The organism is Lentzea pudingi (assembly GCF_014646255.1).
Lineage (GTDB): Bacteria > Actinomycetota > Actinomycetes > Mycobacteriales > Pseudonocardiaceae > Lentzea > Lentzea pudingi.
In genome coordinates this window covers 1-56072 of the sequence record NZ_BMNC01000027.1, presented here as the reverse complement: position 1 = coordinate 56072, position 56072 = coordinate 1, and the positions used below count along the sequence as shown (strand labels likewise).

Annotated in this window: 58 protein-coding genes, 3 tRNA genes, 1 rRNA gene, 1 other RNA gene and 1 pseudogene (1 of these 64 running past the window's edge); 22 read left to right on the top strand and 42 right to left on the bottom strand. The window is 68.3% G+C overall.

All coding sequences use genetic code 11. From position 1 onward, the window contains the following. Both IEY88_RS42090 and IEY88_RS42085 read left to right on the top strand, forming a co-directional pair. Positions 1–637 carry the final stretch of an EAL domain-containing protein gene (locus IEY88_RS42090; RefSeq protein ID WP_189160496.1) on the top strand. 1469 nt of this gene lie to the left of the window's left edge, so 637 of the gene's 2106 nt are visible here — the last part of the coding sequence; its start codon lies beyond the left edge, outside the window; its stop codon occupies positions 635–637. Positions 638–891: 254 nt separating this feature from the next. Further along, positions 892–1125, top strand: a complete 234-nt coding sequence (locus IEY88_RS42085; protein ID WP_189160508.1) for a hypothetical protein — start codon at positions 892–894, stop codon at positions 1123–1125. Here the strand turns inward: IEY88_RS42085 and IEY88_RS45660 are convergent. Next, positions 1031–1324: an Lrp/AsnC ligand binding domain-containing protein gene (locus IEY88_RS45660; RefSeq protein WP_373294295.1), complete on the bottom strand. Its 294-nt coding sequence runs from the start codon at positions 1322–1324 to the stop codon at positions 1031–1033. The two genes, IEY88_RS42085 and IEY88_RS45660, sit on opposite strands and share 95 nt — an antisense overlap. Here IEY88_RS45660 and IEY88_RS44740 point away from each other — a divergent pair. Continuing rightward, entirely contained in the window at positions 1226–1432 is a 207-nt protein-coding gene (locus IEY88_RS44740; protein WP_229694271.1) for a hypothetical protein, read from the top strand. The two genes, IEY88_RS45660 and IEY88_RS44740, sit on opposite strands and share 99 nt — an antisense overlap. Before the next feature lie 56 nt (positions 1433–1488). On the opposite strand, the pseudogene IEY88_RS45655 reads toward IEY88_RS44740, so the two are convergent. Beyond that, positions 1489–1551: pseudogene (locus IEY88_RS45655) on the bottom strand (winged helix-turn-helix transcriptional regulator); the annotation flags it as partial. Positions 1552–1596: 45 nt separating this feature from the next. On the opposite strand from IEY88_RS45655, the gene IEY88_RS45335 reads away from it, so the two are divergent. Together IEY88_RS45335 and IEY88_RS42070 are read left to right on the top strand one after the other, a co-directional pair. Continuing rightward, positions 1597–1872 (top strand): hypothetical protein, encoded by a 276-nt coding sequence (locus tag IEY88_RS45335; RefSeq protein WP_189160507.1) that lies wholly within the window; start codon positions 1597–1599, stop codon positions 1870–1872. A 12-nt stretch (positions 1873–1884) separates the two neighbouring features. Then, positions 1885–4341: a preprotein translocase subunit SecA gene (locus IEY88_RS42070; RefSeq protein ID WP_189160506.1), complete on the top strand. Its 2457-nt coding sequence runs from the start codon at positions 1885–1887 to the stop codon at positions 4339–4341. A 734-nt stretch (positions 4342–5075) separates the two neighbouring features. Here IEY88_RS42070 and IEY88_RS42065 read toward each other — a convergent pair. The 5 genes from IEY88_RS42065 to IEY88_RS42045 form a co-directional block, all read right to left on the bottom strand. Then, positions 5076–5148 (bottom strand) — tRNA-Ala (locus IEY88_RS42065). A gap of 249 nt (positions 5149–5397) precedes the next feature. Next, positions 5398–6183 carry a DsbA family protein gene (locus tag IEY88_RS42060; RefSeq protein ID WP_189160495.1) on the bottom strand — a complete coding sequence of 262 codons (786 nt, stop codon included), beginning with the start codon at positions 6181–6183 and terminating at the stop codon, positions 5398–5400. Between the two features lie 46 nt (positions 6184–6229). Further along, positions 6230–7516, bottom strand: coding sequence for an MFS transporter (locus IEY88_RS42055; RefSeq protein ID WP_189160494.1), 1287 nt, complete (start codon positions 7514–7516; stop codon positions 6230–6232). Between the two features lie 50 nt (positions 7517–7566). After that, positions 7567–8376: a GNAT family N-acetyltransferase gene (locus IEY88_RS42050; RefSeq protein ID WP_189160493.1), complete on the bottom strand. Its 810-nt coding sequence runs from the start codon at positions 8374–8376 to the stop codon at positions 7567–7569. Further along, positions 8369–9418: a glycosyltransferase family 2 protein gene (locus IEY88_RS42045; RefSeq protein ID WP_189160492.1), complete on the bottom strand. Its 1050-nt coding sequence runs from the start codon at positions 9416–9418 to the stop codon at positions 8369–8371. Before IEY88_RS42045 ends, IEY88_RS42050 begins: the two co-directional genes overlap by 8 nt. Before the next feature lie 26 nt (positions 9419–9444). Between IEY88_RS42045 and hrpB the strand changes: the two genes are divergently transcribed. Genes hrpB through IEY88_RS42030 form a run of 3 tightly spaced genes read left to right on the top strand, consistent with a single transcriptional unit; the run spans position 9445 to position 13439 of the window. Continuing rightward, positions 9445–11724 carry an ATP-dependent helicase HrpB gene (hrpB, locus tag IEY88_RS42040; RefSeq protein WP_189160491.1) on the top strand — a complete coding sequence of 760 codons (2280 nt, stop codon included), beginning with the start codon at positions 9445–9447 and terminating at the stop codon, positions 11722–11724. Positions 11725–11781: 57 nt separating this feature from the next. Continuing rightward, positions 11782–12840 (top strand): nucleotide disphospho-sugar-binding domain-containing protein, encoded by a 1059-nt coding sequence (locus IEY88_RS42035; protein ID WP_189160490.1) that lies wholly within the window; start codon positions 11782–11784, stop codon positions 12838–12840. Beyond that, on the top strand, positions 12837–13439 hold the full coding sequence (locus tag IEY88_RS42030; RefSeq protein ID WP_229694270.1) for an HD domain-containing protein: 603 nt from the start codon (positions 12837–12839) through the stop codon (positions 13437–13439). The genes IEY88_RS42035 and IEY88_RS42030 overlap by 4 nt, the downstream gene beginning before the upstream one ends. On the opposite strand, the gene IEY88_RS42025 is transcribed toward IEY88_RS42030, so the two are convergent. After that, entirely contained in the window at positions 13424–14836 is a 1413-nt protein-coding gene (locus tag IEY88_RS42025) for an amino acid permease (RefSeq protein ID WP_189160489.1), read from the bottom strand. The two genes, IEY88_RS42030 and IEY88_RS42025, sit on opposite strands and share 16 nt — an antisense overlap. A gap of 22 nt (positions 14837–14858) precedes the next feature. After that, positions 14859–15803, bottom strand: a complete 945-nt coding sequence (locus IEY88_RS42020; protein ID WP_189160488.1) for a GlxA family transcriptional regulator — start codon at positions 15801–15803, stop codon at positions 14859–14861. Positions 15804–15855: 52 nt separating this feature from the next. Here IEY88_RS42020 and IEY88_RS42015 point away from each other — a divergent pair, with 52 nt between their 5' ends. Then, positions 15856–16779: a saccharopine dehydrogenase family protein gene (locus IEY88_RS42015; RefSeq protein ID WP_189160487.1), complete on the top strand. Its 924-nt coding sequence runs from the start codon at positions 15856–15858 to the stop codon at positions 16777–16779. 5 nt (positions 16780–16784) lie between these two features. On the opposite strand, the gene IEY88_RS42010 is transcribed toward IEY88_RS42015, so the two are convergent. From IEY88_RS42010 to ssrA, 3 genes are all read right to left on the bottom strand, one after another. Continuing rightward, positions 16785–17393 (bottom strand): HD domain-containing protein, encoded by a 609-nt coding sequence (locus IEY88_RS42010; protein ID WP_229694268.1) that lies wholly within the window; start codon positions 17391–17393, stop codon positions 16785–16787. A 42-nt stretch (positions 17394–17435) separates the two neighbouring features. Continuing rightward, positions 17436–18398, bottom strand: coding sequence for a GlxA family transcriptional regulator (locus IEY88_RS42005; RefSeq protein ID WP_229694267.1), 963 nt, complete (start codon positions 18396–18398; stop codon positions 17436–17438). Positions 18399–18550: 152 nt separating this feature from the next. Further along, positions 18551–18928: a transfer-messenger RNA gene (gene ssrA / locus IEY88_RS42000) on the bottom strand. A gap of 122 nt (positions 18929–19050) precedes the next feature. Between ssrA and IEY88_RS41995 the strand changes: the two genes are divergently transcribed. Together IEY88_RS41995 and IEY88_RS41990 are read left to right on the top strand one after the other, a co-directional pair. Beyond that, positions 19051–20289, top strand: a complete 1239-nt coding sequence (locus IEY88_RS41995; RefSeq protein WP_373294293.1) for a sensor histidine kinase — start codon at positions 19051–19053, stop codon at positions 20287–20289. Further along, positions 20277–20918 (top strand): response regulator transcription factor, encoded by a 642-nt coding sequence (locus IEY88_RS41990; RefSeq protein ID WP_189160485.1) that lies wholly within the window; start codon positions 20277–20279, stop codon positions 20916–20918. The genes IEY88_RS41995 and IEY88_RS41990 overlap by 13 nt, the downstream gene beginning before the upstream one ends. On the opposite strand, the gene IEY88_RS41985 is transcribed toward IEY88_RS41990, so the two are convergent. From IEY88_RS41985 to IEY88_RS41960, 6 genes are all read right to left on the bottom strand, one after another. Then, a complete protein-coding gene (locus IEY88_RS41985) occupies positions 20903–21730 on the bottom strand; it encodes an amidohydrolase family protein (protein ID WP_189160484.1) in 828 nt (275 codons plus the stop codon). The two genes, IEY88_RS41990 and IEY88_RS41985, sit on opposite strands and share 16 nt — an antisense overlap. Continuing rightward, positions 21730–22206, bottom strand: a complete 477-nt coding sequence (smpB, locus tag IEY88_RS41980) for an SsrA-binding protein SmpB (protein WP_189160483.1) — start codon at positions 22204–22206, stop codon at positions 21730–21732. Before smpB ends, IEY88_RS41985 begins: the two co-directional genes overlap by 1 nt. A gap of 30 nt (positions 22207–22236) precedes the next feature. Further along, complete coding sequence (ftsX, locus tag IEY88_RS41975; protein WP_189160482.1) at positions 22237–23139, bottom strand: permease-like cell division protein FtsX; 903 nt, start codon at positions 23137–23139, stop codon at positions 22237–22239. 40 nt (positions 23140–23179) lie between these two features. Further along, positions 23180–23869 carry a cell division ATP-binding protein FtsE gene (gene ftsE, locus IEY88_RS41970; RefSeq protein ID WP_030470385.1) on the bottom strand — a complete coding sequence of 230 codons (690 nt, stop codon included), beginning with the start codon at positions 23867–23869 and terminating at the stop codon, positions 23180–23182. Positions 23870–24043: 174 nt separating this feature from the next. After that, positions 24044–25147, bottom strand: coding sequence for a peptide chain release factor 2 (gene prfB / locus IEY88_RS41965; RefSeq protein WP_189160481.1), 1104 nt, complete (start codon positions 25145–25147; stop codon positions 24044–24046). Positions 25148–25334: 187 nt separating this feature from the next. Next, positions 25335–25835, bottom strand: coding sequence for a PadR family transcriptional regulator (locus IEY88_RS41960; RefSeq protein WP_030481522.1), 501 nt, complete (start codon positions 25833–25835; stop codon positions 25335–25337). 388 nt (positions 25836–26223) lie between these two features. On the opposite strand from IEY88_RS41960, the gene IEY88_RS41955 reads away from it, so the two are divergent. Further along, complete coding sequence (locus IEY88_RS41955) at positions 26224–26433, top strand: hypothetical protein (RefSeq protein WP_229694266.1); 210 nt, start codon at positions 26224–26226, stop codon at positions 26431–26433. A gap of 127 nt (positions 26434–26560) precedes the next feature. On the opposite strand, the gene IEY88_RS41950 is transcribed toward IEY88_RS41955, so the two are convergent. From IEY88_RS41950 to IEY88_RS41940, 3 genes are all read right to left on the bottom strand, one after another. After that, a tRNA-Met gene (locus tag IEY88_RS41950) sits at positions 26561–26634 on the bottom strand. A 250-nt stretch (positions 26635–26884) separates the two neighbouring features. Beyond that, positions 26885–26958 (bottom strand) — tRNA-Met (locus IEY88_RS41945). Between the two features lie 51 nt (positions 26959–27009). Continuing rightward, positions 27010–30015, bottom strand: a complete 3006-nt coding sequence (locus IEY88_RS41940) for a UPF0182 family protein (protein WP_189160480.1) — start codon at positions 30013–30015, stop codon at positions 27010–27012. Positions 30016–30109: 94 nt separating this feature from the next. Here IEY88_RS41940 and IEY88_RS41935 point away from each other — a divergent pair, with 94 nt between their 5' ends. Further along, positions 30110–30649: a PPA1309 family protein gene (locus IEY88_RS41935; protein ID WP_189160479.1), complete on the top strand. Its 540-nt coding sequence runs from the start codon at positions 30110–30112 to the stop codon at positions 30647–30649. A 97-nt stretch (positions 30650–30746) separates the two neighbouring features. Here the strand turns inward: IEY88_RS41935 and IEY88_RS41930 are convergent, their stop codons facing one another. Next, positions 30747–31826: a YlbL family protein gene (locus IEY88_RS41930; protein WP_229694265.1), complete on the bottom strand. Its 1080-nt coding sequence runs from the start codon at positions 31824–31826 to the stop codon at positions 30747–30749. A gap of 44 nt (positions 31827–31870) precedes the next feature. Here IEY88_RS41930 and IEY88_RS41925 point away from each other — a divergent pair, with 44 nt between their 5' ends. Beyond that, entirely contained in the window at positions 31871–33172 is a 1302-nt protein-coding gene (locus tag IEY88_RS41925) for a zinc-dependent metalloprotease (protein WP_189160478.1), read from the top strand. 198 nt (positions 33173–33370) lie between these two features. On the opposite strand, the gene IEY88_RS41920 is transcribed toward IEY88_RS41925, so the two are convergent. Further along, the gene (locus tag IEY88_RS41920) at positions 33371–33898 is read right to left on the bottom strand and encodes a M48 metallopeptidase family protein (RefSeq protein ID WP_189160477.1); all 528 of its coding nucleotides are present in this window, start codon (positions 33896–33898) and stop codon (positions 33371–33373) included. Between the two features lie 195 nt (positions 33899–34093). Here IEY88_RS41920 and IEY88_RS41915 point away from each other — a divergent pair, with 195 nt between their 5' ends. The 4 genes from IEY88_RS41915 (at position 34094) to IEY88_RS41900 (ending at position 37030) form a co-directional block, all read left to right on the top strand. Then, positions 34094–34249 carry a DUF5679 domain-containing protein gene (locus IEY88_RS41915; RefSeq protein WP_189160476.1) on the top strand — a complete coding sequence of 52 codons (156 nt, stop codon included), beginning with the start codon at positions 34094–34096 and terminating at the stop codon, positions 34247–34249. A 46-nt stretch (positions 34250–34295) separates the two neighbouring features. Continuing rightward, the gene (locus IEY88_RS41910) at positions 34296–35096 is read left to right on the top strand and encodes a TOMM precursor leader peptide-binding protein (protein ID WP_189160475.1); all 801 of its coding nucleotides are present in this window, start codon (positions 34296–34298) and stop codon (positions 35094–35096) included. Then, positions 35093–36403, top strand: coding sequence for an ABC1 kinase family protein (locus tag IEY88_RS41905; protein ID WP_189160474.1), 1311 nt, complete (start codon positions 35093–35095; stop codon positions 36401–36403). The genes IEY88_RS41910 and IEY88_RS41905 overlap by 4 nt, the downstream gene beginning before the upstream one ends. A gap of 84 nt (positions 36404–36487) precedes the next feature. After that, positions 36488–37030 carry a hypothetical protein gene (locus tag IEY88_RS41900; protein ID WP_189160473.1) on the top strand — a complete coding sequence of 181 codons (543 nt, stop codon included), beginning with the start codon at positions 36488–36490 and terminating at the stop codon, positions 37028–37030. Between the two features lie 997 nt (positions 37031–38027). Here the strand turns inward: IEY88_RS41900 and IEY88_RS41895 are convergent. From IEY88_RS41895 to IEY88_RS41880, 4 genes are all read right to left on the bottom strand, one after another. Then, the gene (locus IEY88_RS41895; RefSeq protein ID WP_189160472.1) at positions 38028–38849 is read right to left on the bottom strand and encodes a class I SAM-dependent methyltransferase; all 822 of its coding nucleotides are present in this window, start codon (positions 38847–38849) and stop codon (positions 38028–38030) included. 340 nt (positions 38850–39189) lie between these two features. Further along, complete coding sequence (locus tag IEY88_RS41890; protein ID WP_189160471.1) at positions 39190–39510, bottom strand: WhiB family transcriptional regulator; 321 nt, start codon at positions 39508–39510, stop codon at positions 39190–39192. A gap of 96 nt (positions 39511–39606) precedes the next feature. After that, a complete protein-coding gene (locus IEY88_RS41885; protein WP_189160470.1) occupies positions 39607–39885 on the bottom strand; it encodes a hypothetical protein in 279 nt (92 codons plus the stop codon). Positions 39886–40039: 154 nt separating this feature from the next. Next, on the bottom strand, positions 40040–42109 hold the full coding sequence (locus tag IEY88_RS41880) for an ATP-dependent DNA helicase UvrD2 (protein WP_189160469.1): 2070 nt from the start codon (positions 42107–42109) through the stop codon (positions 40040–40042). Between the two features lie 61 nt (positions 42110–42170). Here IEY88_RS41880 and IEY88_RS41875 point away from each other — a divergent pair, with 61 nt between their 5' ends. After that, a complete protein-coding gene (locus IEY88_RS41875) occupies positions 42171–42902 on the top strand; it encodes a DUF4191 domain-containing protein (protein WP_189160468.1) in 732 nt (243 codons plus the stop codon). A gap of 85 nt (positions 42903–42987) precedes the next feature. On the opposite strand, the gene IEY88_RS41870 is transcribed toward IEY88_RS41875, so the two are convergent. Continuing rightward, a complete protein-coding gene (locus tag IEY88_RS41870; RefSeq protein ID WP_189160467.1) occupies positions 42988–43461 on the bottom strand; it encodes an RDD family protein in 474 nt (157 codons plus the stop codon). Positions 43462–43630: 169 nt separating this feature from the next. Between IEY88_RS41870 and glnA the strand changes: the two genes are divergently transcribed. Then, complete coding sequence (glnA, locus tag IEY88_RS41865) at positions 43631–45055, top strand: type I glutamate--ammonia ligase (RefSeq protein WP_189160466.1); 1425 nt, start codon at positions 43631–43633, stop codon at positions 45053–45055. A gap of 51 nt (positions 45056–45106) precedes the next feature. Here the strand turns inward: glnA and IEY88_RS41860 are convergent, their stop codons facing one another. The 4 genes from IEY88_RS41860 to IEY88_RS41845 all read right to left on the bottom strand — a co-directional run bounded on the left by IEY88_RS41860 (position 45107) and on the right by IEY88_RS41845 (position 46699). After that, entirely contained in the window at positions 45107–45358 is a 252-nt protein-coding gene (locus IEY88_RS41860) for a hypothetical protein (RefSeq protein WP_189160465.1), read from the bottom strand. Positions 45359–45451: 93 nt separating this feature from the next. After that, positions 45452–45949 (bottom strand): riboflavin biosynthesis intermediates N-glycosidase, encoded by a 498-nt coding sequence (ybiA, locus tag IEY88_RS41855; RefSeq protein ID WP_189160464.1) that lies wholly within the window; start codon positions 45947–45949, stop codon positions 45452–45454. Positions 45950–45967: 18 nt separating this feature from the next. Next, positions 45968–46129, bottom strand: coding sequence for a hypothetical protein (locus IEY88_RS41850; RefSeq protein ID WP_189160463.1), 162 nt, complete (start codon positions 46127–46129; stop codon positions 45968–45970). Between the two features lie 30 nt (positions 46130–46159). Then, positions 46160–46699: a hypothetical protein gene (locus IEY88_RS41845; protein WP_189160462.1), complete on the bottom strand. Its 540-nt coding sequence runs from the start codon at positions 46697–46699 to the stop codon at positions 46160–46162. A 134-nt stretch (positions 46700–46833) separates the two neighbouring features. On the opposite strand from IEY88_RS41845, the gene IEY88_RS41840 reads away from it, so the two are divergent. Next, on the top strand, positions 46834–47067 hold the full coding sequence (locus tag IEY88_RS41840) for a hypothetical protein (protein WP_189160461.1): 234 nt from the start codon (positions 46834–46836) through the stop codon (positions 47065–47067). 64 nt (positions 47068–47131) lie between these two features. Here the strand turns inward: IEY88_RS41840 and IEY88_RS41835 are convergent, their stop codons facing one another. The 7 genes from IEY88_RS41835 to IEY88_RS41810 all read right to left on the bottom strand — a co-directional run bounded on the left by IEY88_RS41835 (position 47132) and on the right by IEY88_RS41810 (position 53598). Continuing rightward, positions 47132–48064: an NADP-dependent oxidoreductase gene (locus IEY88_RS41835; protein ID WP_189160460.1), complete on the bottom strand. Its 933-nt coding sequence runs from the start codon at positions 48062–48064 to the stop codon at positions 47132–47134. Next, on the bottom strand, positions 48061–50961 hold the full coding sequence (locus tag IEY88_RS41830) for a bifunctional [glutamine synthetase] adenylyltransferase/[glutamine synthetase]-adenylyl-L-tyrosine phosphorylase (protein WP_189160459.1): 2901 nt from the start codon (positions 50959–50961) through the stop codon (positions 48061–48063). Before IEY88_RS41830 ends, IEY88_RS41835 begins: the two co-directional genes overlap by 4 nt. A 29-nt stretch (positions 50962–50990) precedes the next feature. Beyond that, positions 50991–51176: a hypothetical protein gene (locus tag IEY88_RS41825; protein ID WP_189160458.1), complete on the bottom strand. Its 186-nt coding sequence runs from the start codon at positions 51174–51176 to the stop codon at positions 50991–50993. After that, positions 51173–52306: an inorganic phosphate transporter gene (locus IEY88_RS41820; RefSeq protein ID WP_189160457.1), complete on the bottom strand. Its 1134-nt coding sequence runs from the start codon at positions 52304–52306 to the stop codon at positions 51173–51175. The genes IEY88_RS41825 and IEY88_RS41820 overlap by 4 nt, the downstream gene beginning before the upstream one ends. A gap of 86 nt (positions 52307–52392) precedes the next feature. Next, positions 52393–53148, bottom strand: a complete 756-nt coding sequence (locus IEY88_RS41815; RefSeq protein ID WP_189160456.1) for a type 1 glutamine amidotransferase — start codon at positions 53146–53148, stop codon at positions 52393–52395. 25 nt (positions 53149–53173) lie between these two features. After that, positions 53174–53365: a rhodanese-like domain-containing protein gene (locus IEY88_RS44730; RefSeq protein WP_373294296.1), complete on the bottom strand. Its 192-nt coding sequence runs from the start codon at positions 53363–53365 to the stop codon at positions 53174–53176. Further along, positions 53278–53598, bottom strand: coding sequence for a rhodanese-like domain-containing protein (locus IEY88_RS41810; protein ID WP_229694276.1), 321 nt, complete (start codon positions 53596–53598; stop codon positions 53278–53280). The genes IEY88_RS44730 and IEY88_RS41810 overlap by 88 nt, the downstream gene beginning before the upstream one ends. 80 nt (positions 53599–53678) lie before the next feature. Between IEY88_RS41810 and IEY88_RS41805 the strand changes: the two genes are divergently transcribed. Further along, entirely contained in the window at positions 53679–54128 is a 450-nt protein-coding gene (locus IEY88_RS41805) for an Lrp/AsnC family transcriptional regulator (protein WP_189160455.1), read from the top strand. Here the strand turns inward: IEY88_RS41805 and IEY88_RS41800 are convergent. The 3 genes from IEY88_RS41800 to rrf all read right to left on the bottom strand — a co-directional run bounded on the left by IEY88_RS41800 (position 54125) and on the right by rrf (position 55968). Further along, complete coding sequence (locus IEY88_RS41800; RefSeq protein ID WP_189160454.1) at positions 54125–54934, bottom strand: GNAT family N-acetyltransferase; 810 nt, start codon at positions 54932–54934, stop codon at positions 54125–54127. The two genes, IEY88_RS41805 and IEY88_RS41800, sit on opposite strands and share 4 nt — an antisense overlap. Beyond that, positions 54922–55749 carry a GNAT family N-acetyltransferase gene (locus tag IEY88_RS41795; RefSeq protein WP_189160453.1) on the bottom strand — a complete coding sequence of 276 codons (828 nt, stop codon included), beginning with the start codon at positions 55747–55749 and terminating at the stop codon, positions 54922–54924. The genes IEY88_RS41800 and IEY88_RS41795 overlap by 13 nt, the downstream gene beginning before the upstream one ends. A 102-nt stretch (positions 55750–55851) precedes the next feature. Beyond that, positions 55852–55968: ribosomal RNA gene (rrf, locus tag IEY88_RS41790) — 5S ribosomal RNA — on the bottom strand. Between the last annotated feature and the right edge of the window lie 104 nt (positions 55969–56072).

Sequence of the window (56072 nt, the reverse complement as noted above, 5' to 3'; positions counted from 1 at the left end):
GAAAACTCTTGTCGAGTCGCGACTTCGCTGGAACCATCCGCTCCAAGGCGAGATCCACCACGACCGATGCGTCGCCATCGCCAAGCGCTCCGACTTGATGCGCCGGATCGGGCGGTGGGCTTTGTCTGTCTCCGTCGAGGAAGCAACGCAGGACGACCGGACACTGCTCGTCACGTTGACGGACGACATGGCCTGCGACCCTGATCTCGTGGCCTTCGTCTCCCAACTACTACATCGCAGCACGATGCCCGCAGGACGACTACTTCTCGACTTCCCTGTTCAGTCTCTGCTGGCAGCCGACGACACTGCCTTCGACAACGCACAGATCCTCTCCGACCGCGGGATTCTGCTCGGTCTCCACGAATTCACCGCCTCGCCCGCCGAAATCGAGCTCACAGACGAACTTCCCGTACGCATGGTGAGGGTTGGGACACGCTCGACCACGCCATACGGCCGGACAGCCGAGGTGCTGACGAGTGCGCTGTCGTACGTACGACGCGCGGGGCGCCTGGTCATCGCCGATCACGTCAGCACGTTCAAGGAAGCCGAGATGTGGGGGAAGATCGGCGTCGATGGATTCGTCGGCGTCAACCTCATGGGGACCGAGACATGGGGCCGACCAAAAGCAGCCCGATAGCTGAAGGGAGTCGGCCGTCCCAGGTCCCTGCCCTGAGGTAGGTCGATAGAGGAGGCTCATCGGCGTGAAGACCGGTTCTCCTACCTCCGCCTGCCCTGCCAAGACACGCTGATCCTCATCAACGTCGTCGCGCCCGGCTGGAGATCATTCGCCGCGTTCAACGTCAACGAGGGCGTCTTTGGCCCCCTCGCGGCACCGAGCACCGCTCTCTCTCCTACCCCTGGAAGCACTTCATCGGCGGCTGCCTCGGCCGGTTGGGCACCCGCGACGACGTCGTGGTGTACCGCAAGTACGTCAACGACATCGCCGAGAGCATGCCGCCGCCAAGGCATACCTCGACACCGCTACCGAGCAGGCGGGCCGCGCCGATCGTGCGCAAGTACGCGGGAGTGCTCAGGGTGGCCGACGTGTTCGTGGGCAGCACCACGTTCGTCTTCCTCGAGTCCCTCCGACTCGAAGAGGGCGTCGGGCCGCACGTCCACCCGTGAGCTGTGGCCGGCACTGCACCTGGCCGTCCGCGGCGAGGGTCTTCATCGTGACGTAGCTGTTCACGGCCGCGACGCTGGGTAGTCCGGCAAGCTTGTTGGCGTGGAAGTCCTCGTAGGCGGCCAGGTCGGCGACCTCGACCTGGAGGACGTAGTCCAATTTGCCGGCGACGTGGGTCAGGACGACCTCGGGAATCTGCACGATCGCGCGTTCGAACGCCTGGACGCGCGTGCGTGCCGAACAAGCCGCACACCGGCGATCACGCGCAGGCTGCGGCCGACCGGGGCGGGATCCACCACGGCCTGGTAGCCGCGGATGACGCCGGTCTCCTCCAGTCTGCGGATTCGGCGCAGGCAGGGTGACGGCGACAGGCCGACCCGGTCGGCGAGGTCGGCGTTGCTGATCCGGCCATCCTGCTCAGCGATCAACAGATCGCCGGCCCCGGCGTCCCGCTCGATCTCGCCTACGGCGACGTGCTGATCACTGACGGCGTGATCACCGAGGCTGCCGAACAGATCGACGCGCCGGACGCCGAGGTCATCGACGCGACCGGCCGAATCGTCCTGCCGGACTTCGTCGACACCCACCGGCACATCTGGCAGACGCAGTTCTGCGGGCTCGGCGTCGACTGGACGTTCGACGACTACATGACGATGATCGCAAGCGCAGCTCGCGTCGAGCGTTGTCGTGCTATTTGGCCACAAAGTGGACAGCTTGCGTACTCCGCAAACCCGCTTGGCCCAACGTGATTCACTCTTAACATGAAAGGTAAGTCCCGCCGCCGCGCCGCGCGGAAGCAGCGACAGAAGCAGGCACGACTGGCTGAGGCCGCGCCCTTTGACGTGCACACGCTCACAGTTCTCGACTCACTGACGGCGATGGAGAAGCTGATCCAGTCGTTCACGCCCTCTGACGACCCCGCAGCGAGTATCGGCGCGACGATCGACGAAGCCGTCAACCAACTCGTCGCCGACGTCCGCCAGTTCGACACGCTGCGGCTCGTCGAGGTCGCCCGACTTATGTTCCTGCCGTCGAGTTTCGGCGGTCCACCTGTGTCAGCTCTCGACGCAGTCGCCGCCCACGTCGAACTCCTGGCCTTGATCGCGCTGGCCGCTGAAGGACCCAATGGTTTTAGTGGCTCCGGCAGCAACCTGTCGACGACTGAATTCGTGCCCGCAGCGAAGAGCCAGCTCGACCACCTGATGCACCTGTCGCAACTGCGCGTCATGGCGACCACGAAGCCCACCGACAAGCTCGCCATGATCTCGACCTACGTCCGGGGCAACGAGGTCTGGATGCGCAGCACCTCCTACGCTGACGTGGCCGAGGCAACCGTCCACAGCCTCTTCGAGGATTGCCCAGAGGTTCGGCAAGCGCTCCTTGCCGATCTCGGCTTCTCCGCCGCGGATGTCCTGGCGGTGCTGCAGAGTTGTCACGACATCCAGATCGCCAAGTTGAACACCCGCATGCAGGCGATGTTCGAGTCCGTTGACATCGCGATGAACTCGACGACCGAAACCGGGCCGGACCCAGTGCTGCGCGACGCCGCACAAGAGCAGTTCTCCGCGATGTGGGAGCCAGCGATCGAGACGGTCACGGCAGGGATCGAGGAGATTGCAGCAGCAACAGGACAGCCGGCTGACCGTGTCAGCGCGATCGTGGACCAATTCCGCCTCGATCTCGGCACAAGCACTCCCGCCGAAGTCACGGACGACTTCATGGCCGGCAGGAACCCTCTGCGCACGCACCCTGTGCTGGTCCACGACAGCGGTCGCATCATGCTGCCGCACAGCGCTCTCATCGCGGGGGCGATCAAGGAGAACTTCGAGGAGCACCTCAAGTCGTCGCCGGTCTGGGAAACCTACCGCAAACACCGCGGCGATCTCCTCGAAAGCCGGACGCGGGCCGCACTCGAGAAGGTCCTTCCTGGCGCGAGCCATCGCGGCGGCACAGAGCGCTTCGAGTACTTCATCCCAGCAACCCCGAAGGAGCAAACAGCAGGAGATCCCGCCAAGTACACCAAGCGCGTCGAGGGCGACCACCTCTTTCTACTCGACGACGTGGCGATCGTCGTCGAGGACAAGGCCAACGCGCTGAGCGCGCTGTCACGTGGCGGCAAGGTCAACCGCATCAGGACCGACCTCACCAGCATCATCTCCAAGGCAGCCGAGCAGGCCGGCAGACTGCGCGATCTGATCGAAGGCGACGGCGGTGTCCGAGTCGAGGGCGAAGGCTGGGTCGACCTGACGCACATCCGGGAGATCCACACGATCACGGTGAGCCTCGACGACCTGTCGAGTGTCGCCACGGCGACCGCCGAATTCGTTCGAGCCGGACTGCTCGCGCCGGAGAACATCTGCTGGACCGTCTCGATTCACGATCTGGAACTCATCACGGAGCTCATCGACCGGCCTGCGGAGTTCCTGCTGTACCTACGACGGCGCCGCAACCCACAGGTGACGGTGCTGTACTCCGCGCCGGACGAACTAGACCTGTTCCTCTACTTCTTCGAGTCAGGGCTGTGGGTCGAACCGGACCCCGACCAAGAGCGCGCAGCATTTCCGTTTCTCCCCGAACCCAAACCCGCTCAACGCCGCCGCTATCGCGGGCAAGCCAGGTCGTTGATCACGTCTCGCACCGACCCGCTCGACCGGTGGCACGACGCCAAGCTGAACGGCGCGGACGCCTCCGCGCTGAAACCCACCATGGTCGAGGCGCCGCTCGCACCACTCGCCGACCTCCTCCATACGCAAGGCGTCTACGGGTGGCTCAGCATCGGCGCCACCCTTCTCTCAGGCGCCTTCGAAGCCCAGCGCAAGCTGGCCGGCTCGGCGCAGCGCCTGCTGTCGGAACCGCGGAGCGATGGCCAAGGCCGCAGCCTCACCTGGCCCGTCACTGGCACAGTGGAACCCGCAGAGGGATGGTTGCTCGTGTGGGCTACCCATCCTCCGCACGAAAGTCTCGCGAAAGCTCACAAGCGCCTAGCCGGTTATCTGAAAGCTAAGAAGCACCAGCTGTCCCTCCCGCGGGCAGTCGCCTTCCTGTACGACGAGGCCACCCGACAACTTCAACACGTCCAGTACGACAGCGACATCGGCCCACTTCCCGATGAACTCAAACCGTGGCTGGGCAGTCTTCAACCGCCGGAGGCCATGCATCCGATTCGGCAGTCTGCACGCGGGCGACGACGAAGGAAAGCGAAGCGCGTCGCGAGATGATCTTCCACAACGGACGGTCTACACCGTTGAAGCAGTGGAAAGCGGCGTCGCCGCAGAGCCTGAGTGACTCCCATAAGACCTCTCCGGAGGAGCTCCCCCGCCTTCCTGGTTGATTAAGGCACTCCCACGGTCGCTCTCCTGGAGAGGATCGCCTGCGGTGGGGACGGGTCCGAGCGTCCCGTCCCCAGGCCGCTACTCGGGCGCAGATAGGCCGAACGATGCCTCCACCACCAGACTGCCGGAACAAAACCGCTGTTCAGCCCTGTTCCCATCCTTTGGTACTCCCGCCGAAGACGCCACAAGGATGGGAACAATCGAGTCGCCAACTTCATGCGCAGCACGCGTTCGCCACAACGTGACCGCCGAGCAGCAGAGCCTCGGCCGCTTCGGCGTCCATACGCGCGATAGACGACACCGGCCGGCAACACCGCCACGGTCACGTACCTGCTGGCCCCGCAAATGCACGGTGTCCGCCCGCATCGTGCGCGGCGCGATCGACCATGCCAGACGCCATCGCCGACACGTCAGCAGGCGATCAAAAGTCTTGTGGACAACCACCCGACCGGGCGACCGATCCTGGAGCAGCCACGTGACCCTATTTCGCAGGGCACAGGACCGTGCTCCAGTTTTGCTCCAGTTGGGGATACAACCATCCACTCGGGACAGAAACACAAGATCGCCCGCCAACCTCATACTTGCAGGTCAGCGGGCGATTTATATGCTGTCTTCAATTGTGGAGCTGAGGGGACTCGAACCCCTGACCCTCACACTGCCAGTGTGATGCGCTACCAGCTGCGCCACAGCCCCTTGAAGATCCACGTTCCCGCCGGGTTTCCCCGTCGTTCTCGTGTGGCTATACCGTACAACACCCCTGCCACAAGATAAAAATCGGCCCCCTGAGAACCACATCCGACCTGGTAGAACCGGGTGCCGCCCCCACACACGAACCACAAATCACCTGCTGAACCCGGCACCCCCGAACGAAGTGACGCGCGGCACACGTACGACCCGAAAGCCGCACGCACACCGCGCGCCAAGTCCACAGAGGACACCGGCCTACTTGGTCAGGTCGGCGAGCCAGTTCTTGTTGTCCAGGTCCACGAGCTTGCCGCCGGCCGCGACGCTGGGCGTGCCCCGGAAGCGTCCGGATTCGGGATCGCGCAGCGCCGGGTCGTTGCTGGTCTTGGACATCAGCTCGTCCAGCTGCGACTTGTAGGTCTGGTTCCGCACGCACGACTCGAAGGTCGCGGAGGTCACGCCGACCTCCTTGCCCAGCTTGATGAGCTGGTCCTTGGTGTAGCCGGCCTCGCCCTCCTCCGGCTGCTTGGTGAACAGCGCCGCGTGGAACGCGTTGAACTTGCCGTCGTCGGCCACGCACAGGGCGGCGTTGGCGGAGTCGGTCGAGTAGCCCTCCGGCGACGAGAGGCGGTTGAGCATCGGCAGGATGTTGTAGCGGATCTTGACCTTGCCGTCCTCGACGGCCTTCTTGATGTCGGTGCCGTAGGTCTTCTCGAACGTGCCGCAGATCGGGCACAGGAAGTCCTCGTACACGTCGACCGTCAAGGTGGCCGTGTCCTTGCCGACGAGGACGGTGCCGCCCTCGCGGACGGCCGGCGCGGAGATCGTGTGGTCGGCCGGGGCCAGCGGGATCGCGTCGGTGCCCGATGTGGAGGGCGTCATCTGTTCGTAGATGACGTAACCGATGACGGCGACGGCCAGCACCGCCACCACGACGATGCCCGCGATGACCTTGGTGCGATCGGAACTGCCCGACGAACGAGCCTGGCCCACCGCACGCGCGGCCTGCTTCTTCTTCCGCGCACTGCGCTCTGCTCCACCCACGGCGACGAGCGTAGCGACACAAACTAAAAGAAAGCTGAGCGCGCAATCACGCTTCCGGGTGACGTGGCTTGCCGCCGACCCGTTCGCCGGTCGGGATCTCGGCGCTCTCGTCCAGGGCGCCGCACTCGGGGGCGACGGCGGCGGCCGTGTGTTCGTCCTCGTGCGTGGGCAGGGTCTCGGGGGCGACGAACCAGAAGCCCACCGCGAGCAGCAGCGATGCGCCGGTGATGGCGAACGACGCTCCGAAGCCGAACGAGTCGGCCAGCAGGCCCGCGGCCATCGGGCCGATGATCGCGCCCAGGTCCGTCACCATCTGGAAGCCCGCGAGCACGGGTCCGCCCTTGCCGCGCGCGCCGATGACGTCGGCCACCACCGCGTTCTGCGGCGGGTTCAGGAGCCCGGCGCCGGCGCCCGCGATCAGCGAGGCCGCCATGAACGTCCACAGGTCGCCGGTGAAGCCCATCCAGATCGTCGCGAGACCGCCCACCACGAGGCCGACGACGGCGACGGGCTTGCGGCCGCGGGTGTCGGCGAGCTTGCCGGACAGGAACAGCATCGCGGCGTTGCCGGCCGCGAACACCGACATCGAGATGCCCGCCACGGCCGCGCTGTGTTCCAGGGCCTCGATGACGAACACCGGTACCAGCGAGATCCGCACGCCGAACACGGCCCAGCCGTTGGCGAACCCGGACGCCAGGGCCGCGCGGTACGCGGGGTGCCGCACCGCCTGACGCACTGACATGGGCGTTTCCGTGTTGGTGCGGTCGATCTCGACCAACGTCGAACGCCGCAGGAAGAACCAGACGACGAACGCCGCGAGGCACAGCAACACGCCGTACGACACGAACGGCACCCACAGCCCGAACGGCACCAGCCCGGCGCCGATGATCGGACCGGCGACGTTGCCGACCAGGAAGCCCGCCGCCCACATGCCGGACGCCCGCCCGCGCATCGGCGCCGGCGTGATCCGGATCAGCAGCCCGAGAGCCGCGACCGTGAACATCGTCGACCCGACTCCGGCCAGCGCACGCCAGGACAGCATCTCGGCGTAGCTGGTCGAGAACCCGGACATCGCCGTGCCCAGCGCCACGATCAGGATGCCGATGATGTAGATCCGCGGCTCGCCGAACCGGTTGACCAGCTTGCCGCTGACCGGCGCGAACGCCAGCCGGACGAACGCGAAAGCGCTGATCAGAGCCGCGACGGCGGTGTGACCGACGCCGAACGAGGCCGCGTACACCGGCAGAACGGGTGCCACGATCCCGAATCCCACGGCGATGATGAAACTCGCCGCGACCAGAACCCACACCTCGACCGGCAACCGCTCGCGCACAAAGCCTCCCTTAGCCCTGCTAAGGATATGTCACGCGGCAACTAAGTAACTCAGTCGAGTAGCTCATCCACCCTGCGTACATAAGCAGTCACGGGATACGCCGCAACGAACCCGCACGCCTCGGCGAACCGCTCCCCTGGCCCCTCGTCCACCTGCGACGCGACCAGCACCGCGCCGGACGAACGCAGCTCAGCGGCAGCGGACACCACCAGCGACCGCCCGACACCACGACGCCGCCGCGCCGGACGCACCACGCACTGCTCGACCAGGCCGACACCGCGTTCGGCGAACCCCGACACGAACCCGCCGATCCGGTCGCCGTCGTCCACCACCATCACCAGGCACCTCGGGTCGTCCAGCCGGTGCCCGAGCCACCGGCCGAGCCGCTCCCGGTTCCCGACCAGCTCGTCGGACAGCAGCTCGACGATCCCCGGCAGGTCCGCGTCGGCCGCCCGCCGGACCCCCTCGGCGACCGAAGCAGGCCCGCGGTGGACCACGGTCTGCAGTTCCTCGACCGCGTACCAGCCGGAGTCGTCGGCGATGCCCTCGATCTCGTCCACGGTGGTCGGCGACGCGTACACGACGGCCTCCGCACGTCCCACCGCGGCGAAGGTGTGTTCCAGCTGCAGCAGCGTCGACGCGACCTCGACCGACGTCCCGTCCAGCGCGCACCCGAAGTTGCCCGACGGCAGCGGGTTCTCGCGGTTGACCACCACGGCGGCGCTGCCGACCTTGCCCACCTTGCCGTACCGGACGGCCCCGGACGCGAGCCGCGCTCCCTCCACCAGGATCGCGAGCGATCGGGACTGGTAGGGGTCGAGCAGCTCCGGGTCGTCCGGGTCTCGCAACGGGTCAACCAACGCGGCGGTCCTTCCACTGGGCTCCTGGACGCAACGCGCAGTCCACGAGGAACACCCCGATCGTCGCCCACGACAGCGGCGCCAGCACAGCGGAGATCTCCGGCTGCCCGACCCGCCGCACGTACTCGCGGTGCGACACGGCCTGTGCGAACCACGCCAGCCACGACCACGGCGAGCGCCACCGCAGCACCGGGACCAGCCCGTAGGCGAGGTGCAGCAGCCCCGCGACCAGCAACAACGGACGTCCCCACGGCCCGAACATCTCCCGCGACGCCGGTTGGATGCTCTTGCGCAACGACCGCCAGCAGTCCGCCAACGTGTCGATCCCCGACGTGGTCAGCAGCATCGAGGCGTCGACGAACCGCACCACCCCGCCCGAGTCCCTGATCAACGTGCCCAGCCCCACGTCGTCCGCATGGGTCCCGGCGAGCTCCTCCCAGCCACCGGCCGCGTCGAACGAGACCCTCCGCACCAGCACGCAGTGCCCGACGGCGAGCGCCGTCGGGCCGCGCCCGTCCGGTGGCGAGCCCTCGAAGACCAGCGTGTTGAAAGCGGGCAGCAGGAACCACCAGGCCGGCCCGGTTCCGCGCCCCGCCGACGACACGAGGTCCGCGCCCAACTCCACGGCCGTCGCCACCAGCCGTCCGACGAGGTCGGGCGTGCAGGTCACGTCCGCGTCCACGAACAACAACCACTCCTCGTCCTGAGCGGCCTGAACACCGAGATGCATCGCGTGCGTCTTCCCGGCCCAGCCGTCAGGAGGTCCGGACGACTCGACCACCTCGGCCCCCAGCGACCGGGCGACCGCGGCCGTCGCGTCCGCGGATGCGTCGTCCACCACCACGACGCGCACACCCGGCTGACCAACGAGACCGGGCAACAAGCGCGGCAACGTCGCTTCCTCGTTGCGTGCGGGCACCACGGCCAAAACGGGCGCGGACACCGACGACGCCGACACCTCCGGCACATGCCGCCACTGCTGCACGGTCCGCCCCGACCGCAACAAGGACAGGACCCCAGACGCCACACCGATCATCCCCATCCTCCAACCCTGACACACTCAACGGCGTGCACCTGCCTGATCTCCCGGTGAAATCCGTTCTCCCCCAGCTCCTGGAGCAGCTCCAGGAACGCGGGGCGGCCGTGCTGGTCGCGCCACCGGGAACCGGCAAGACGACGCTGGTTCCGCTGGCCCTCGAAGGCAGGTTCGACGGCAAGGTGGTCGTGGCCGAACCGCGCCGGATCGCCGCGAGAGCCGCCGCCGCGCGCATGGCGAGCCTGCTGGGCGAACCGGTCGGCCAGACCGTCGGCTACTCGGTCAGGGGCGACCGCAAGGTCGGCAAGAACACCCGCATCGAGGTCGTCACCAGCGGTCTCCTCGTCCGCAGGCTCCAGCACGACCAGGAGCTCAAGGGCGTCGGCACGGTCCTGCTCGACGAGTGCCACGAACGCCACCTCGACGCCGACCTCCTGCTCGCGCTCCTCCTGGACGCCAAGGCGGGCCTGCGCCCGGACCTCAAGCTCCTCGCCACGAGCGCGACCGTTGCCGCCCAACGCCTTTCGGACCTGCTCGACGCCCCGGTCCTGCACACCGAGTCCCGCATGTTCCCGACGGAGCTCACCTACGTCCCGCCCGCGCGCAACGAGTACATCGAGATCACCGTCGCGAGGGCCATCAACAAGGCGTTGTCCGAAGTGGACGGCGACGTGCTCGCGTTCCTGCCCGGTGTCAAGGAGATCAACCGGACCGCGCGCCTGCTCAACGCGGAAACCGTGATTCTGCACGGCCAGCTCAACGCCCAGACCCAGGACGCCGCCCTCAGGCGCGGCGACCACCAGCGGGTCGTCCTCGCCACGAGCATCGCCGAGTCCAGCCTCACCGTCCCCGGAGTGCGAGCGGTCGTGGACGCGGGTCTCGCCCGAGTCCCGCGGGTGGACCACCGCAGGGGCCTCGCCGGCCTCACCACGATCCGCGTCTCCCAGGCGGTCGCCGACCAGCGCGCCGGGCGTGCGGGCCGGGAGGCGCCGGGCCGGGTCTACCGCTGCTGGCCGGAGCACGAGCACTCGACGCTCCCCCGCTACCCGGAACCGGAGATCAAGACCGCCGACCTGACCAGGCTCGCGCTCGAACTGGCGGTCTGGGGCACCCCGGACGGCAGCAACCTGAACTGGTGGGACGCCCCGCCCGAGGGCGCGCTCAAGGCCGCGCAGGAGACCCTCGACGCCATCGGCGCGCTCGAACCCGGCCGTCGCGACCGCATCGCGAGCGTCGGTCTGCACCCCCGGCTCGGCCGCGCCCTCATCGACGGCAGCGCGCTCGCGGGCAACCGGACCGCGGCCGAGGTCGTGGCGCTGCTCGACGACAGCACGCACACCTCCACAAGCGACCTCGCGACCGCGCTGAAGGCCCCCGGCAAGTGGCGCCAGGAAGCCAAGAAGCTGGAGAAGCTCGGCACCAACCCGGCGGGCAACGGCGATCCCGCCCTCGTCGTCGCGCTGGCCTACCCGGAACGGCTGGCGAAGCGCCGCTCCAAGAACAGCTCCGTCTACCTGATGGCCAACGGCACGGCCGTCGAGCACACCGACTCGCTCCACAAGTGGCTGGCGATCGCGATCGCCGACCGCGAACCGGGCAGCAAGCACGGCCGCGTCCGCCTCGCCGCCCCGGCCGACGAGGAACTCGCCGTTACCGCCGCGAAGGCCCTCGTGCACACCGAGGACGACATCCGCTGGACCGGTGACGTCGTCGCGAACGAGGTCCGCAAGCTCGGCGCGATCACCCTCGACGAACGCCCGCTCAACGACCTGGCCAAGTCGCAGCAGGCACTCCGCCTCGGCCTCGAGACCGAGGGCCTCGGCCTGCTGAAATGGCCCGACAGCGCGTTGCGGCTGCGCGAACGGATGGCGTTCCTGCACCGCACCCGCGACTGGCCGAGCGTCGACGACGAGGCCCTGGTCCGCGCGATCGACCTCGGCAAGGCGAAGAAGCGCTCCGACCTGGCCAAGATCGACACGACGGCGTTGCTGAGGAGCCTGCTGCCGTACCCGGAGGCGGCCGAGTTCGACAAGCTCGCCCCGGAGCGCATCGGCCAGGGCAAGATCGACTACACCCAGGACCAGCCCGTTCTCTCGGTCCGCATCCAGGACGCCATGAAGTGGGCCGACACACCGCTCATCGCGGGCGTCCCGGTGGTCGTGCACCTGCTCTCGCCCGCCGGCCGCCCGACCGCCGTGACGAGCGACCTCAGGTCGTTCTGGCGCAACGGCTACCTGCGGGTCCGCAGCGAGCTCAAGGGCCGCTACCCCAAGCACCACTGGCCGGAGCGCCCCTGGGACAAGAGCAGATGAACCATTAGGAATCGAACAACGTTTACCTCTCTTATGGCGCACATCGCGGTCTTCCTCATGCCGGAGCGCGGACACTTCCTGCCCGCGCTCGGGATGATCGCCGAGCTCGTGCGCCGCGGCCACCGGGTGAGCTGCCCGGCCACCGCGCCGTTCACCGCCGCCGTCGCCGAGTGCGGTGCGACCGCGATCCCGTGCGTCACAACGCTTCCGGACGAGCTGCCCAGCTCGCTCTACGACGCCACGCGGCTCGCGCTCGCCGAGGCCGAGTCGGCGTTGCCGCAGCTCGTGGACACGTTCCGCGACGACCCGCCGGACCTGGTCGTGTGGGACATCGCGGCCTGGTCCGGTGGCGTCATCGCGCACCGGCTGGGCGTGCCGAACGTGCTGGTGGAAGTGCTGCTGAGCAGCAACGAGCACTGGTCGCTCGGCACCGAGGTGCTGCCGGCGCGCACGTTCGACCCGGCCGCGATCAGGTTCTTCACCAGGGTGCACGGCTTCATCGGCAGTTCGCTGCCGGAGTTCGTGTCGGGCGCGCGCCGCCGGATCGCCCTGTTCCCCAGGGAGTTCCAGCCGCAGGGCCACACGTTCGACGACCGCGTCGTCTTCACCGGCCCGTGCCTGACCGGCCGCGAGTTCCAGGGCACCTGGAAACCGCCGCCCGACCGACCGGTGGTGCTCGCGACCACGGGCACGCAGGTCTGCGCGGACGCCGCGCGGGGCATGCCGTGGCACCTTGTCACGAAGGGCAAGGTTCTGAGTCCGGCGATGAACGTCGAGACGCACGACGAGGTGCCGCAGCTCGCGGTGCTGGAGCACGCCAGCGTGTTCGTGACGCGCGGGGGCATGGGCGGGGTGATGGAGGCGCTGCACCACGGCGTCCCGATGATCGTCGTGCCGCACATGACCGACCAGCGGCTCAACGGCCAGCGGGTCGAGGAGCTGGGGCTCGGTGTGCTGCTCGACACGGTGACCGTGGAGGGTGTGCGCTCGTTGGTGGGTCAGCTGGCTTCGGATTCCGCTATTTCCGCGCGGGTGAAGGACATGCAGCGGATGATTGCGCGGGCGGGCGGCAGCACGCTCGCCGCGGACGTCGTCGAGGAGGAACTGGCGCGGTGAGACGGATCTGGGACGACGCGGTCCGCACGCTCGGCGGTGCGCCGGACGCGGGCGATCTGATGGAGCGCTACGCCGAACCGCATCGGACCTACCACAACACGTTCCACGTCGTGTCCGTCGTCCGCGACTCGTCGGCGCTGGCGGACGCGTTCGCGTTCACCGTGGAAGAGCGCGCGATCCTCGCCCTGGCGGCCTGCGCGCACGACGTGATCTACGACAGCAGGCCCGGTGAGGACGAACGCGCGTCGGCCGCGTGGGCCAGGGAACGCCTGGCGGGCGTGGACGAAGCGCACATCGCACGCGTGGAGTCGCTGGTGCTGGCCACGATCACGCACTCGTCCGACGACCCGCTGGCGCACGTGCTGCTCGACGCCGACCTGGCCATCCTCGGCTCGGAGCCGGAGCACTACGACCGCTACAGCCAGGCAGTGCGCCAGGAGTACGCGCAGTACGACGACGCGACGTGGCGAGCGGGCCGCGCGAAGGTGCTCGAGAGCCTGCTCGACCGCGAGACGCTGTACGTGAGCGAACCCGCGCGGCAGCGGTGGGACGCCGCCGCGCGGAGCAACCTCGCCCGCGAGCTTCAGTCCCTGGCCTGAACCTCGAGACGTGCCTTCCGCACGCTGTACCCGAAGTAGACGACGAACCCGAGGGCCATCCAGGCGAGGAACGCGATCCACGTCTCCAGCCCGAGGCTGAACATCATGTAGACGCAGAAAGCCAGGCCCAGCAACGGTGTCACGGGCGAGAACGGCACCCGGAAACTGCGCTCGCGGTCCGGTTCTGTGCGCCGCAGGATGATCACCGCGATGTTGACCAGCCCGAACGCGAACAGCGTGCCGATGCTCGTCGCGTCGGCCAGCGCCCCCAGGGGCACCAGCGCGGCCAGCACGGCGATGAACAACCCGACCACGACCGTGTTCGCGAACGGCACACCGGTGCGAGGGCTCAGCTTCGAGAAGATCGACGGCACCAGCCCGTCACGCGACATGGCGTACAGAATGCGCGTCTGTCCGTAGAGGACGGTCAACACCACCGACGTGATCGCGACGACAGCACCGATAGACAGCAGGATCGGCCAGATCGTGCTGCCGGTGTTGTCCGTCAGCACCCTCGCCAGCGCCGCCTCCGTACCCTCGAAGGTCTGCCACGGCATCGCCCCGACCGCGGCCAGTGCGACCGCGCAGTACAGCGCGGTGACCACGACCAGCGAGATGATGATCGCGCGCGGCAGGTCGCGCTGCGGGTTCCTGGCCTCCTCACCGGCCGTCGACGCGGCGTCGAACCCGATGTAGGAGAAGAACAACGTGGCCGCCCCGGCACTCATCCCGGCCAGCCCCAACGGGAACAGCGGCGCGAAGTTGCCCGCCTTGAACGCGGTGAACGCGACCGCGCAGAACATCAGCAGCGCGCCGACCTTCACCCACACCAGCACGGTGTTGGTGCGCGCACTGCCCTTCGCCCCACCGAGCAGCACCAGCATCGAGATCACCACGACCAGCACGGCGGGCACGTTGACGATCCCGCCGTCCCCCGGCGGCTGGCTCAGCACGTCCGGAATCCGCAGCCCCGTCACCAGGTGCAGCAACTCGTTGACGTACTGCCCCCACCCGACGGCGACCGCCGCGACCGACACGCCGTACTCCAGCACGAGACACCAGCCGCAGACCCAGGCGACGATCTCGCCGAGCGTCGCGTAGGTGTAGGAGTACGAGGAACCGGACGCGGGGATCAGGCCCGCGAGCTCGGCGTACGACAGCGCGGAGAACAACGCCGTGATGCCCGCCAGCACGAACGACAGCACGATCGCGGGCCCGGCCTGCGGCACCGCCTCCCCCAGCACGACGAAGATGCCGGTGCCGAGCGTGGCACCGATGCTGATCATCGTGAGGTGGCCGACGCCCATGGTGCGCTTGAGTTCGCTGCCGGGATGAGTCAGCTGGTCGATCGGCTTGCGCCGCAACACCCGCGCCCCGATGCGCTGTCCGTTGCTCATCAGGACAACCTAACGCCCTGACCTATCGGCCACCGACGGGCCGGAAGGTACGGCGGTACGTGTCCGGCGGCACACCGACCGTCCGGTGGAAGTGCCGCCGCAACGTCGTGGCCGTGCCCATCCCGGACGCCTCCGCGATCTGGTCCACGCTGTCGTCCGTCATCTCCAGCAGCTCCTGCGCGCGCCGGATCCGTTGGACGTGCAGCCACTGCAACGGCGTCGTGCCCGTCACGGCCCGGAAGAGCCGGGCGAGGTGCCGCGAGCTCATGCCGGCCTGCCGAGCCATGTCCTCGACGGTGATCGTCCGGTCGAACCGCAGCGACACCCAGTCGAACAACTCAGTGAGCGGATGCCCCTCCCCGGACGGCACCGGCGCCAGCACGAACTGCGCCTGCCCACCGTCCCGATGCGGCGGCACGACGAGCCGACGCGCTGCCGTGTTGGCCGTACCAGCACCGAAGTCACACCGGATCACGTGCAGGCTCAGGTCGATCGCCGCCGCCTTGCCCGCACTCGTCAGCACCTGCCCGTTGTCGACATAAAGCACGTCCGGATCAACCTCGACGCGCGGATACCTCGCGGCCAACTGATCGGTGTGCGCCCAGTGCGTAGTGGCCCGCAACCCGTCGAGCAGCCCGGCCTCGGCCAGCACGAACGCCCCCGTGCACAACGACACGATCCGCGCCCCACCATCGTGCGCCGCCTTCACAGCCTCGACCAACCGCGGATCGAGCGGCTGCTCCACGTCCTCGATCGCGGGCACGACCACGGTGTCCGCCTCCACGAGCCGATCAAGCGGCAAATCGGGTTCCACCGTGAACCTACCGAGACGAGACGTCTCGTCTCCACAAATCCGCACCTCGTAGCCGAGCTGCGGCGCCGTGAAGATCTCGTAGGTGGCAGTCAGCTCGAAGTGCAACATCCCCCTACCGACAGCAAACGCAAGCATGTCCGAAAGTGTACGCATCACGTCGTTCCAGACACTGTTCCAGAGCCACCCGCGCGACTTGACTGATCACATGGGACACAAGATCGCGGTCTACGGCGCCTCCGGCCTCACCGGCACCTTCGTAGCGGCAGAACTGGCAAAGCGCGGCCACACCCCACTCCCGTTCGGCCGCGCACAGGCAACAGCAAACAACCCAACAGCCCTGGACCACGCTCTGACCGGCGCCGAAGCGGTAATCAACACCGCCGGCCCGTTCGCCATAACGGCCCTACCGCTGCTGGCCGCAGCCGAACGAGCCGGCATCCCGTACATCGACGTGGCAGCCGAAATCGAGGCGAACGCCGACACGTTCACCAGAGGCGCCTCAATCCCCGCAGTCCCCGCAATGGCCTTCTTCGGCGGCCTGAGCGACCTCCTGGTAACCGCAGCAATGGCCGACTGGCCCACCGCCAACGAGGCCCACATCGCCTACGGCCTCAGCGGCTGGCAGCCCAGCCCGGGCACCCTCACCGCGGGCCAGGTCTCCCGAGACCGCCGCGAAGGCCGACGAGTCCGCTTCCGCAACGGGAGCCTGAACTACCACAACGACACCCCACCAACCCTCACCTGGGACTTCCCCACCCACACCCGCGAGGTGATCGCCGACTTCTCAATGGCCGACATCGTCACGGTGCCCAGCCACCTGCAAATCCCATCGGTGACCAACTACATGTCACGAGAGGCCGCTGACGGACTGGCCGCCGCTGCATCACGCCAGGAGCCGGAGACCTTCGAGATCGACGTCCGCGTCCGCCGAGCAGGCGAAGAACGCCGCATGACCGCCTCAGGCAAGGACATCTACGCCGTGAGCGCCCCTCTGGCCGTAGAAGCAGCAGAACGCCTGCTCTCAGGCCGCTTCGCCACCACCGGCGTAGCGTCAGCCGGCGCGATGTTCGACGCCGCAGACTTCCTGACCGCCCTCGCACCCGTCATTCAGACCAAGCACTGCTCTTGATGACGTCAACGAAGTCCGTACGCCGAAACGACGGGATCGAAGTGCGCCAGCACGTCGTCGTTCATCGTCCCGTAAGTGGTGTCAGGCCGATGGGCCATACCGTCGTAGAACGCCTTCAGAATCCGATTCTTGAAGTCAGGCCGAGGATGCACACGCACAACCTCCGCCCGCTGCTCGGCACTCAACTCGTCAAGCCCAACCCCGAGCACATCGGTCTTGACCCCCAACGCCACCGCGAGAACCTCGGGCGACAGGTGCTCCGGCACCTCAGGCGTCGTGTGCAACGCGATGGCCAGCCACACGTTGCGCGCATCCGCCTCAGACCGCCCATGCGACAACAAGAACTCCCGAGCAGCCTCAGCCCCGTCGATCTCGAACCGCCGCCCCGCAGACGCATAAGCCGACGTCAGCCCGAGGTCGTGAAACAGCCCACCCACGTAGGCCAGCTCCAGATCAACATCCACCCCACGCGCAGCGACCTTCAACGCACCCCACAGGAACACCCGCCGCGAATGGTGGAACAACGTGTCGTCCGCAACCTCACGCACCAGCTCGGTAGCGGCCCGCACAAGCTCGGAATCAGGAACAACCACACCAGCAACAACCTCAGCCATGCCGCAATGGTCATCCCAAAAGCACAGCCGTCCCACCGTCAATCAGGACCGCAACCCCACAGATGTGGACATCCGCGCCCGATACTCACTGGGCGACACCCCAAGCCAACCCACGAACACCCGCCGCATGGTCTCGGAACTCCCGAACCCGGCCAGCCGCGCCGCCTGAGCCACCGAGTGCCCCGCGTCCAGCAACACCTTGGCGTGATCCAGCCGCACCTGCTCCACGAACCGAGCAGGCGTCGTCTCCAACTCAGCAGCGAACAACCGAGCCAAATGCCGAGCACTCACCCCGACCCGACCAGCCATCGCCGAAGCACTGTGATCAAGCCCAGGCTGCGCGGCCACGAGGTCGACAACCTCCCGCAACACCGGCGCCCGAGGCGTACGCCCTCGCAAAGGCGCCGAGAACTGCGACTGCCCACCGGGCCGCTGCATGAACATCACCAGACTCCGAGCCACAGTCCGAGCCAGATCAGCCCCGCAGTCACGCTCCACCAACGCCAACGCGAGGTCCATCCCCGCAGACACCCCAGCAGACGTGAACACCCCACGGTCCTCAACGAAGATCGCGTCAGGCACCACCTCGACCCCGGAATACCCCCGAGCCAACCGCCCAGCCTGCCTCCAATGAGTGGTGGCCCGCCGCCCGTCCAACACCCCAGCAGCCGCCAACACAAAGGCCCCAGTACAGATCGACACCACCCGCCGAGCCCGAGCCGCCAACTCCCGAACAGCACCAACAAGCGCCTCCGGCACGGGAAGCCCGACCAGCACCTCACCACCAGACACAACAACGGTGTCCAGCTCAACAACATCACCAGGCGTGCCATCCACGGGAAGCCGAATCCCCACAGACGTCACCACCGGCGCGCCAGACGACGACACGTAGCGAAGCGAGTAGTCGGCCCCAGCCGCATTGGCCTCAACAAACACCTCAGCGGGCCCAACCACGTCGAGCATGGTCACACCATCAAAGACAAGAAAAACAACCACCCGAGCCACAACCACATGATGGCCCGCCAAGGTCGCGAAGCGACGAGGCGGGCGGGGGTCCGGGGGCTCGCCCCCGGCGTGGGGGTCTGGGGGCTCGGCCCCCAGAAGACACCCGGAACGAGTGATAGGTGAGTGCTGTCCACGAACAGCACTCACCCAAAGAGTGGAGGTGCCGGGAATCGAACCCGGGTCCTGTGCCGGTTCATCAGGGCTTCTCCGTGCGCAGTCCGCTATGTCTCTGCTTGACCCCACCAGTCACGCGAACGAGCAGGTGTGACGGGCCCAGTCGCTGTGAGTTTCCCGAACAGTCTCCGCGACCGAGACTGCAGGTAAGCCCTCTAGCTGATGCCGGGAACTAGGCCGAAGGCACTCCTAGGCCGACAACCGCTAGCTCCGCTGTCAGGCAGCGAGAGCGTACGCGGTGCGCTTGTCGTTAGACGTGGCGCTTATTGGTTTGCGATGACGCTTAACGGTGGTCTCTCGCCTGCACCGGCACGCTTCCCCTGAATCAACGTTCACAGTCGAAACCGTTCACCCCCTGGTAGTGGTTGCACCTAGCATAACGACTGGGGCCAGCGAGTTCTTCCCGAGGCAGGTAGGGCTGTCCCCACCTTCGACCGGATGGCTGGCCAGATGGTCTCTGACCAGCGGTAACGACACCATGGACGTCATGAGGAAACCGAACGCGCTCGCAGCCGGGTTCTACCTGCTGACCAACCTGGTGACCGGCATCTTCTGGTTCACCCTCTCCGTGGTGCTGACCGTGGTCGGGTTCGCGACAGCGATCATCTGGGTGGGTCTGCCGCTGCTGTGGCTCGCGATGAACGTCGTGCGGGGTGGCGCGACGATCGAGCGGTCGTGGGTGAGGGCGGCGCTGCGCACGGACATCCCCCAGCCTTACCGGGAGAGGCCGTCGGGCACGCTGTGGCAGCGCTGGAAGGCGCAGTTCACGGATCCGGCGACGTGGCGCGACTTCGGTTACCTCCTGCTGCTCCTGCCGGTCGGCATCCTCGAGTTCGCCTCCGTCCTCGCCATGTGGACGGTCGTGGCGGCGTTCATCGCGGTGCCGTTCTGGATCGGCACGGCGCCGTTCGCGGTGATCGTGGGCGATTTCTGGACGATCGACTCGTTCGTGTCGGCGTTGCCGGTGTCGCTGATCGGGCTGGCGCTGATCCCGTTCGCCGTTCTCGGCACGAGGGCTCTCGGCGCGGTGCACGGCAGGTTCGCGCGCGCCATGCTCGGTCCGACGCGGGCGGACGCGCTGGCGATCGAGGCGGAACGTCTCCAGTCGAGCCGGGCGCGTGGTGTGGAGGCGGCCGAGGCGGAGCGCCGGCGCATCGAACGCGACCTGCACGACGGTGCCCAGCAACGGCTGGTGGCGGTGGCGATGGGGCTGGGCCGGGCGAAGTCCAAGATGGACACCGACCCGGAGGGTGCCGCCGAGCTGATCGCGGAGGCGCACGCGGACGCGAAGCTCGCCATCAAGGAACTGCGGGACCTGGCGCGGGGCATCTACCCGTCGGTCCTGGGTGACCGGGGGCTCGACGCCGCGTTGTCCGCGCTCGCCGCCCGTGTGCCGATCGAGGTCGACCTGCAGGTCAACGTGGATCCGCGGCCTCCGACATCGGTGGAGAGCGCCGCCTACTTCACGGTCGGCGAAGCGCTCACGAACATCACCAAGCACTCCAACGGCACCAAGGCGACCGTGCGGGTCAACAGGGTGGACACCGGGGTGCTGGTGGAGGTCACCGACAACGGTCAGGGTGGCGCGGAGCTGAGGCACGGCGGCGGGCTCGCCGGGCTCGCGGACCGGGCTGCCACGATCGACGGTGTGGTTGTCGTCGTCAGCCCTCCTGGTGGGCCGACCGTCATTCGAGCGGAGTTGCCGTGCGCGTGGTGATAGCTGAGGACTCGGTGCTGCTGAGAGTGGGCGTGCAGCGCCTGCTCGCCGACGAGGGCATCGAGACGGTCGCCGCGGTGGAGAACGGTGACGATCTGCTGGACGCCGTCACCGAGCACAAGCCGGACCTGTGCGTGGTGGACGTGCGGATGCCGCCGACGTTCACCGACGAGGGCCTGCGCGCCGCCATCGAGTGCCGCCGCCGCCATCCGGGGCTGCCGGTGCTGGTGCTGTCGCAGTACGTCGAGGAGCGCTACGCCGTGGAGCTCCTCGCGGGCGGCGCGAGCGGCGTCGGCTACCTCCTCAAGGAACGGGTAGCCGACGTCAAGGAGTTCGTCGACGCGGTGCGCCGGGTCGCCGACGGTGGCACGAGCATCGACCACGAGGTGATCACGCAGCTCATGGTGCGCAGCAAGAAGAGCCCTGTCGACAAGCTGACGCCGCGCGAACGCGAGGTGCTCGGCCTGATGGCGCAGGGCCTGTCGAACACGGCCATCGCCGGCACGCTCGTGGTGTCCGACGGCGCGGTCGAGAAGCACGTCGGCAACATCTTCGCGAAGCTCGGCCTGGAGCCGTCGAACTCGGAGCACCGCCGGGTGCGCGCCGTGCTCGCCTACCTCGACAGCTGAAGCAGACGGGCGCCGTTGTCGTGCAGGACCGCCTGTTCGGCGGCGGCGTCCAGGCCCCACGACCGGATGGCGTCGAGCTGCACCTCGTAGGGGTACGGGATGTTCGGGAAGTCGGTGCCCAGCACCACCCGGCCGGCCATCCCCGCGATCCGCGAACGCCAGTCCGCCGGCAGCGGCGTCATCTGCTCGGTGAACGGAACGCCGACCATCGTCGTGTCGACGTGCACGTTCCGATAGCGGTCCACGAGGTCCAACGCGCCTGAGTAGTCCGGCATCCCGGCGTGCGCGAGGACGGCCGTCAGCCGTGGATGCTTCTTCAGCACCTCTTCGAAGACCCCGAGACCGGTGAACTCCCCCGGCATCGGCCCGTCGCCGCAGTGCACGACCACGGGCACACCGGCTTCCGCGAGCTGGCCCCAGACGCCGTCCAGCAGCGCGTCACGCGGGTCGTAGCCACCGACCTGGACGTGCGACTTGAAGCAGCGCGCACCGGCCTCCAGGGCCTTGCGCACGTACGCCTCGGCGCCCGGTTCGGCGTAGAACGTGCCTGTCGGCACCGCCTCGGGAACCCGCGCCGCGAAGTCGGCCGCCCACTCGTTCAGCCACTGCGCCATGCCGGCCTTGTGCGGGTAGAGCAGGGGCGCGAACGCGACGACGCCCAGCTCCCGCAGTGCGGTGAGCCGGGCGTTCTCGTCGGTGCGGTACTGGATGGTCCACTCGACCCCGGCTTCGCGCACGCGGTCGAAGTAGGCCCAGACCTTGTCCAGGACGTTCTGCGGCATGAAGTGGACGTGGACGTCCACCAGTGCCATCAGTAGCGACCCTTCAGGGCCCGGCCGTGCGCCTTCGCGATCTCGCGGTTCGCGTCGCGCTTGGCCAGGTCCTGGCGCTTGTCGTAGGACTTCTTGCCCTTCGCGAGCGCGATCTCGACCTTGACGTACCCGTCCTTGAAGTACATCTGCAGCGGCACGAGCGACAGACCGGACTCCTTGGTCTTGCCGATCAGCCGCTCGATCTCCGCCTTGTGCAGCAGGAGCTTGCGCTTGCGCCGGACCTCGTGGTTCGTCCAGGTGCCCGCGACGTACTCCGGGATGTGCAGCGCGTGCAGCCAGATTTCGCCGTCGTCGACCTGGGCGAAGGCGTCCACGAGGGACGCCCGTCCCATGCGCAGGCTCTTCACCTCGGTGCCGACGAGCTGAATGCCCGCCTCGTAGGTGTCCAGAATGGACCAGTCGTGCCGAGCCTTGCGGTTCGACGCGATGACCTTCTGCCCGCGTTCCTTGACCATGACGACCAGTCTAAATGCTCGGCAAAATACTTAAAGGCGCACGTAGAGACGCAGTGTCACGTAGCCGGTCGTCGCCGAGATGACTATCGCGACGAGGAACAGCCAGGGCGACACGATCAGGATGTCCAGGTACCCGGTGGGCGGGATGATGCCCGACTCCGTGAGGTTTCCGGTGACCCGGTCGAGGAAGAACGCCTTCGCCAGCACCAGGAGGACGACCGCGCAGACAGCGCCCACGATGCCGGCCACGACCGCCTCGATGAGGAAGGGCAGCTGCGTGTACCAGCGGGTCGCGCCGACCAGGCGCATGATGCCGACTTCGACCCGGCGGGTGAACGCCGACACCTGGATGGTGTTCGAGATCAGCAGCAACGCGGCGAACGCCTGGATGAGCGCGAGGATGAGCGCGCCGTCACGGATGCCGTTGAGAATCTCGAAGAACCGGTCGAGGAACTTGCCCTGGTCGTCGACGGCCTTCACCCCCGGCTTGCCCTCGAAGGCCTGCTTGATGACGTCGGTGCGCTCCGGGTCCTCCAGCTTCACGCGGATCGTCGCCGGGATGGCTTCGGGACGCGCGAGCTTGAGCAGTTCCGGCTGGGCCTCGAAGATGCGCTTGAAGCGCTCGAAGCCCTCGTCGCGGTTCTGGAACACCACGGTCTCGACGCCGGACGTCTGCTCCAGGGCGGAACGCAGGCCCGCGCACGGCTGCTGTGTGCAGTCCTTGTCGTTGGCGCTGACATCGTTCGTCAGCAGCAGGGAGACCTCGAGCTTGCCCGCGTAGTTGGCCTGCATCTTGTCGACCATGCGGACGACGAGCAGACCACCGCCGAGCAGCCCGAGCGAGATGGCGGTCGTGAGGATCATCGCGATCGTCATCGTGACGTTCCGGCGAAGTCCGGTGATGACCTCGCTGAACACGAAGCTGGTACGCATCGGGGGCGGGGTTCCTTGGGGTTTCGGGGACTAGGAGCGCTTAACGGCCAACGCCGTAAACGCCACGCGCGTCATCGCGGACGACCTTGCCGTACGACAGCTCAACCACTCGGCGGCGCATCGAGTCGACGATGCCGTGGTCGTGGGTGGCCATGATGACGGTCGTGCCAGTGCGGTTGATCCGCTCCAGCAGCAACATGATGTCCTGGCTCGTGTCGGGGTCCAGGTTTCCGGTCGGCTCGTCGGCGATCAGCACCAGCGGGCGGTTCACGAACGCACGGGCGATCGCGACGCGCTGCTGCTCACCACCTGACAGCTCGGTCGGGAACCTGTCCTCCTTGCCGTCGAGGCCCACCAGCTGCAGCACCTCCGGCACCACCTTGACGATGGTGTTGCGGGGCTTGCCGATGACCTCGAGCGCGAAGGCGACGTTCTCCGCCACCGTCTTCGTGGGCAGAAGACGGAAGTCCTGGAACACGCAGCCGATCGACTGCCGCAGGCGGGGGACCCTGCGCCGCGACATCTTGGCGACGTCGAAGTTGGAGACGTAGACGCGTCCCCTGGTCGGCACCTCTTCGCGCAGCAGCAGGCGCAGGAACGTCGACTTGCCGGAGCCCGAGGGCCCGATCAGGAAGACGAACTCGCCCTTCTCCATCTCGACGGACACGTCGTCGAGCGCAGGACGCGTGGAGGTCTTGTAGACCTTGGAAACGTGTTCGAGACGAATCACGAGGCGCGAGTCTACTCATGGCCGGGGTAAAGCCCCCGTTCCGGTTAACTTCGAGCCCCGGAAGGGCGGCTGGAACCTCGACGCGGCGTGTCCGACCAGGCACGACCCGTTCACGAAAAGAGCACGTCCGGCCCTCGTTCGGGGCTGAACGTGCTCTTCGACCTCAGCTGTGGGCTATCCCTGCTGGGACTGCTTGCGCCACCGGATGCCGGCCTCGAGGAAGTCGTCGATCTCGCCGTCGAGCACCGCGGACGGGTTGCCGACCTCGTGGTTGTTCCGCAGGTCCTTGACCATCTGGTACGGGTGCAGCACGTAGGAGCGCATCTGGTTGCCCCAGCTGGAGCCGGAGTCCTTCAGCGCGTCCATCTTCGCCTGCTCCTCCTGCCGGCGGCGCTCGAGCAGCTTCGCCTGCAGGACGTTCATGGCCGTGGCCTTGTTCTGCAGCTGCGAGCGCTCGTTCTGGCAGGACACGACGATGCCGGTCGGGATGTGCGTGAGGCGCACCGCCGAGTCGGTCGTGTTGACGCCCTGGCCGCCGGGGCCGGACGAGCGGTAGACGTCGACGCGCAGGTCCTTCTCGTCGATCTCGACGTGGTCGGTCTGCTCGACGACGGGCACCACCTCGACGCCGGCGAACGACGTCTGGCGGCGGCCCTGGTTGTCGAACGGCGAAATGCGCACGAGGCGGTGCGTGCCCTGCTCGACGCTCAACGTGCCGTAGGCGTAGGGCGCGCTGACGCGGAACGTGGCGGACTTGATGCCCGCCTCTTCGGCGTAGGACGTGTCGAACACGTCGACGCCGTAGTTGTGGCGCTCGGCCCAGCGCGAGTACATGCGCAGCAGCATCTCGGCGAAGTCCGCGGCGTCGACGCCACCGGCTTCGGCGCGGATGGTGATGAGCGCGTTGCGCTCGTCGTACTCGCCGGACAGCAGCGTGCGCACCTCGAGGCTCGCGATCTCCTCGCGCAGCTTGGCGCGGTCGGTGTCCGCGTCGGCCGCCGCTTCGGCGTCCTCGGCCTCTTCCGCCAGTTCGTACAGCAACGGCAGGTCGTCGAGGCGCTGGCGCAGGCCGGTTACGCGACGCAGCTCGCCCTGCTTGTGGGAGAGCTGGCTGGTGACCTTCTGCGCCTTCTCCTGGTCGTCCCAGAGGTCGGGGCGGGTCGCCTGCGCCTCCAGGTCCGCGACAGCGGCGCGCAACGCATCGAGGTCCAGCACCGCCTCGATGCTCGAGAGCGTCGCGGAGAGTTCCTTGATGTCTGCTTCGACGTCCGGGTTCACGCAAAAAGATTACGCCAGCACCGGCCACCGGTCGCGACCGGTGCGTGCTGGCGCTCTCGGCGCGGTGGCCGTGGACCGGCGTCGCGCGCTTCCGGCGTCCAGGCAGCAGCATCGCGGTACCGGGCCGGTACCGCGCACGCCCCGCCAGGCGCCGGAAGCGACCGGCGTCAGTCCACGGCCGTCACGATCAGGCCGTGGGGATGGCGTCCAGCAGCTTGAGAACGGCCTTCGCGTGAGCGAGACCGAACTCGGCCACCGCCTTGGCGTAGGGGTCCTCCGCCGTCTTGGCCGCGCTCTTCGCGCTCTCCTGTTCCTGACCGTACGTCGAACGCGCGGTCGTGATCAGGGACTCACGCTGCTTCGCGGTCAGCGAACCGGCGTGCACCAGGCGCAGGATGAGCGGGCTGCGCAGGTGGTCCGGGCCCGGCTCGGACAGCAGCCAGTTCTTGAAGGCCTTCTTGCCCGCGGCAGTCAGCACGTACTGCTGGCTGGACCGCGGTCCCTGCTTGCCGAGGCGCAGCAGGCCGAGGTCCGCCAGCGCGGGCAGCTCGCGGTACACCTGGGAGCGGGTCACGCTGAAGAACGCGCCGAAGCGGTCTCCTGCCTCCGCCACCAACTGGCCACCGGTCTTGGGTCCGTCGTGCAGCAGCCCGAGCAGGGCGGCTGCGGTCGCATTCAGGTCTGACACACCAGCAACGTTCCCACGTCCGGGGGAAGCTGTCCACAATGGTCAGCCGTTCTGTCCACAGTGGCTGATCACCGGGCTAGTCTGATGGGCCATGCGGAGCAACGAAAAGTTCCGCTGAGTAAGCGGCAGTTTCCGAGCCTCACGCGTTTGGCCTCTTGACCGTCTGTGTCCATCCCGGATGGAAAAGTCCTTTCGCAGAAACGAAAGTCCCCCGCTCTCACTCGATCGGCGGTACGGGTCTCACCGGCCGAAGCCACCCGAATGGACGGTCGGGGTCCGGCGTCGCACGACCTGGTGATGTACGCGCGGACCCCTTTCCCACGCCTGAAGTTCCAGGAAAATGATTACTGCCAGGAACGGCGCAGTTGGACGACGGAGGTCGGGGACCGTGAAGAACCTGAACTTGAAGTGGCTGGACCACAAGAAGGTGGCGGCGCACACCAGGGCGTGGGTGACGGGAGGCATCCCGGAGCAGGCCGGCAAGGACGAGTGCATGGTCTGCGGCAAGCAGATCCGCAAGCACCGCACCGTCAGCGGACAGGGCCGCATCTGCTCCAGCATGCTGTGCGCGCAGTACTGGGCGGAGAACATGACCTGAACGACCCGACGGCCCGCCCACGAGTCCGGGGGTTCGCCCCCGGCACCGGCCCGCAGGGGCACATCCCTCAACACAAAACGAAGAAGGCCTGTTCGCGATCTCCGCGAACAGGCCTTCTTGACGTTAGTAGCGGGGACAGGATTTGAACCTGCGACCTCTGGGTTATGAGCCCAGCGAGCTACCGAGCTGCTCCACCCCGCGCCGCTTCTAACTTGTGTTGCTGTCTTGCTGTTGTAAGGAGAACTCTACACCCTCCGAAAACCGCTTTTCCACCACCCCCCTCTAACCGCATCCCCGCAGGTCAGAGGCAGCGTGTGCGCTACAGGCGACCGTTGGGCCGAGGATTGCCGGACAGGCCTCGGTTCGAACAAAAGTCATGACCGTGCGGCGGCGGATGCAGTTGCAGAAAAGCAAGAAGCCCGGAACCTGATGGTTCCGGGCTTCTGCCTTGTAGCGGGGACAGGATTTGAACCTGCGACCTCTGGGTTATGAGCCCAGCGAGCTACCGAGCTGCTCCACCCCGCGTCGGTAATTAGAACCTTACGCGGGACGGAGCGGATAAAGCAAATCGGTAGGTCAGCCAGACGGTGTGGGGCTCGGCACAACCGACGACTGGCCCGTCGGCGGCGCGGCCGGCGCACCGGTGTTGTACTGCTTGAACCTCTTCGAGGCGTCGTCCAGCTTGGCGTAGGCCTGGCCGAGCTCGGTGAAGTTCCCGCTCGTCTGCGCCCTCTTGATGTCGGCCAGCGCCGCGTCGATGTCGTTGACGGCCTTCTGCAGCTCAGCGCTGAGCGCACTGTTCGCAGGCGGCGTCGTGGACGGTGGCGTGGAGGTCTGGCCGTTGCCGTTGCTGTTGTCGCTCGGCGGCGGCACGACCGAGCCGGCACCGCTGAGCACCTGGTCCAGCGCCTCGTTCAGCGTGGACGCGTAGCCGACCCGGTCGCCGTACCAGACGAGCACCTTCGACAGCTGCGGGTACGACGTGTTGTTCGACGCGCGCTCGATGTAGACGGGTTCGACGTAGAGCAGCGCTCCGCCCACGGGCAACGTGAGCAGGTTGCCGTAGACGACCGTCGTCTTCTGCTGGGTCAGCAGGTTGAGCTCGCGACTGACGTTGTCCGACGTGAGGAACTGCGTCTGGATCTGCTGCGGGCCCTTCGCGTCCTGGTTGAGCTGCAGGACGCTGATCTTCCCGTAGTTGTCCGGATCGGATCCGACCGAGACGTGGGCCGCCATGAACTCCCGGTTCTCACGCACGAGCGGGCTGGTCAGCTGGAAGCGGACCTTGCTCGGGTCGCTCGGGTCACCGGCGAGGACGTAGAACGGCGGCTGGGCGTCACGGCGCTTGCTCGCCGCGTCGCGCTGGGCGTCGGCCGTGGTCACGTTGTCGATCGTCGGGTCCTGCGGCGGCGCCCAGTAGGCGACACCGGAGTAGAAGTCCGACGGCGACGAGACGTGGTACTTCGACAGGATCTGCCGCTGCACCTTGAACAGGTCCTCGGGGTAGCGGAAGTGCTGGCGCAGCTCGGTGGAGATCTCGCTGCCCGGCTTCACCGTGTTCGGGAAGACGCCCATCCACGCCTTGAGGACCGGGTCCTTGTCGTCGATCTGGTACAGGTTCACCGAGCCGTCGTACGCGTCCACAGTGGCCTTGACCGAGTTGCGGATGTAGTTGACGGGCTTGTTGACCTGCGAGATGACGACGCCGTCCGCGGTGAGCGAGTCGTTCGTCGCGTCACCGAGCTGGGTGCGCTGCGCGTACGGGTAGTTCTCGAGCGTGGTGTACCCGTCGACGATCCACGTGATGCGGCCGTTGACGACGGCCGGGTACGGGTCGCTGTCCACCGTGAGCCACGGCGCGACGGACTGCACGCGGTCGCGCGGGGTGCGCTTGAACAGGATCTTCGAGTCGTCCGCGATCGACTGGTTGAAGAGGATGTTGCGCTCGCCGTAGTACGCCGCGAAGGCGAGCTTGTTGAACAGGCTGCCGATCGGGACGCCGCCGCCACCGGTGTAGGTGTAGGACTTGGCGTCCGTGTCGTACTCCGCCGCCGAGCCGGCCGGGCGGCCGCCCACGATCGAGTAGTCGTTCTGGCCGAACAGCTCGCCGTAGTACGTGCGCGGCTGGTCGACCTTGATGCCCTTGGGGTCGTTGCCGACGTCGCCGTTGGACTTGACCTCACCGGTCTTGAAGTCCGGGTAGCCGCCGTTGGACTCGTCGGCGACCGCGTTCACCTTGTTCGCCTCGGCGTAGACGAAGCCGTTGCCGTGCGTGTAGATGAGGTGCTGGTTGATCCAGTCGCGCTGGCCCTGCGGCAGGCTGTCGAGCTTCAGCTCGCGCACCGCGACGATGTAGTCGCGCAGCTTTCCGTCCACTGTGTACCGGTCGACGTCGAGCTTGTTCGGGAAGCCGTAGAACGGCCGCAGCTGCTGGAACTGCGTGAAGGTGCGCGCCAGCACGGCCGGGTCGAGCAGGCGGATGTTGCCCAGGGTGCCCGCGTCGTTGACCTTGAGCTGGTCGTTGGTGACGTTCTGCTTGCCGTCGTACGGCTTCGTCTCGACCTTGTCGTCGGTCAGCCCGAACGACTGCCTCGTCGCCGCGATGTTGCGCGTGATCGACTCGGCTTCCTTCTGGATGGCGTTCGGCTTGACCGAGAACTGCTCCAGCACCGCGGGCCACGCCGCGCCGACGAGCACGCTCGACAGCACCAGCAGCACGGTAGCGATGGCGGGCAGCTGCACGTTGCGCATGAACGCGCCCGCGAAGAACGCGACGGCGCAGAACACCGCGATGCACAGCAGGATCAGCTTGGCCGGCAGCACCGCGTTGAGGTCGGTGTAGCTCGCGCCGACGAACTTCTCGTTCTCGTGCAGCAGCAGCGTGTACCGGTCGAAGAAGTACGCGACGGCCTTCAGCAGCACGAACGTGCCGGCGACGAGCGCCAGGTGCAGCCGCGCGGGACCGGAGAGCTGACCGCCGCGACCGGCCAGCCGGATGCCGCCGAACAGGTAGTGCGCGATCACCGCGCCGATGAACGACACCGCGACCGTGATGAACAGCCACGACAGCAGCCACTCGTAGAACGGCAGCTGGAACGCGTAGAAGCCGATGTCGTGCCCGAACTGCGGGTCGGTCACGCCGAACGGCTGCGAGTTCAGGAACAGCTGGACGTGCTCCCAGTCGTTCTGCGCCGACGCGCCCGCGATCAGGCCGACGAAGACGGGGATGCCGATCGAGAACAACCGCATCCGCCGCATCACGACGGTGCGGTAGCGCGCCACCGGGTCGTCCGGCCCGGACACCGGCACGAACACCGGCCGCGCCCGGTAGGCGAGCAGGAGGTTCAGGCCGACGATGCCGCCGACCACGAGCCCGACGGCCACGAACAGCCCCAGCCGGGTGAGCAGAACCGTGCTGTAGACGTCGCGGAATTTCACCTCGCCGAACCACAGCCAGTTCACGTAGGTGTCGAGCAGCCGCGATCCCGTGATGAGACCGAACAGGAGCACAACACCGACGATGAGCAGTATTCGGCTGCGTCGGGACAGTTTCGGCAGTCCGACCGGAGGCCGTGTGGCCACGAGGCACGCTCCTGGATCGCGGTAAATCGATACGTACGTTTAGTCCAACTCTACGGACGACGCCCTGGGTTCCCGTGAAGTCGGCCGTCTTACGATGACATGCGTGTCAGCGAGTGAAACGCCAGCGGTCATCCTCCCGACGGTCGCCCGCGAGGTCGAGGAGTTCGTAGCGGCAGGCGGCTGGGAGCAGCCACCGCAACTCTTCGCCCTAGTGGCCACCTCAGACCTGCTCGACCAGCAGCCGGAGCTGCGGGACCAGCTCGACCCGGAGTCGAGCCCGCTGACCCCGATCGCCCAGGACGCCCTGGACGGCGATCTGGGCGACGCGCTCGCGGGCATCGAGTGGCCCCCGGCCGTGACCGGCTGCGCCCTGGCCCAGGAGATCGTCGTCCTGCCCCCGGAGGCGGAGACGGAGCTGAGCCACGGCGAACTGGACGACGAGGCGGCGCGGAAGTTCGCCGCCGAGCACCCGTCACGCCGCGAGGCGCGCATGGTGGCCGCGGTCCTGCGTGACGGCTCGGTCTTCTGCGTGCTGCGCCTGCGCGGGACGGCCGAGGTGCCAGAGGAGGTCGTCGAGCACCCCGAGCTGGCGCCCAACCTCACCGACGCCCTGCTCGCCACGCTGCGGCCCTAGTCGTCACGTCTCCCAGGCTGGCACAACCCCGGCGCCTGATCGCGCCGGGGTTGTGATCTCGTTGCCCGGTGTTCGCGGCAAGCGGACAGCTCGCGGGTCAGCAGCTCGGCGTGTCCTTGCCGGCGTTGAACGCCTCCAGCGACGACACGGCGTCCGTCAGGTTCTCGACCTTGATCAGCTTGAGATCGTCCGGCGCCTGCTGCTTCGCGTCGGCGCAGTTGGCGGCGGGCACGAGGAACGCCTGCGCCCCCGCTTCCTTCGCGGCGACCATCTTGAAGGCGATGCCGCCGATGGGCTTCACGGTGCCGTCCCCCGTGATCTCGCCGGTGCCCGCGATGGCCTTGCCGCCGTTGAGCTCGCCGGGCGTCAGCTTGTCGACGATCGCCAGCGCGAAGATCAGGCCGGCCGACGGACCGCCGACGTCGGACAGGCTGATCTTGATCTTGAACGGCACGTCGGCGCGGTCCACCGGCGAGATGCCGATGAAGCCCGCGGGCCGGCCGTCGTCGCGGGTGCCCAGGGTGAGCTGCGTCGACTGGGAGGTGCCGTCCTTCTCGAACGCCACCTCGATGCGGTCACCCGGCTTGGTGTTCTCCAGCGAGGAGCTCACGTCGGCGGCGCTCTGCACCTGCTTGCCGTTGACGGAGATGATGCGGGCGCCGAGCGGGATGACGTTCTCCGCGGGGCTGCCCTTGGTGACCTGGTTCGCGATCACCATGCCCGGATACTTGAGGTAGTGCAGCGCGGCGACCTCGGCGGAGGTCTGCGACTCGCTGAACGCGAGCTCGTTGTTCTTCTGCACCTCCTCCTCCGACTCGCCGGGCTTGAAGAACTCCTCGCGCGGCGCCAGGGCGTAGCGGCCCGACAGCCACAGGCCCAGCGCGCCGAACAGCGAGACGTCGTCGGTGAGCGAGACCGTCGTCATGCGCAGGGTCCCCTTGGTGGGGAACGTGTCCTGGCCGTCGACCGAGACCACGTCGGTGTCCTTGACCTGGCCGAGCACGTCGTAGGTCGGGCCGGGGCCCAGCGCGACGTACGGGACTCTGGCGAAACCGCCGAGCAGTCCGAGTGCCGCCACCACCAGGAAGCTCACGATCAGCGTCCAGGTGCGGCGCGTCAGTCCGCGTTCCCTCGGCGGGGGCGCGGGCGGGGGTGCGGTCGTGACGGTTTCACTCACGGCTGAACAGCGTACGACCATGTCCGTCCGCGTACGGTAGAGGCATGAGTGACGTGCCGTTCGGGTTCAGCCCGCACGACCCCGACGACAAGAGCGGGAAGCCGGGAGACAACCCGTTCGACTTCAGCCAGCTGGGCAACATGCTCAGCCAGCTGGGCTCCATGCTGAGCAACGCGGGGTCGTCGAGCGGGCCGGTCAACTACGACCTCGCGAAGCAGATCGCGTTCCAGCAGCTGTCCTCGACGACGACCACGATCGGGTTCGCCGGCGACCAGTCGAGCGCGGTCACCGACGCCGTGCACCTGGCGGAGATGTGGCTGGACCCGGTCACATCGCTGCCCGCCGGCACCCGCACCACGCAGGCGTGGACCGCGCGCGACTGGATCGAGCGCACCATCCCGACCTGGCAGCGCCTGTGCGACCCGGTCGCGCAGCGCATGTCCGGCGCCTGGGTCGAGGCGATGCCCGCCGAGGCCAAGCAGGCGGCCGGCCCGTTGCTGGCGATGCTCGGCCAGATGGGCGGCATGGCGTTCGGCTCGCAGCTCGGCAACGCGCTGGCGCAGCTCGGCGCCGAGGTGCTCACCTCGACCGACGTCGGCCTGCCGCTCGGCCCCGAGGGCACCTCCGCCCTGCTGCCGGCGAACATCGAGAAGTTCACCGAGGGCCTGGAGCGCCCCGCGTCCGAGGTCATGGTGTTCCTCGCCGCCCGCGAAGCCGCCCACCAGCGCCTCTTCACGCACGTGCCGTGGCTGCGGCAGCGCCTGCTCGACACCGTCGAGGAGTTCGCCAAGGGCATCAAGGTCGACACCTCCGCCCTGGAGCAGCTCGCGGGCCAGATCGACCCGTCGAACCCCGCCTCCATCGAGGAGGCCATGGGCTCGGGCCTGCTCGAACCGCAGACCACCCCGGAGCAGAAGGCGGCGCTCGAGCGCCTGGAGACGCTCCTCGCGCTCGTCGAGGGCTGGGTGGACGTCGTGGTCGACGCCGCCGTCTCCGAACGCCTGCCGGGCGCTCCCGCCCTGCGCGAGACGCTGCGCCGCCGCCGTGCCTCCGGTGGCCCGGCCGAGCAGACGTTCGCGACGCTCGTCGGCCTCGAACTGCGCCCGCGCAAGCTGCGGGCCGCCTCAGCCCTGTGGAAGCTGATCGGCGACCAGCACGGCGTCGAGGTGCGCGACGGCGTGTGGGAGCACGCCGAGCTCGTCCCGACGGCCGCGGACCTGGACGACCCGCTGGAGTTCGCCGAGCGCCTCACGAACACCCGCAACGCCCTCGAGGACCCGATCGCCGAGCTGGAGCGCACCATGCGCGAGGACGGCGAGAAGGGCGACAAGCCCGAAGAGGCCTGATCAGACTCTCGAAACGGCGCGCCCGGTGAGGACCTCCTCGCCGGGCGCGCCGCGTTCTCGACGTGCGTAAACCGCCCGGCTCCGAGTGCACGCGGCCACGTCCGAACCCGGCGGGCGCACCCCGCCGACAGCCTGCCCTGAACACGCGAACGCCCGGCGAACACACCGTCGCCGGGCGCGCTTCGCGTGGTCAGACGTTCAGTCCTCCGTGATCCCCCAGCCTGCGGCGGCCGAGAGACCCTCCAGGTAACCCATGGCCCGCTCGGTCTTCTGGTAGCGGTGCACCCACTCCCAGAAGTCCTTGCCGTGCCCTGGCACCAACAGGTGTGCGAGCTCGTGCACCAGCACGTAGTCGAGCACCCACGGCGGCACGTCGCGCAGCCGCTCGGACACGCGGATCGTGCCCTCCGTCGGCGTGCAGGACGCCCAGCGCGTGCGCATGGGCGGCACCCAGCGCACGCTCACCGGCTCCGCCAGCGAGTCCAGGTAGCGCGCCGACAGCTCGGCGCACCGCGCCATCAACGCCTCGTCCGATGTGCGCGCAGGGGACTTCCTGCGCGTCTCACTGCGCTGGAGGCGGCTCAACATCTCCGCGACCCAGTGCTTCTCTTCCCCCTTGGTCATCCGTGCCGGTAGGAGGACGACGACGGTGTCACCCTCCCGGTACGCGCTGACCATGCGGCGGCGCCGGGGGCTCCGCCGCACTTCCACCCGCGGTTCGGCCATGGATTCACCGTAAACGTCGCCACCGACAATTTTCGGCCCCCAACCGGCGGCAGGCGCGCACCCGGCGGGTGAAGTTCCACCGAACGGCGGCTGGACACGCGCGGAATCGACATGCGCGGTTTCGCGCGCTCGCAGAGGTACCGTCGCGCCAAGGTCCCCGAGTGTGTCCGCACTCACAACTGCAAGGGAGGGGCTGTGGCCGAGTCCTACAACGGCTATTGCGTCAAGTGCCGCGAGAAGCGGGACTTCGACGGCAACGTCGAGGAGACCAATGGTCGGCGCATGGCGAAGGGCACCTGCCCTGTCTGTGGCACGAAGATGACGCGGATCCTCGGCAAGGCCAAGGTCTGACGTTTGCGCTGGCAGGGGGCGCCGCCCCCTGCCAGTCTCTACCGTCGTGGAGACAAGACCTCGCGTGCGTGCCGGACTGGCAGTGGTGCGCAGAGCCCCCGGCGTCGTCCAGGTGGGCACCGACCCGAAGCACGCCGTCGTGATCGACTCGCTGCCCGAGGCGCTGGTCGACGAACTGATCACCCTCGACGGCCGGCACACTGTCGCTGAGCTGGGTGAAAGGCTGAAGAGCCGGGGCGGGAACCCCACCCAGCTGGGTGAAGTCCTCTCCTCACTCGAAGACGCCGGTCTCCTCGACGACGGACCTCCCGAGAGGGGTGGGACAGCCGCCGTCCACGGGTCCGGACACCTTGCGCTTTCAATTACTTCGCTTCTAGCGGAATCCAGTGTCCAGCTCGCGCACAACGCGGATCTGACCGTGCTGGCGGCGACGCTGGTGCCCGATCCGAACCTCGTGAGCACGCTGATGGCGTTCCGCACGCCGCATCTGGCCGTGCGCGTCCGCGAGGGCGTGGGCATCGTGGGGCCGCTGGTCCTGCCAGGCCGTTCCTCGTGCTTGAACTGCGCGGACCTGCACCGCACCGACCAGGATCCGGCGTGGCCCGTCATCGCGGCCCAGCTCGTCAGCAAGCCCGCCTCGTCGGACGTGCTGCTCGCCTCGGGCACGGCGGCGTTGGCGGTGGCGCAGATCCTGGAGTCGTTGATCTACGTCCGCGGTCGCGACCTGACCCCTCCGCCCGTGGTGAACGCCACTCTCGAGCTGGACCTCGCCTCCGGTGTTTCTGAGAGGCGAAGCTGGTATCCGCACCCTGACTGTCAGTGCTCCGCACATAACATGGCCGAGTGACCGAGATTCCGCGCAAGGCCGTGCAGCGCACCGCCAAGCTGGCGAGCCTCCCGCTCGGGGTGGCCGGCCGGGTTGTCGGCGGCTGGGGGAAGCGACTGACCGGACGCGCGGCCGACGAGGTCAACGCCGAGGTGACGGCCAAGACGGCGGAACAGGTCTTCGCGGTGCTCGGCCAGCTCAAGGGCGGCGCGATGAAGTTCGGCCAGGCCCTGAGCGTGTTCGAGGCGGCGGTCCCGGACGAGCTGGCGGCGCCGTACCGCGAGGCGCTGACGAAGCTGCAGACCGCGGCCCCGCCGATGCCCGCCCGCACCACGCACCGCGTGCTCGCCGAACAGCTCGGAGCGTCCTGGACGAAGCGCTTCCAGGAGTTCGACGACGACCCGGCCGCGTCCGCGTCGATCGGCCAGGTGCACCGCGCGGTGTGGCACGACGGCCGCGAGGTGGCGGTCAAGGTCCAGTACCCCGGCGCCGACGAGGCCCTGCGCGCCGACCTGAAGCAGCTGCTGCGGTTCTCCCGGCTGCTGCAGGCGATCATGCCCGGCACCGACGTGCGCCCGCTGCTGGAGGAACTGCGCGACCGGTACCTGGAGGAGCTCGACTACCGCGACGAGGCCGCGAACCAGCGCACGTTCGCGAAGGCCTTCGAGAACGACCCGCACGTGCTCGTCCCCCGTGTCATCGCCTCGTCGCCCAAGGTCATGGTGACCGAGTGGACCTCGGGCGTGGGCCTGTCGTCGATCATCCGCGAGGGCTCCCCCGAGGACCGCGACCTGGCCGGACAGCTGCTGGCCGAGTTCCACTTCTCGGCCCCGTCCCGCTCCGGCCTGCTGCACGCCGACCCGCACCCCGGCAACTTCATGCTGGGCGACGACGGCCGCCTGCGCGTGATCGACTTCGGCGCCGTCGCCCGCCTGCCCGACGGCCTGCCGAAGACCCTGGGCCTGATGACTCGCCTGGCCCTGGACGGCCGCTCCGCCGACCTGGTCGAACTGCTGCGGACCGAGAACTTCATCCGCGAGGGCATGGAACTGCACGGCGAGGACGTCCTCGGCTACCTCGCCCCGTTCGTGGAACCGCTGCGCGCCGAGTCGTTCCACTTCACCCGCCGCTGGCTGCAGTCGCAGGCGGAACGGGTGGGCGACCTGCGCAGCCCGGATTCACAGACGGGCCGTTCCCTGAACCTGCCGCCGCAATATCTGCTGATCCACCGCGTGACAATGGGAGCGACGGGCATTCTCTGCCAGCTCGACGCCCACGTGACAGCACACGAAATCGTCGCACGCTGGCAGCCGGGATTCGCCGACTAACTCGTCCGAGTGAACCCTTGGCAAGTTATCCACAGGTTCGTCCCGAGCTCCTTTCCCGGTGTCCTCGTACCCCACGATGTACACATGACACACATCGCAACCACCGCTGAACTGCGCAAAGCCGGGCTCTCCCCACGGGAGATCCAGCACCACTGCACCCCCGCCGGGTCGTGGCAACGCCTGCTGCCCGGCGTGGTCCTGACCAAGCCGTCCCCGGCGACCCGCCTGGACAGACTTCGCGCGGTCCTTTCTTTCGCGGGCCCTTCCGCAGTCATCACAGGAGCGGACGCATTGGTCCGCCAAGGAGCCGCACTTCCCCTTCCCCGGCACATTCACGTGCTCGCGGGAAGCAATGTGCGAAGAGCAAATCCGTGGATCCTGCTGGAACGCACCACCCGCCCACCAGACGTGGTCGAACGCCACGGCCTGCGCCTGGCCCCTCCCCCGAGGGCAGCCCTGGACATGGCCAGGCGGGAACTGAACCCACGCGCCGTGGTGGAGATCCTCGACGCCGTGGTGGACGCCCGACTGTGCTCGCCCGGCGAGCTCCACGAGGAGTTACGGGTGAGCAGCCGCCGGGGAACAGCGCTGGTCAGACAGGCCTTGGCGCACCTGTACCCAACCTGACCGCCGACCTCTGCTCGCTCACGCCGTGCGCGCCCACGACCTCGCGCCGGCTCCTTTGGGAAGCGGAGACCTGCCGCCTCGCGCTGCCTCGTTCAGGCGGGAGCATCTATCGGCCTCGCGCTGCATCGCTCAGGCGGGGGCACCTACCGGCCTCGCGCCGGCTGCTCGCGGGCCGACACCTACCGGACTCGTGCGGGCTACTAACGGCCGACACTTACGGCCACGTCGCTACAACCCAGCAGGCCACAACCACACACCGGCGTGCCGCAATCCCTGCTCAGTCGGCATCCGGGGGCACAGTCAACTCATCCTGGCAACTGACATCCGCAGGCCCGCGCCCTCAACCCAGGCGGTGCCCAATTCCCCACATCACCCGATGGCCCGGCGCCATCCCAATCCCCGCCTCACCGCACAGTCCGACGTCACCTCACCCGATCGCGTGATCCGCGGTCCCAGGTGAGTCAGCGCCAGTACTCGTCCGGCAGCTTCCCCTCGATGTCCCGCACATGGGTCTTCGAGCACACCTGACACAACCACCGGAGCGCTCCACCGGTCCGCTCCGAAGACCAGGCCAGGAACTCCAGGTCGGAAACGGAGGAACGCAGCCGCCCGCACCTGTGGCACGCCGCCACCGGGGCAGCGCCGGATCCCGCCGAGGCACAACCAGACCCTGACGACGCGAGACCTGACCCGACCGACGCGGCGCCAGACCCAGGCGATGCGCCACCAGACTGCGGCGACGCGGAACCTGACCCGACCGACGTGCCACAAGACCCTGGTGACGCAGAACCAGATCCTGGCGACGCGGGACCTGGCCCGACCGAGGCAGAGCCAGACTCCAACGACGCGAACCCAAACTCCGCCGTCCCAGAACCGGACCCCGCCGCCTCGGAACCCGACCCTGGCAGCGCAGAACCAGCCCCCACCGGCGCAGAGCCAGGCGCGGGCCCAAAACCAGGCGCGGGCCCAGAACCAGGCACGGGCTGAGAGCCAGGAGTCACCGGCGCCGCCCCACGTGCACGGTGTCGGTTTCCAGCAGGAACACGTCCTCCCGCGCACCGACGTACTCCGAGTCGGAGGGGTTGAGCAGGCGGCGGAGTGCGTCACGATCGGCCGGGTGCAGGTGGGCGTCGGTGATCTCGGCCAGCCAGGTCAGGCGGTCGACGGCCCAGTCGCGCACCAGCTGCTTGGCCGGGGCCGGGTGGTCGACGACGAAGCTGAAGGCGCTGATGTCGCCGAGGCCCGCGTCGGCCAGGGCCACGTTCCAGCCGACAGGGAGGCGGACCGAGCCGGTCATCTTCTCGCGCATCGACACGAACCACGAGGCGCGGGCCGCTGCCATGCGGTCCTGCAGGCCGGGCGAGCCCACGCCCAGGTCCCACGGGAGGAAGCGGGTTTCGAGGCCGCCTTCGGCGAGGGCGAGCCAGCCGCCTGGGGCCAGGGCATCTACCAGGCGTTTCATGGCGCGCAACTGATCAGGGAGGTGGTGGACGACCCGGGAGCCCCAGATGAGCTCGACCGGGCCGGCGAACGAGAGCGGGTCTTCCGAGGTCAGGTCGGCCAGGACCGGCTTCACCGAGACGAGGCCGTCGCCTTCCGTGCGGGCTGCGGCGCAGGCCGCGTCCAGCAGTTCGGGGGTGGCGTCGACCAGGACCAGGACGCCTCCGCCGTGTTCTCGCAGGGCGGAGACGAGCGGCACGCTCATGGAGCCGGCGCCGCAACCCACGTCCATCACCACCGGCGAGTCTGGCAACGGGGCCACCAGTCTGCGTGCGACCGAGGCCAGTGCCTCCGCCTGCAGCGAGCCGTAGCGCCTCATCGCGTGGAGGCGAGCTGACCAGTCGATTCCGTCGTGAGTGTGGTGCGGCACAAAGGGGACGGTACGGAGGAACGGCCGAGGCCGCCATCCACCTTCTCGTGGATGACGGCCTCAGCTCGTGACTGTCAGAGGTCGAAGCGAGCCGCTCTGCGTCCCGCCCATCGCGACAACCTGCGCCAACGTTGCGCTGACGCGAGGCGGTTCGCCAGGCGTTGCTCTTCAGCGAACCTCTGGGCTTCTTGTATTCGTATTCGGACGAGTTCTTCGCTCAGAGACATGGGTGTCAGGCCCTCGTTCAGGTAGGTGGGGATCGTGCTGTGGTCGGTGAGCTTCATGGTGTTCACGCTGCCGACTCCGTCCTGCTGGCCGGAACGACTGCCGCGTCCTTGCGCGGACGGCCACGCGGCCGCTTCCGCGCGATGACCACACCGCGCTCGAAGATCTCTCCACCCCAGACACCCCACGGCTCGTGACGAGCGACCGCACCGGCGAGGCACTCGGCGAGGACCGGGCAGGTCCCGCAGAAGGACTTCGCCTTCTCGAGGTCGGCGGGCGCGTCGGCGAACCAGAGGTCGGGGTTGTGGGTGCGGCAGGGGATGTCGAGCCCCTCCGCGAGGTCCGGAAGTGTCTCGCCGGTGAGCGGGACAGTCGCGGTCAACATCAGGTGTTTCTCCTTGTGTGGGGTACTGCGAAAACACGAAAGCCGCGGACTCTGTACGAGTCCGCGGCTTTCGTGAGCCTGGTGGTCCTTCGACCCCTATGGGGTCGGCAGGAGCCTTCTCACTTGATGCGCGGACAGCGCATTCGTGTAGTTGTGGACGGCATCGATCACCGGCAGCGCGACGACGATCGGCTGCTCGCTGCGCAGTTCGCTGCCGCCGATGGCGGTGCCGCGCAGTCCGGTGGCCCGCTCACGGGTCAGCAAGGCCACGGGCTTCAGGGCAGACTGCTGCCACGAGGCTCGGGCGGTTGCGGACGCGCAGAGGCCCTCGGACATGGGGAGGCCGAGCGCGCGCGAAGTCATGAAGAGCTTCACGACGGCCACCTCCTCCATAGAGAGAGCTCTGCTGCAGAGAGCTAGAGCGTTCAGTAGTAGTTCTTCTTCCCCAGACGGGTCCTCCGGACCCGGCATGAGCAGGTTATGACCCCGTACCTGGGGCTCGCAACCTATTTAACGAAACTTGTCCCGATCAGGTGGCGGAGTACCCGACACCGGCTCGGACCAGGCCCAACACGTCATCGCCGAACTTATCAAGCTTCGAGGCGCCGATGCCCGAGATCGCGACGAGTCCGGCCGAATCCGTGGGTCGCTGCTCCGCGATCGCCATCAGCGTCGCGTCGGTGAAGACGACGTACGCGGGCACCTTCAGCTCCCGCGCCCGTCCCGCACGCCACCGGCGCAGCGACTCGAGCAGCTCTTCGTCCACATCGGACGGGCAGGACCTGCAACGACCGAGCTTGACGGCCTGCGCATCGACCAGCGTCGACGCGCACACCCGGCAGGTCGGCTTTTCCTTCTTCATGAGAGGAGGCCGCTGCGCGCCGGCTGATACCCGCGCGGCCGGGTGATTCTCGGGAACGAGGTTGTAGAGGAACCGCGAGCGGCGGCGGTACTTGCGTCCACCGGCGGCGCGCGCCAGTGCCCACGACAACCAGATGTGCTCACGCGCGCGCGTGACACCTACGTACAGAAGGCGGCGTTCTTCTTCGACCTTCGCCTCGTCACCGTCGGCGTACTGGATCGGCATCGTCCCCTCGACCAGACCGACGAGGAACACGGCGTCCCACTCGAGGCCCTTGGACGCGTGCAGCGACGCCAGCGTCACGCCCTCGACCGTCGGCGGGTGCTGCGCCTCGGCACGCAGGTCCAGCTCGACGCAGAACCGCGGCAGGTCGGCCTCGGGAGTGGCGGCGGCGAACTCCTCGGCGAGCTCGACCAGCGCGAGCAACGACTCCCAGCGTTCCCGCGCGCTGCCACCGGTCGGCGGCTCGTCGGTGAGCCCGACGCGGTGCAGCACCGAGCGCACGACCTCGGGCAGGCTCCCGGCCACGGCGCCCGACGAGCGCAGCGTGATCATCGCCTGGCGCACCTCGGCGCGCTCGAAGAAGCGCTCGCCGCCGCGCACCAGGTACGGGATGCCGAGCGACGCGAGCGCCTGCTCGTACACCTCGGACTGGGCGTTGACGCGGTAGAGGATCGCGATCTCGGACGCCGCGACGCCCTCGTCGAGCAGCGTCTTGACGCGGCCCGCGACGGCGTCGGCCTCGCTCGGCTCGTCGTCGAACTCGTGGAACCGCGGCTTCGGGCCGTCCGCCCGCTGCCCGATCAGCTGCAGCCGCGAGCCGGACGGACGGCCACGCGCCCACTTGATCACGTCGTTGGCCAGCTCCACGACCTGCGGGGTCGAGCGGTAGTCGCGCTCCAGCCGCACCACGACCGCCTCGGGGAACCGGCGCCCGAAGTTGAGCAGCGGCTGCGGCGAGGCGCCCGCGAACGAGTAGATGGTCTGGTTCGCGTCGCCGACCACGGTGAGGTCGTCGCGCGCGCCCAGCCACGAGTCGAGCACGCGCTGCTGCAGCGGCGTCACGTCCTGGTACTCGTCCACGACGAAGCAGCGGTAGCGGTCGCGGAACTCCTGCGCGACCTCCGCGTTGTCCTCCAGCGCGCCCGCCGTGTAGAGCAGCAGGTCGTCGAAGTCGAGCAGCTGCGCCTCGGTCTTGAGCTGCTCGTAGGTCGTGTAGAGCTTCAGGATCTGCTCGGCGGGCGCCGGGATGTCGCGCGCGGCACGAGCGGCGGCGGCCGGGTAGTCCTCCGGCGTCAGCAGCGACGCCTTCGCCCACTCGATCTCGCTGGTCAGGTCGCGCAGCGCATCCGGCTCGGTGGGCATTCCCAGCCGGGACGCGGCGCGGGCGACGACGCGGATCTTCTGGTCGACGAGGTCCCAGCGCGGACCGCCGATGACGCGCGGCCAGAAGTAACGCAGCTGGCGTGAGGCGGCGGCGTGGAACGTCACGGCCTGTGCGCCGTGCACGTCCAGAGAGCGCAAACGCGTGCGCATCTCCCCCGCGGCGCGCTTGGTGAACGTGACGGCGAGGACCTGCGACGGAGCGACGTGGCCGCGTTGGCACAGGTAGGCGATGCGGTGCGTGATGGTGCGCGTTTTGCCGGTACCCGCACCCGCGAGCACGCACACGGGGCCGCGCGGGGCCTCGACCGCGGCGCGCTGTTCCGGATCAAGACCCTCCAGCAACGCGTCCATGCCCGGCAGTCTCGCAGATGGCCGATGCAACACCGAGACCAGCGCGCCGTATCCTGGGGACATGGCAGGTAAGCAGGACAAGGCGGCGGCGAAGGAAGCGGCGAAGGTTCGCCGCGCGGCTTCACGTGAGCGGCGCAAGCAGATCTTCGAGGCGTTCAAGATGCAGCGCCGCGAGGACAAGGCGCTGATTCCGCTGATGCTGGGCGCGATCCTCGGCGTCACCGCGATCGCCGTGGTCCTGGGCATCGTCTTCGACGCGGTCTGGATGTTCGTGCCGCTGGGCGTCGCGCTCGGCGCGCTCCTGGCCGTGATCATCTTCGGCCGCCGCGTGCAGAGCAACGTCTTCCGCAAGGCGGACGGCCAGCCGGGTGCGGGCGCCTGGGCGCTCGAGAACCTGCGCGGCCGCTGGCGCGTCACCCCCGCCGTCGCGGGCACCACGCAACTCGACGCCGTGCACCGCGTGCTGGGCCGGCCGGGCGTCGTCCTGGTCGCCGAGGGCGCCCCGCAGCGCGTCAAGCCGCTCCTCGCGCAGGAGAAGAAGCGCATCGCCCGCGTGATCGGCGAGACCCCGATCTACGACTTCATCATCGGCACCGGAGAGGGCCAGGTCCCGCTGAAGAAGCTCCAGTCGAAGCTGATGAAGCTGCCGCGCAACATCACGGCCGCCCAGGTCGACACGCTGGAGACCCGTCTCGCCGCACTGGCGAGCCGTGGCGCCGCGCTGCCCAAGGGCCCGATGCCCGCGGGCGCGAAGATGCGCAACGTCCAGCGCGCCATGCGCCGCCGAGGCTGACACCACCACCTGCCCCCACCAGCACGAAGAAGAGGCCCGCCGCACGAGTTGTGCGGCGGGCCTCTTCTTTCGCGTTCCGGGTGAGCTAGCGGACCTTGATCACCACGGTGCCGGCCGCCTTGTCGTGCAGGCAGCGGCCGTCCGCGTCCCAGACCAGCGCCGGGATCAGCGGGAAGATGAGCACGGTGCGCAGCAGGGCGCGCGGCAGGTGCACGAACGTCTTGCCGTCGATCCGCGCCACCCGCAGCCCGAGCAGCGCGTGTCCGGGGGTGAACCCGAAGAACGCGACAGCGACCGTGGTGATCACGAACCAGGCCAGCAGGCTCCAGTTCTTGGGCAGGTCGGGCAGGGTGAACACCCCCGCCACGCCCGCCGCGAGGAAGAAGTCGACCAGGATGGCGAACGTGCGCCGCCCGATCGAGGCGATGGAGCCGGGCCCGTCCTTGGGGAAGCCGTGCCGCTCACCACGCCAGCGCTGTTGCGTGCCGTCGTTCGAGTCGTCACCCGGCGACAGCACCGAATTGGGTCCAGACAGCCACGAACCGGTCCACCTGCTCACCCCACCAGAGTAAAGGCGTGCTCAACGGGTGAGCACGGGCAGGTCGCCTTGCCCCCTCGACCGTCCCCGTTAACACTGGCGAAACATCAGAGTGACGGACGGGCAACACCGCCGACATACGGTCGCTCGTGATGACAAGCCGTTGTCCATAGTCAAGGAGTCGACGAGGGTGTTCAAGAATTCCGACGAGGTGCTGAAGTTCATCACCGACGAGGGCGTCAAGTTCGTCGACGTGCGGTTCAGCGACCTGCCGGGCGTGATGCAGCACTTCACGCTGCCCGCCAAGGCGTTCGACGCAGACGCGATCGAAGAGGGCCTCGCCTTCGACGGCTCCTCCGTGCGCGGCTTCCAGTCCATCCACGAGTCGGACATGCTGCTGCTGCCCGACCTGTACACGGCGCGCCTCGACCCGTTCCGGATCGAGAAGACGCTGATCGTGAACTTCTTCGTGCACGACCCGTTCACGCGTGAGGCGTACAGCCGCGACCCGCGCAACATCGCGCGCAAGGCCGAGCAGTACATCACCGACTCGGGCATCGCGGACACCGCGTACTTCGGTGCCGAGGCGGAGTTCTACATCTTCGACTCGGTCCAGTTCGACACGACCGCCAACTCCGCGTTCCACAAGATCGACGCGGTCTCCGGCTGGTGGAACACCGGCCGTGAGGAAGAGGGCGGCAACCTCGGCTACAAGGTCAAGTACAAGGGTGGCTACTTCCCCGTCACCCCGAACGACCACTACGCCGACCTGCGCGACCAGATGGTCCTCAACATGGAGGCCCAGGGCTTCACCGTCGAGCGCGCGCACCACGAGGTGGGCACCGGCGGCCAGGCCGAGATCAACTACAAGTTCAACACGCTGCTGCACGCCGCGGACGACCTGATGCTGTTCAAGTACATCATCAAGAACACCGCGTGGCAGGCCGGCAAGTCCGTCACCTTCATGCCGAAGCCGCTGTTCGGCGACAACGGCTCGGGCATGCACACGCACCAGTCGCTGTGGAAGGACGGCTCGCCGCTGTTCCACGACGAGAGCGGCTACGCGGGTCTCTCCGACACCGCCCGCCACTACATCGGCGGCATCCTGCACCACGCCCCGTCGCTGCTGGCCTTCACCAACCCGACGGTGAACAGCTACCACCGCCTGGTCCCGGGCTACGAGGCCCCGGTCTCGCTGGTCTACTCCCAGCGCAACCGCTCGGCGTGCGTCCGCATCCCGATCACGGGCAACAACCCGAAGGCCAAGCGCATCGAGTTCCGCTGCCCCGACTCCTCGGGCAACCCGTACCTCGCCTTCTCGGCGATGGTCATGGCGGGCCTCGACGGCGTGAAGAACAAGATCGAGCCGCCGGCCCCGATCGACAAGGACCTCTACGAGCTCCCGCCCGAGGAGGCCCGCGACGTCAAGCAGGTCCCGGCCACCCTCGACGCGGTGCTGGACAACCTGGAGGCCGACCACGAGTTCCTGCTCGAGGGCGGCGTGTTCACGCCGGACGTGATCGACACCTGGATCTCGTACAAGCGCTCCGAGGAGATCGACCCGCTGCGTCTGCGCCCGAACCCCTACGAGTTCGCGCTCTACTACGACGTGTGATCGGTTGAGCTGTGTCGAAGGCCCGGCGGGAACCCCCGCCGGGCCTTCGGCTTATGTCGCGAGCAGCGTCACGGTCGACGACGACCCGCTGAGCCGCACGTTGGAGACGAGGACGTCGGCCTCACCGCCCGTCGGCAGCTTGATCCGGGCCTCGCCTCCGGTGAGCGGCTCGGTGGCCGTGCCCGCACCCGAGAGCTGCCAGATGCCCGCGTCGTCCACGGTCTCGATCAGATCCACCCGGTCCATCTCGAACGCGTTGCCGTCCGCGTAGATGAGCCGGGCCGGTCCCGAGTAGCTGAACACCAGTTCTCCCCTGCCGGTTCTCCCTGATGCCCTGACACACGTGCGGGGCGGCGGCGGGGTTCACGCAATCCGAAAAGGACCTGCCCGCACGGGTCACGACGCGAGCTGGGCACGCACCTGCATCAGGGCCTCGCCGAGCAGGTTGAGCCCCAGCCACTGGGCCGGGTCCGACGCACGCGGGTCGGACGCGACGAGCCCGATGCCCCACACGCGGTCCTGCGGGCTGGCCTCGACCAGCACGCGCGAACCCGTGCCCAGCAAGTAGGAGCGCAGCGCCGGGTCCTGGCCGAACTTCGCCAGGTTGCCGTCGACGACGATCTGCAGCCGTGCGGAAACCCAGTCGGGGTCGGAGAAACCCGCCACCTCGCGGCCCAGGGCCTTGGCCTCGCCCGGGGTGCGGGCTGCCAGCACGCGGGCGGCGATGGCGTCGTCGCCGAAGAGCAAAGCCTTGCGCCACATCATGTAGTGCTCGGCGGAGGTGAACGTCTGGCCGTCCACGACGAACGTGCACGGCCACCACTGCGACAGGCAGCCCTTGCCGGTGCCGCCGTCGCGTTCGGGCTGATGGCCCCAGAAGAACAGGTACTTCACGGACGAGAGGGTAGGCGACTAGCTGCGCGATTCCTCGATGTTTTCGCCCGGCTCCGGCATTTCCGGCTCGCGCCACGCCTCGGCGCGCGTGGGGCCGTTGGCCCGCAGCTCGTTCTCGACCTCCTTCTTCAGGTGGTCGTCCATCATGAACCCGTGCTGGTCACTTCCTCGCTGAGCCATGCACCAGGCGTACCCGATGTGGTCAGAAAATCACTTCGGCAGCGGGATTCCGGTGACCGTGATCGCGGCGCCGGTCGGGGCGAACTGGCCGGAGATCGAGCCGAACGTCAGCGTGAGCGAGTTCACACCGGTGCCGAGCTTCTCATCGAGCACGACGGTGCCCGAGGTCGTGGTGCCCTGCGTGACGAGGCCGTCCCACTTGCTGCTCGATGCCGCGTAGGTGCGGTTCAGATCGTCCACGACGGCGATGCCGACGACGGGGAGGGTCATCCTGGCCTGGGAGGCGTTCGTGGCCGTCACGAAGAGCTTCACGCGGTTGTTCGCGGCTTCTACGCGAGTGACCTCTATGGTCAGCATGCCGCGCTGCTGCTTGAACGAGCCCGTCGTGACCTTGGTCTCCGCTGACGGCTCTGTCGTTTCCAGTGCGCCATCAGGGGTTTCGACGCCGTTCGACGTGGTCGTCGTGGCGGTGACGTTGGGCTGGGCGGCGGAGTTGTTGCCACTCAGTGCATATTCGATCACACCGAGTAGTGCGAGCACCCCGGCAGCCACGCCCGCGATGGCGATCACGGTCTTTCCTCGGCGCGTGACCCTGCGATGCTGCATGACTTCCTCTGCTAGACCCCCGACAACTACAGCTCCCCCGCTGAGCGCGCCCAGTCTCATCTCGATTGGGTGAAACGTCAATGCGCTAGGGTCCGCGCGTGTCTCAAGATGTCGCCGAATTCACGGCTCCGCAGCTGCTCACCACCCACATCTTCGACTCGGCGCCGGACGCGCTCGAAGCGGTTCAGGCCGCTGACGTGCTCGACCTCGGTGTCCGCGTCTACAACCGGCTCGTGCCCGACGTCGACGACGCGGAAGCGTTGGAGGAGGAGTGGGTCGTCGAGATCTACACCAGCGCACCCGCGGTGGACCCCGACTCCGACGAGGACTGAGCGGTTCAGGTTTGGGGGCACGCCGCGAGGCGTGCCCCCAAACCTGAAGAAATACATGAAGATTTCAGACGGTCAGTACGACTTTTCCTCGTACGTGGCCACCTTCGAGCAGCTTGTGCGCCTTCACGGCCTCTGCCAACGGAAACGTCTGCTGCACCTCGACGCGCAGCCGCCCGTCCGCGACCAGGTCCGCCAGCCACTGCGTCTGCCCGGCGTCGGGTCGCGCCCACGTGTTGACCACGCCGCTCTCCAGCGCCCGCGCCCCGTCCACAATGGACGTCATCCGCGCCCGGTCGCGCACCAGCCGCAACGACTGGTCGAACGCGAGCCCGCCCGCGTTGTCCACCACCACGTCGACCTGGCCGTCGCCGCCGACCAGCTCCGCGACCGCGTCGACCAGCGCGTCACCGTAGGCGACCGGTTCGGCCCCGAGCGACCGCACGAACTCGTGGTTGCGCGGCGACGCGGTGCCGATGACCCGCGAGGCACCCAGCTCCCGTGCGATCTGCACCTGGACGTGCCCTACCCCGCCGGCGGCCGCGTGCACCAGGACGACGTCGCCGGAACCGGTGCCGACGACCTTCAACGCCTGCAGCGCCGTGAGCCCCGCCAGGGGCAACGCGGCCGCGGTCACGAAGTCCACGGTGGACGGTTTGCGCGCGAGCATCCGGACCGGCACCGAGATCAGCTCGGCGTAGGAACCGAACTGGACGTGGTCCTTGCGCGCGTACGCGAGCACCTCGTCGCCCGGCTTCCACTCGTGCACACCGATGCCGACGGCCCGCACGACCCCGGACACGTCCCAGCCCGGGATCAGCGGCAGGTGGTGCGGGATCAGCCCCTGCAGATATCCGGCTCTGACCTTGTAGTCCACCGGGTTCACCCCGGCCGCGCGCACCTCCACCAGGACCTGGTCAGGCCCGACCAGCGGGTCGGGCAGCTCCTGCAACGACATGACCTCGGCGTCACCGAACCGGTCGTACGCGATGGCTTTCACGGTTTCTCACCGTAGAAGACACGCTCCGCCACCGCACGTGCACGACGAGTGGTCCTGCGGTATTCCTCCACGAACTCCCCAGGATCGCCGCCGGGCCCGTGGCCCATCACCGACGCGACCGCGACGAGATCGCGCCCGGACGTCGGCAGTTGATCAGAAGCCTTGCCCCGCACCAACATCACGGCGTTGCGCGCCTGCGTCGCGAGGTTCCACGCGGCGGTCAGCGCGGCGGCGTCCTCCGCGGCCAGCAGACCGGCGGAGACGGCGGCCTCCATCGCGGCCATTGTGGACGGTGTGCGCAGGCCGGGCACGGCGCCGGAGTGCTGCAGCTGCAACAACTGCACGGTCCACTCGACGTCCGCGAGCCCGCCGCGGCCGAGCTTGGTGTGCGTGCCCGGGTCAGCGCCGCGCGGCAGCCGTTCCGCGTCGACCCGTGCCTTGATCCGCCGGATCTCCCGCACGGACGCCGCGTCCAGGCCGTCGGCCGGGTAGCGCAGCGGCTCGATCAACGCCTCGAACTCGGCTCCCAGGGCGGCGTCACCCGCGATGAAACGGGCCCGCAGCAGCGCCTGTTTCTCCCAGATCTCGGCCCACTGCCGGTAGTACGCACGGTACGACTCGAGCGTCCGCACCAGCGGCCCCTGCTTGCCCTCCGGCCGCAGATCGGCGTCGACCTGCAGCGGCGGGTCCTGCGACGGCGCGCCGAGCAGCCGCCGGATCTTCTCGACGACGCCGCTCGCCCACTTCGCCGCCTCGGAGTCGGACACGCCCTCGAACGGCCGGCACACGAACAGCACGTCCGCGTCCGAGCCGTACCCGAGCTCGTGCCCGCCGAGCCGGCCCATGCCGATCACGGACAACGCGGCCACGGGCTCACCGGACGCGCGCACCGCCGCGTCCAGGGCGCTCTGCAGCACCGAACCCCACACCTCGGACAGCGAGACGCACACCGTTGCCAACGGCATGAACCCCAGCAGGTCCGCGGCGGCGATCCGGAGCATCTCGTGACGCCGCAACGATCGTGCGGCCGCGATCGCCCTGGCCGCGTCGCCGTACCGGGAAACGGCGCTGCGCAAGGGTTTCCCGATCGAGTGCGGATCTCCGCCAACAAGGGCGTCGGTGTCCGCCAGGAGCCGCAACACTTCCGGCGCGCGCACGAGCAGGTCCGGCACGAACCGCGAGGTGCCCAGCAGCGCCGCGAGCCGTTCGACGACCGCGCCCTCGTCGCGCAACAGCCTGAGGTACCAGGGGGTTTCCGCGAGCGCCTCGGACACCTTCCGGTACGCGAGCAGCCCGCCGTCCGGATCGGGCGTGCCGGCGAAGAGGTCGAGCAGCACCGGCAGCAGCGCGCCCTGGATGCGAGCCCGCCGCGACATCCCGTGCGTCAGCGCCTGGATGTGCCGCAACGCGCCGTCGGGCGACGTGTAGCCCAACGCGGCCAGCCGGGCCACGGCCTCCTTGGTGGTGAGCCGCAACGCCTCGGTCGGCACGCCCGCCACGGACTGCAGCAGCGGCCGGTAGAACAGCTTCTCGTGCAGCCGCCGGACCTGGTTGGCGTGCTTGCGGAACTCCGCGAGCAACACCTGCCCCTCGGACTTGCGTCCGTCCGCCGCCAGCCCCACCGACCGCGCCAGCCACCGCAACGCCGACGCGTCGTCGTCGGCCGGGAAGAGGTGCGTCCGCAGCATGCGCTGCAGCTGGAGCCGGTGCTCCAACGTGCGCAGGAACCGGTACGAACGCCCGAAGTCCGCCGCGTCGTCACGTCCGACGTACCCGCCCTGGCCCAACGCGGCCAGCGCCGCCGTCGTCGCCTGGATGCGCAGGTCCTCATCGGAACGCCCGTGCACGAGTTGCAGCAACTGCACCGCGAACTCGACGTCGCGCAGACCACCGCGGCCCAGCTTCAGCTCGCGGTCGGCCAGCCCGGAAGGCACGTGGTCCTCGACCCGGCGCCGCATCGCCTGCACGTCCTCGACGAAGTTCTCGCGCTCGGCGGCCGTCCACACGTACGGCCGCACGACGTCGAGGTACGCCTGCCCCAGCTCGGCGTCCCCGGCGACCGGCCGTGCCTTCAGCAGCGCCTGGAACTCCCAGGTCCGCGCCCACTTCTTGTAGTACGACGCGTGCCCGTCCAACGTCCGGACCAGCGCACCGGCCTTGCCCTCCGGCCGCAGCGCCGCGTCGACCTCGAAGCACGACTGGCCGGCGATCTGCATCAACGTGCTGGCGAGGCGGGTCGCCACGCCCAGGTCGCCCTCGGCGACGAACACGACGTCGACGTCGCTCACGTAGTTCAGCTCGTTCGCACCGCACTTGCCCATCGCGATCACCGCGAGCCGGCAGCGGTCCGCCCCGTTCACCTTCTCCGCGGCGAGCTTCAACGACGCCCGCAGCGCCGACACGGCCAAATCGGACAGCTGTGCCGCCACCGTGTCGTACGGGACGAACGGCAACTCGGCCTCGACGACGTGCGCGAGGTCGTTCGCCGCGACGAGCAGCAACTTCGCCCGGTACTCCGTGCGCAGCACGTCGCCGTCCGCGAGCTCCAGCGACACGTCGACGTCCTCGGTCAGCGAGCACCACCGTTCGGGGTTCGCGACGAGGAAGTCCGACAGGGCGGTGGACGAGCCGAGCACGGCGAGCAGGCGCCCGCGCACCACGACGTCCTCGTGCAGCGCGGCCGACAGGGCGTCCCAGTCGGCAACGGCTTGGAGGCGCTCCAAGCCACGCAGCGCGAGGTCGGGATCAGGGCAGCGGGAGAACGCCGAGTGCACCGGCTCGGAGCCCTCGGTGGGCCTGCGGTCAGCCCACAGGCCGAGCGCGCGCAGCACTTCCTCGCTGCGCGGCTCGGTGAGACCGAATCTTGCTGGTGACGCGTGGCGGACTGGTTCGCTCATCGTGAGCCAACCCTAATGCCCTCACACGTCTAGAAGACGATCAGTGAGAGCCCGTAGAGCACGACGGCGACGCACCCGGCGAAGCTCGCGTACGCGGGCACCTTCTTGTCACCCGACAGTGCGCGGATGCCGACGACGAACAGCGTCACGACCAGAACCGTGACCAGCAGCGTGGCGCCGAAGACCTGGAGCAGCGCCTCCCAGTCGACCTTCATGCCGCCACCTTGTGCAGTTCGGCCTGGGCCGCGACCTCGTCGACGATGTGCTCGGGCTTGACCGGCTCGCGCCGCGCCAGGACCCAGATGACGGCCGACACCACGATGCCGATGGCGGCGACGCCGATGATGCCGACGGCGCCGGTCGAGGCCCACTTGCCCGCGAGGGCGCCGACGATGCCGGCGGCGGGCAGGGTGAGCAGCCAGCCGGCGGCCATCTTGCCCATGGTTCCCCACCTGACGCCGCGACGGTCACGGCCGAGGCCGGAGCCCATGATGCCGCCGGACGCGACGTGCGTCGTGGAGAGTGCGAAGCCGAGGTGCGACGACGCGAGGATCGCCGTGGCCGTCGAGGTCTGCGCCGCGAAGCCCTGTGCGGGCTCGATGGTCGTCAGGCCGCGGCCCAGCGTGTGCGTGATGCGCCAGCCGCCGAGGTACGTGCCCGCCGCGATCGCGAGGCCGGCGCTGACGATCACCCAGGTGGGCGGGCCGGAGCCGGGGGCGAGTGAGCCGGACGTGATCAGCGCCAGCGTGATGATGCCCATCGTCTTCTGCGCGTCGTTCGTGCCGTGCGCGAGGGAGACCAGCGACGCGGACGCGACCTGGCCGACCTTGAAGCCGGTGTGCGCGACGCGCGGGTCAGCGGCCTTCTTGAGCCGGTACACGATGATCGTGGCGATGGCCGCGACCAGGCCGGCGACCAGCGGCGCGACGATCGCGGGCACCAGGACCTTGTCGACGACCTTGGCGAAGTGGATGGCGTCCACACCGGACGAGACCCAGGCCGCGCCGATCAGACCGCCGAACAACGCGTGCGAGGAGCTCGACGGCAGCCCGGCGTACCAGGTGACGAGGTTCCACATGATCGCGCCGACCAGCCCGCCGAAGATGATGGCGGGCGTGATCTGGGCGTCGTCGACGATGCCGCCCGAAATGGTCTTGGCGACCTCGACGGACAGGAACGCGCCGACGAGGTTGAGAACCGCCGACAGCGCGACCGCCGTGCGGGGCTTCAGGGCACCCGTGGCGATGGAGGTGGCCATGGCGTTGGCCGTGTCGTGGAACCCGTTGGTGAAGTCGAAGATGAGAGCAGTGATGACGACGATGATCACTACAAGAGCGGGATCCACAGTGATCCTCCGGCTGGATCGAACAAGCTGTCCAGGAGATTACGGTACCGCCAACGGAGGATGTCTTAAAACCTACGAAAGTAACGTCACACCAACGGAAGTTGTGCGCCCGAACCGAAGGCGGGCAACAGTTCTCCCCGAACGAGTTTCGCGAATCGGGCGACGAACGGCTGCCACACCTCCTCGAAGTCTCGATGCGCTTCCTCGAGGAACTCCTGGTCGAAGTGGTGACCTCGCGCACAGGACGCCGATTCAGGATCCTTAGCCGCCCAGTTCAAGACGATTTCCGGGGTCGTCTCGATGTGGAACTGCAGGCCGTAAGCGCTCTCTCCCACCCGAAACGCCTGATTCGGATATTTCGGGGAAGCCGCGAGCTGCTCCGCGCCGGGCGGCAGCAGGTGCACCTCGTCGTTGTGGAACTGCAGCACGTCGGGCGTGAACGGCAGGTCGGCGAACAACGGGTCGTTCGCGGCGGCGTCGCGCTTCGCCACCAGCAGCACCCCGACCTCCGGCCCCTGCGGCCCCTTGCGGACCTGGCCACCGGTGGCGGCCGCGAGCAGCTGCGCGCCGAGGCAGATCGCCAGGGTGGGCAGCCGCTTCGACACGGCACTCGACAGCAACCGGCGGGCGTCCGCGAGCCACGGGTGGTCGAGGTCGTCGAGCGCGCCCATCTCGCCGCCGAGGCAGATGACGCCCTGGTAGCCGTCGAGATTCTCCGGCGCGGGCTCGCTCTTGAGCCGCACGAGGTCGAGCTCGATGCCTTCGGCTTCGAGCCAACCGCCGAGCTTCGCGAGCGGATCCGACTCGGAGGGCTGCAGAACGAGCAGGCGTGGTGCGTTCACGCACTTGAGCCTAGGTGGGTTCCCGTCAGCAGTGACACGCGACCTTCGATACGCCTGACCCGATCAGGTGATCTGTCTCGACCGGGTACCCCGCGTCCCGCCAGGCCGTGATGCCACCGGACAGCCGCTTCACGCGGTAGCCGCGTTCGGCGAGCGCGAGTGCCCCTTTGGTCGCCGCGTTGCACTGGAAGCTCTCGCAGTAGCAGATGTAGACCAGGTCGGGGTCGAGGTCGAGGACGGCCGGCAGGTCGCGGTAGGGCAGGTTGATCGCACCGGGGCCTGCGCAAACGCTTCCGGGGCACGCGTCTCCACGAGCACGTAACCGCGGGTGTTCCCGTCGAGCAGGTCGCGGTGCACGTCGTCGGGGTCTGCCTCGAACGCCAGCTCGGCGGCGAAGTGGGCAGCCGCGGTGGACGGGTCGGCGGCGGGGAAGCGCAGTGCGTTCGTCATGCTCTTGATCCTGCTGGGACGGTCGCCGGTACGACATGCGGAAGTCCAGGCGTCCGGCCCGATCTCCCTATGATTTCCAGGTGGAACTCGACGCTGTGGACTGGAAGATCCTGTCGCTGCTGCAGCAGGACGGGCGGATGTCGTTCACCGCGCTGGGCCGCGAGGTGTCGCTGTCCGCGCCGGCCGTCACCGAACGGGTCCGGCGCCTGGAGTCACTGGGCGTGATCACCGGCTTCACCGCCGTGGTGTCGCCCTCGCGGCTGGGCCTGCCGATCGAGTCGATCGTGCGGGTGCGGGTGCGGTCGCTCGACACACCGCGGTTCCGCACGCAGGTGCTGGTGCTGCCGCAGGTCCTCGACGCCGACCACGTCACCGGCGACGACTGCTGGCTGTTGCGGGTCGTCTGCCGGTCGATGGTGGAGTTGGAGGAGCTCGTCGAGGTGATGCAGCGGTACGGCGACACCACGACTTCGCTCGTGTTCTCGTCGCACGTCCGGAACCGGCCGTTGTCCGCCGAGCTGTTGGGTTAGTCCCAGCGGTACTCGGACCAGTCGGAGACCGCGCGGAAGCCGATGCCCTGGTAGACGGAGTTCGCCGTCGGGTTGGCGAGATCCGCGGTCAGCACGACGTGGTCGGCGCCTTCGCCGTACGCCCACTGGCTGATCGCCGCGGTGACAACGGCCGCGTAGCCGTTCCTGCGGTGTTCGGGCGGGGTGTAGACCGGACCGACCCGCGACACCCCGCCGACCGGGGTGGTGCTCGCCGCCCACGACACCGGGACTCCGTCGACCAGCCACAACACGTGGCCCGCGGACATCCACCGGCTGTCCCGCATCCGTGTCTCCGCCTTGCCGCGTGGGAGGCCGTCGAGCTCGGCCACGAACTGGACCCACCACTCGGTGACCAGCTCGTCGTCGGCCTGGGTCGCGGGTCTCGGCTCTCCGGGAACGTCCGGCACGACGAGGTCCTCCAGCCGGTACAGGCGCAGGGAGTAGACCTCCCTGCCGCCGGTGCGCCAGGCCTTCCGGAAGGCTTCGACCCGGTCCCGGGTTCCGGAGACCTCGTCGATCTCCTGGCCGTGCAGTACCTCTGCCACCAGCGGGGCGGCGGCGGCCGGCATCGCCGCGACGTGCAGCGGCCGGCCCTGCATCCTGGTTGCCGCGCCGACGACGGTTCCGTTGTCGTGCAACGAGATCAGCGTGACAGCCGGCCGTCTTCCCTCCAACGCGGCGTCGAGTCCGGTGAGGTGCACGCTGTGGTTCACCGGGTCGGCGTTGAGGAAGTCCCCTGCCACGGCGAGGAAGTCCCCGATGTCGTTGTGGCTCAGTGCTTCCACCAGAACTCCGCCCAGTCGTCGAGTGGTTCGTAGCCGATGCGTTGGTAGATCGAGTTCGAGGTCGGGTTGGTCAGGTCCGCGAAGAGCAGGACCTCGGTGGCGCCCTGGTCCAGCGCCCACTGCGTGGCGATCGCGCTGACCGCGGCGCCGTAGCCGTGTCGGCGATGTTCTGGCGGGGTGTAGACCGGGCCGATCCTCGTCATGCCGGCCTGGGGGAGGCTCGCCACGGCCCAGGCGACCGGTGTGCCGTCGATCACCCAGAGCGCGTGGCCGTGGCCGAGGCGCACCGACGTGCGCATCGCTTTGGTCGCCGGAGCCGCCGGTGCTTCGGGGACGGCCTCGTTGAGGAACGCCTCGCGCCAGGCGCCGAGGAGCTCCACGTCGTCTTCGGTGGCCATGCGGCTCGTGCCGGCGATCGTCGGCGGTGTGAGGGTGCCCAACCGGTACTGCCTGGTGGCCAGGGATCCCCGGTAGCTCCTGCCCGTCGCCTTGGCGAAGGCCTCAGAGCGGTCCCGCGGCCCGATGACGCCGGGGGCGTCCGGATCGATCTTGGCGGCGACCTCGACCGCGAGTTCCACCGCGGTGAGCGGAAGATCTGCTGCCTGGTACGACCAGGGTGGCGTGCGGACCAGAGAGCCGACCACTTCGCCGTGGTCGTGGAACGTGATCAGGACCGGCGGTTCTTCGGTGGCCGGCGAGCGGCGGATGCGGTCCAGCGAGGTGAGGGCCATCGTGTTCCGCACCGGATCGGCTGCCAGCCGATCGTGGGTGGCAGCGTCGAACGATTCCAGCGTGACGTGCACGACCGCGTCCATGGGTCCATCAGACCAGAGCGCGCAAGTGGGATTCCGAGCACGCAAAAAACCCCCGAGGGGAGCACCGAAGTGCTCGACCCTCGAGGGTCTTCTGGAAAGAATGTTCGGCGACGACCTACTTTCCCACACCGTAACCAGTGCAGTACCATCGGCGCAGAAGGGCTTAACTACCGGGTTCGGAATGGGACCGGGTGTTTCCCCAACGCTATTATCACCGAAACTCTGTGGAGTTGTACCTGCGGCGATCGGAATGCCGCTCGGTTCTTCCAGAACCGCACAGTGGATGCGTAGCGTCTTTGTAACAAGTCCTCGGCCTATTAGTA

Excerpts from the sequence above, each read along its gene's own strand:
- IEY88_RS41995 (WP_373294293.1), top strand. The coding sequence starts at position 19,051 with ATGGACGTCATGAGGAAACCGAACGCGCTCGCAGCCGGGTTCTACCTG.
- IEY88_RS41920 (WP_189160477.1), bottom strand. The coding sequence starts at position 33,898 with ATGGCCGAACCGCGGGTGGAAGTGCGGCGGAGCCCCCGGCGCCGCCGC.
- IEY88_RS41880 (WP_189160469.1), bottom strand. The coding sequence starts at position 42,109 with ATGGACGCGTTGCTGGAGGGTCTTGATCCGGAACAGCGCGCCGCGGTC.
- IEY88_RS41895 (WP_189160472.1), bottom strand. The coding sequence starts at position 38,849 with ATGAGGCGCTACGGCTCGCTGCAGGCGGAGGCACTGGCCTCGGTCGCA.
- IEY88_RS42045 (WP_189160492.1), bottom strand. The coding sequence starts at position 9,418 with ATGGGGATGATCGGTGTGGCGTCTGGGGTCCTGTCCTTGTTGCGGTCG.
- IEY88_RS41830 (WP_189160459.1), bottom strand. The coding sequence starts at position 50,961 with ATGAGCGAACCAGTCCGCCACGCGTCACCAGCAAGATTCGGTCTCACC.
- IEY88_RS42070 (WP_189160506.1), top strand. The coding sequence starts at position 1,885 with ATGAAAGGTAAGTCCCGCCGCCGCGCCGCGCGGAAGCAGCGACAGAAG.
- IEY88_RS41935 (WP_189160479.1), top strand. The coding sequence starts at position 30,110 with ATGACATGCGTGTCAGCGAGTGAAACGCCAGCGGTCATCCTCCCGACG.
- IEY88_RS42035 (WP_189160490.1), top strand. The coding sequence starts at position 11,782 with ATGCCGGAGCGCGGACACTTCCTGCCCGCGCTCGGGATGATCGCCGAG.
- IEY88_RS41875 (WP_189160468.1), top strand. The coding sequence starts at position 42,171 with ATGGCAGGTAAGCAGGACAAGGCGGCGGCGAAGGAAGCGGCGAAGGTT.
- IEY88_RS41900 (WP_189160473.1), top strand. The coding sequence starts at position 36,488 with ATGACACACATCGCAACCACCGCTGAACTGCGCAAAGCCGGGCTCTCC.
- smpB (WP_189160483.1), bottom strand. The coding sequence starts at position 22,206 with ATGGTCAAGGAACGCGGGCAGAAGGTCATCGCGTCGAACCGCAAGGCT.
- IEY88_RS41850 (WP_189160463.1), bottom strand. The coding sequence starts at position 46,129 with ATGGCTCAGCGAGGAAGTGACCAGCACGGGTTCATGATGGACGACCAC.
- IEY88_RS42020 (WP_189160488.1), bottom strand. The coding sequence starts at position 15,803 with ATGCGTACACTTTCGGACATGCTTGCGTTTGCTGTCGGTAGGGGGATG.
- ftsX (WP_189160482.1), bottom strand. The coding sequence starts at position 23,139 with ATGCGTACCAGCTTCGTGTTCAGCGAGGTCATCACCGGACTTCGCCGG.
- IEY88_RS41890 (WP_189160471.1), bottom strand. The coding sequence starts at position 39,510 with ATGTTGACCGCGACTGTCCCGCTCACCGGCGAGACACTTCCGGACCTC.
- IEY88_RS41925 (WP_189160478.1), top strand. The coding sequence starts at position 31,871 with ATGAGTGACGTGCCGTTCGGGTTCAGCCCGCACGACCCCGACGACAAG.
- IEY88_RS42015 (WP_189160487.1), top strand. The coding sequence starts at position 15,856 with ATGGGACACAAGATCGCGGTCTACGGCGCCTCCGGCCTCACCGGCACC.
- IEY88_RS41795 (WP_189160453.1), bottom strand. The coding sequence starts at position 55,749 with ATGGACGCGGTCGTGCACGTCACGCTGGAATCGTTCGACGCTGCCACC.
- IEY88_RS41985 (WP_189160484.1), bottom strand. The coding sequence starts at position 21,730 with ATGGCACTGGTGGACGTCCACGTCCACTTCATGCCGCAGAACGTCCTG.
- IEY88_RS41810 (WP_229694276.1), bottom strand. The coding sequence starts at position 53,598 with ATGACGAACGCACTGCGCTTCCCCGCCGCCGACCCGTCCACCGCGGCT.
- IEY88_RS42025 (WP_189160489.1), bottom strand. The coding sequence starts at position 14,836 with ATGAGCAACGGACAGCGCATCGGGGCGCGGGTGTTGCGGCGCAAGCCG.
- IEY88_RS42010 (WP_229694268.1), bottom strand. The coding sequence starts at position 17,393 with ATGGCTGAGGTTGTTGCTGGTGTGGTTGTTCCTGATTCCGAGCTTGTG.
- IEY88_RS41825 (WP_189160458.1), bottom strand. The coding sequence starts at position 51,176 with ATGAAGGTCGACTGGGAGGCGCTGCTCCAGGTCTTCGGCGCCACGCTG.